The organism is Rummeliibacillus stabekisii (genome assembly GCF_007988965.1).
In the GTDB taxonomy this organism is placed as follows: Bacteria; Bacillota; Bacilli; order Bacillales_A; family Planococcaceae; genus Rummeliibacillus; species Rummeliibacillus stabekisii.
On record NZ_BJVD01000008.1, the window covers coordinates 57,672 to 115,342 of the forward strand.

Genomic DNA, 57,671 nt, shown 5'->3' on the forward strand with positions numbered 1-57,671 from the left:
CTAATGCTAAAGTGCTTTGCATTGCACCAGACACAGGCGAGCGTTATTTATCATCCGATTTATTTGAAGACTAATAATCAAAAACCCAAGAATCAAGTATTCTTGGGTTTTTCAATCTCTTTATTTCTTGCCTTCCTATGCACTTCTCGATTCTGCTAACTTCAATAAATAGTATTGCTCCTCCTTTGCCATATGTTCTGCCATGGGTGCTGTAAAGCTGCTTAATACTTCTGCACTTAGCTCGTGTTCCTCTAACTCTAGCAAAAATGTTTTAAACAAATTCATTTCAACGTCTACTTCATTATTAAATCGTTTCAACGCTGGGAAAGAATCTATATTAGCCTGTAAAAAAGTAGTTAACTCCACTGCCTTTAAATAAAACTGTTCAAAATGCTGAGTGAACAAATGGCTTTTTTCTTTTAGCCTCTTTTCCACTCCATCCATATTATCGTTTATTGTTCCCGCATGCCCATAAGCATCTCTCAACCATAATAAGTGATGGTGCAACTCATGAAAAATGGGCGGAACTTCTCCTTTTTCTAAATAACCCAAAACATTCTGGTACTCTTCTAGCTCCAGCACCATATGTCCAATAAACGAAGGGGTTAAATGAATTGTGATCTTGCCTTCTAACTGACGTCTAATTATATCGAATTTGAATTGCTTTAATTGCTCTGCTGCTTCATTGGCCTCACTTGCAAAGCTTGGCGCACTTGCAATATCTAATGTCTTTACTTTTCCATGAAGCTCCTTAAAACGCTTGATAAAACCTTTTGCCTTCTCAATCGCTTCTTTTTCAGATTCATATAACGAGTCACGAATAAATTGACCATGATTCATTAGGATTTCTAGCCAAAAGTCATGTTCATACACTGCACTTTTTAAATAATCAGCGACCTCTATCACTCCTTCAAAATCACTCTACCCTCAGTCTATTGTGATGAAGGATTGTACTATGTATAAATTTATACAATTTTTTTACTAAGCTCTTAAAAACAATCTAAAAAAATATTTTACTCAAAAACAAAAGGATGTTATAATTTTATCGTGTTAGCATACTAGTGTACTAAAGTGTAAATAAAATCTATTAAGCAAGGGGTCTGAAATATGAAACGTTTATCCATGCTTTTCCTTACATCCATTATGCTGCTAGGCATACTTGCTGGATGTTCCAGCAAATCAAGTTCTGATTCAAAAACATTGACCATCGGTGTAGATGACTCATTCGCGCCAATGGGCTTTCGAGATAAAGATAATAACTTAGTAGGCTTTGATATCGACTATGCAAAAGCTGCTGCGAAGAAAATGGGCTATAAAGTAGATATTCAGCCTATTGAATGGAAAGCGAAAGAATCCGAATTAAATAGCGGACGTATTGACTTAATCTGGAATGGTTATACCATTACGGACGAAAGAAAGAAAAAAGTAGACTTTTCTAAACCTTATCTAAAAAATGCGCAAGTCGTTGCAACGCTAGCTAAAACAGACCTTTCTTCATTAAAAGATTTAAAGGGCAAAATCGTCGGTCTGCAAGCTCAATCTTCTGCTGCGGACGCTTTAGATGCGAGCCCTGTTAAAGCTACTCTCAAAAGTACTAGTGAGTATGCAAATAATGTAATGGCATTAAATGATCTGAAAAGCGGTCGAACAGATGCCGTGATTATTGATGAAGTGGTAATTGATTATTATATGGCCAAAGATCCTGACACATTTAAAGTATTAGATGAATCGCTATCACCTGAAGAATATGGTATCGGTGTGAAAAAAGGCAATGAAAAACTGTTAAATAAACTTCAAAAGGCTTTAGACAGTATGAACGAAGACGGTACTGCGAAGAAAATTTCAAACAAATGGTTCGGCGAGGACAAGGTATTAAAGTAACAATAATAAAGAAATGATTCTCCCTTTATTTTGAGGCTTGGGTGCCCATTCCTTAAACATGCTATTCGTATAGGAAGAATTGCTTTCGCTGTGCGGACAATAGGCGCGCGAGCCTTATAGGAGGAAATGACATGAGTTTAGATTATATCCTGACGATTCTAAAGCCAATGCTTCAAGGATCTCAAATGACGCTATTATTATTTATCATAGCCATTGTGCTATCCATTCCGCTTGGGTTTTTATTAACATTAGCTGTCAACAGCAGCATCAAACTGCTTTCCTTATTAGCCCAAGCTTATATTTATATCATGCGGGGCACGCCGCTTTTGCTACAATTATTAATTATTTGTTTTGGTTTACCGATGATACCGGGAATCGGACAATATTTAGTATTAGACCGTTTTACTGCAGCGTGTATCGGATTCATCCTAAATTACGCGGCATACTTTGCAGAGATATTCCGAGGTGGTTTATTGGCTATCGATAAAGGCCAATATGAAGCAGCTCAAGTACTGGGCTTAAACAAGTTCCAAACTACAGTGCGTGTTATTCTGCCACAAATGTTTCGTATTGCCATCCCATCGCTTGCAAATGAATCTGTGACATTAATTAAAGATACAGCTCTTTTATATGCAGTCGCTGTACCAGAATTATTACATTTTGCGGAAACAGCTGTAAATCGGGACTTCACTATTGTGCCATTCTTTATAGCTGGCATTATTTATTTAATCATGACACTAATCTTAACACTGCTTTTCAAGTGGATCGAGCGACGGTTTACATTTGAATAGAGAGGAGCAATTGATATGGCAATAATGGAAGTGACCAATCTAAAGAAAACATTTGGCGATCTAGAAGTATTAAAAAGTATCACCTTTGATGTACAAAAAAACGAAGTGGTAGCCGTTATCGGTCCCTCTGGTTCAGGAAAAAGTACTATGCTCAGAAGCTTGGTGCACCTTGAAAAAATAGATGATGGCACTATCAATATTGATGGTGAATATCTCGTAAATAAAGGTGCTTATGCCTCACCTTCAGATTTAAAGAAAGCATCTACCAAAATGGGCATGGTGTTTCAACATTTCAATCTCTTTCCTCATTTAACGGTAAAGGAAAATTTAGAAATGGCACCTAAGCTTGTAAAGAAAGTATCTGCTCAAGAGCTTAGTCGTCACAGTATGGAATTGTTAGAAAAAGTAGGCATGGCAGATAAAGCATCTGCCTATCCCTCTAACCTTTCAGGCGGCCAAAAACAGCGTGTGGCGATCGCAAGAGCCCTCATGATGCAGCCGGACATTCTGTTGTTTGACGAACCAACGTCCGCACTAGACCCTGAGCTTACAGGAGAAGTGTTAAGCGTTATGAAAGAATTGGCTAAAGAGCAAATGACGATGATTGTGGTAACGCATGAAATGGGATTTGCACGTGAAGTCGCAAATCGTGTCCTCTTTATGGATCAAGGTGAAATCCTGGAGGCAGGCACACCCGAAGAAGTCTTTGACAACCCACAATTTGAACGGACAAAAGCATTTTTGCACCGGAATTTAAAATAATCCATTTAAAAAGTTGGCCAACAAATAGTTGTGGCCAACTTTTTTTATTAATCTTCTAAGTATGGTGGATGGACAACGAGCACATCGCAGTTTGCAGTGCGGACAATCGCATTGGTAACACTACCGACTAAGAAGCGCTCTACCGCATTTAGTCCTGTTGCACCGCAAATAATTAAGTCAGCTTCCACTTGTTTAGCAATATCCCCTGTGATAGCTGTTTTAGGTGAGCCGTATTCAACCATTAAATTAACATCTGAAACGCCAGCCGTTTCTGCTTCTTTGTAGCCTTCTAATAGACTTTTAGCAAATTGTTCTGCATTTCTTTGTTCATCTGTTAGGTTATAAGAGTCTAATACAGCGTACGCTCTTGAATCAATGATATTCACCAAGTGTAGCTTAGCTTGGTTACGTTTAGCGATTTCAACGCCCTTTTTTAAGGCATACTCAGCTTCTTTAGAGCCATCAATACCTATAAGTATGTTTTTGTAATTTCCAATCATTTCATTTTCCCCCTTTTCTTTTTCAATTTATACCCTTTTTCAAGTTATTTCAAATCAGAGATAGAACAGCTCAGACGTTTTTTAGTATTTGTGTATTTTTTAAAACATTTCACTCTATTCCATTTGCATAACTGCTTTTCTATTACGCCATACTAGGGATGAAGATAAGAAATCTGGCAAGAGGAGTGTTATACAGTTGGCTAAAAAGAATACGAGCGCTTTATCCATCTTTGCATTGGGCGGATTAAATGAAATCGGCAAAAATATGTATGCTATCCAAGATGAAGATGAAATTTTGATTATTGACTGTGGCGGTAAGTTCCCCGATGAAAGTCTATTGGGAATCGACCTGATTATCCCGGATATCACCTATCTCATGGAAAATAAAGAAAAGATTCGCGGTTTGATTGTCACGCATGGCCATGAAGATCATATTGGTGGCATCCCTTATTTCCTAAAGAAGATAAATGTTCCTATTTATGCATCTCGTTTTACCCTTGGCCTTATTGAAGTCAAATTAAAAGAGCATAAGCTATTACGTAAAACAAAGCTTCATGAAATAAATTCCAATACAGTGATTGCGTTTGATCGCATAGAAGTGAGCTTCTTTAAGACAAGTCACAGTATTCCAGATTGCCTGGGAATTGTCTTTTCTACTGAAGAAGGAATCATTGTACATACAGGTGACTTTAAGTTTGATTTAACACCTGTGAATGCTCAATATTCAGATGTTCATAAAATGGCCGAAATCGGCAACAAAGGCGTATTGGCTCTTTTATCAGAGAGTACCAATGCTGAACGCCCAGGGTCCGCTCCTTCTGAACAAGAAGTGGGAAAACATATTGATGAAGCTTTCTTCGCCGCAGAGAAGAAAATCATAATCTCTACCTTTGCTTCCAATATCAATCGTGTTCAGCAGATTATCGATGCAGCAGTAAAGACAAACCGCAAAGTGGCTTTGTTAGGACGAAGCATGCTCACTGTCGTTCCAATTGCGATTGAAAGAGGCTATCTGCAGGTACCTCCGCGATTATTAGTAGATGCACGAACTGTTATGAGTCTGCCCCCTGAAGAAGTCGTGGTACTTTGTACGGGCAGTCAAGGGGAGCCGTTAGCTGCGCTTTCCAGAATGTCGACATCAGATAATCGTGATGTACAAATCCATGCTGGAGACACTGTTATTTTTTCAGCCTCTCCTATTCCAGGCAATGAAAAAGATGTATCACGTATTGTCAATAATCTTTTCCAGCTTGGAGCAAAAGTCATCTATGGCTCATCTAGCATTACAGGCATGCATGTTTCCGGACATGGCTACCAAGAAGATTTGAAATGGATGCTGACACTTATGAAACCGAAATACTTTGTTCCGATTCACGGCGAATATCGAATGCTGTATCTTCACCGTGAGTTGGCTGAGTCTGTCGGCGTAGAGGAAGGCAACACCTTTATTATGCAAAACGGGGATGTACTGGATATTGAAAAAGGAGAAGCAAGGCAAACACGTAAAATTCCTGCTGGTGATACCTATGTCGACAGCATTGACATAGGCGAAGTGGGCGAAATTGTTTTACGCGACCGAAAACAGCTTGCTGAAGATGGGATGCTCGTCATTGTACTCACCATAAGTAAAGAAGACGGCAGCATGACTGCCCCTCCCGACACCATCTCCCGTGGCTTTGTCTATGCGAAAGATAATGAAGTATTGCTCGGAAATGTCAACCGCCTCGTTGCATCTACAATAGAAGATTTAGAGGATAGAGACGCACAGCAATGGAATATCGTAAAGCGCAAAGTAAAAAAATCGGTTGGCCAATATTTATTTGAACAAACAAGAAGAAGACCGATGATTTTGCCTATAATTTTTGAGATATAAAAGACCAAAAGAAAAAGCCCCTATAGTAGGGGCTTTTATCTTTTATTTTTTCGCCTTTTTCACAGTAACTGTGACTGTTTTGCTTGTGCGTTTTTTAGAGTCAACCGTATTGAAATATAATTTCGTGCCGGCTTTTTGTTTTTTCAGCTTGATTTTGAATTGAGCATTCTTTGAAGCTGTTGTTTTGCCAATTACTTTTTTAGCTGAATTTTTCATAACTACTTGTAATTTAGGTTTTGCAAAACCTGACACAACAGTTGTTTTAGTTGTGATAGTTTTTACTTCTGGTGCTGCCGGACGATTGTCCTTTGCTACATACAAGGCTAATGTTGAAGCAGCTTTATATGATGGATTCGTCACTGTCATTGTTAAGTGTTGATTCACTTTTTGTGCAGGAATTTTCACTTTGAATTTTCCATGTACAGAAGTGGCTTTACCAATCACTTTAGAGCCTTTTTTCACGATAACTTTAGAACCAGTTTTTGCTCTACCTGTTACTGAAGTTGCTCTTTCTAGAATTGGATGTACTTTTACTCGTAAATCTGCAGTACTTACTGCGTTAAATGCATTCAAGCGGCCATAGCCTGATACAAGATCAGTACCGACACGAAGATCGAAATCTTCCGGATCCATGTCGCCGCCTAACAACATATCAAAGATGCTGCCGTCCTCACCAGTGTTATCTTTCCCTTCAAAGGTTACATTTTTTGAAGTTTGGTGAAGAATTGTTTTGATATCAGAAACGCTTAATGTAGAATCAACAGAACGTAATAATCCAGCAACAGCTGCTACGTGAGGTGCTGCCATTGAAGTACCGCTCATATATGTCACATTACCGTTTGGCACAAGGCTAGGAATATTCGTACCAGGTGCAACAAGGTCTAATTTCTCACCGAAGTTGGAGTAATCCGATACAATGTCCCAATCGTTTGTAGCACCTACAGAAATAGCATAGCGAGAACGTCCAGGATAAGAAATGCCCATTTGTCCATCATTTCCTGATGCTGCAATAACTGCTACACCTTTTGAAGATGCATATTGCATTGCTGCCTCAAGTGTACGGCTATATGAACCACCAAGGCTTAGGTTTATTACTTTTGCGCCATGGCTTGCAGCATATTTAATACCTCTAGCGATCGTTTCTGTATCGCCTGCTCCATCAGCTGTTAACACCTTGACAGGCATAATTTTTGCGTGCTGGTCAAGCCCTTGAATTGAATAGCCATTATTTGCCTCTGCTGCTATAATGCCCGCAACATGCGTACCGTGACCATTATCATCTAATGGACCTGTTGTTTCGTCAACAAAGTTTTTGCCGATAGACGGATCAACATGTCCTTTTAAATCAGCAAGAGTATAGTCAACGCCAGTATCTACAACTGCAATGACTGTATCTTTAACTTTTTTAGTGCTTAATAGTGATTGAAGTTTATCGTTTTGAACATCCGCGCCTTTTGTTCCTTCATTTTTACCAAGATTCTTTAATGACCATTGATAACTTGATAAAACATCGCTAGATAGCGCATGGTAGGTTTGGACAGGCTCTACATATTCTACTTCATTTAACTTTTCTACTTGGGAAACAGTTGCTTGAAGTGCTTTCGTTTGAGCTTTTGCACTCATGCTTGCTGTTTTTGCATCCATTTCTACTACATACGTATTGTCAAGCAACTCATCTGAGTGGTCAACAGTTGATAATGTAGAGAACGTTTTGTTACCTGAGATTTTAGATTGTACAGATTTCAATGTCTTGCCATCTTTTAATTTAACAATATATTTACCGGAAGCTGAGTTTCCATTTAATTTAATACCAACATTTTTCGCGATAGCTACTAAATCTTCACCCGCTAGGCTATCAATCTGTACTTTTTTCGCGATAGCATCCATGCTTTGTTGTAATTTAGCTGGTACTGCAGCATGTGCAATGTCGAAAAGCTGCTTAATCGCATTTGCTTCTGATTTGCTAATAACACGTGTGCTGTTTCCGCCATTTTGGTTTAGATCAGTGATAAGCGGTTGAATTTCAACCAAATGCTTGTACACATCTTGCTTTGTATCTTTGTTAAAAATCATTTTTGCCACAAGGAATGGTGCTGCTTTGTAGTATAAAGATGATAGCTGCTTGCCTTGTGTTGATTTTGCTAGAGTACCATCACGGAATAGGCGGATATCTTTTAAGATTTGTGTAGCACTTTTTTGTTTTGCGACACTGTATTCAACAGGACATACAGAGCCTGTTGCTTCTTCTTTAGCCGGTGAAAGCTTAACAGATTTTGCTGTGATACTATAGTTGACTGAGTCAGTGCTACTACCTTCATCCTCACTAAGACCTTCCATCGGAAGATCATCTGCAAAGCCACTGTACTCCACCTTCACATAATAAGGTCCTTCCCATGCATAAGGGAATGAAATAGTAGCAGCTTGATCAGAAACTGTCCCTGTTACGTATTGCTCAAAAGCATCATCCGCGATTGCTTTTGCTTTATTAGGATAAACAGATACATTTACTACTTGATCACTGTTTATATCAAATTTTATATGTGAGTACTTTGAAACTTCTTCTTTCGTTGGTGTAACTTTGTACCAATATACACCTGGTTGGTCAAATGAACCTTTAACGGTCGCGCCATTTGTTATAGCTGTCGCATCATCAATTGCTGTTGCAGTAGTCGTTTCTGCTGCAAAGCTTTGTTGCGGCGGAAGCGTCAATCCTAGAATGATAGCAAATGCTAATAGCCAAACAGCAATTTTGCGAGTGTTTATTTGCTTCACTTAAAAACCTCCTATTAAACTTTTTTTGGAAAAACATCCTAATCCATCATAGCTCATTTACTCTATTCTTCAACAGGGTTTTTTAACAATTTTCATATTCTCAACTATTGACTTATATCAATCCATGTAAATAGAACTATTAGTTAAATACATTTACCTACTCAATAAACTATAATACCTATTTTTTAGTTTATTATTAGAAAAAAAATAAACCCATAGAGTTTTCCATGGGTTAATCAGTATTAAAGATACTTTCTAGAGTTTTTCTTTCCATCATAAGAATAAAGAACAAACTTATCTTCTACTACTGTTCGAAGATGCACGGGCCGACCCCACAGCTGATAAACATAAGGCAGTACCTGTTCTAAATAGCGAGGATCTAATTCCATTCCTTCATAGCCATGTACTAAAAAGAGCTCTCCATTTCTTAGATAATCACCATTTTCAACGACAATGTAAGGGAAGCCACCATTGACGCGCATCTGAACGAGTTGGTCCCTCACTGCTACATAGTCTTTATCTGTAATTCGATAATCAGATCCTTGTTTTCCAAATAAATAAAGATCTTCCCGTTTCGCTAGATCTTTCGTTAAGTAGTTACGAATAAAGGACATATCCGATTCAACTTCTCGCACTTCGAACATTTTTTGGCGACCCGAATTGGGCGCTACGCCAAGCCTTTTCATTTCCTCTGTTGGATTGTTGTATCTCTCTTCAATATCTTCAAAAATTTTAATTCCTAAATAATACGGATTAATAGAGGTTTTGGATGGTTGGAGAACGCCTGCATTCAGCTTAGCATAATCAATTGTTTCCTCCGTCGATAAATCTAACTCTCGCATAATGCGTTGATGCCAATAAGATGCCCAGCCCTCATTCATAATCTTTGTTTCTAATTGCGGCCAGAAATAGAGCATCTCCTCTCTCATCATCGTCAAAATATCTCGCTGCCAGTCCTCCAGCTCGCGGCTGTGTGTTTCAATAAATAAGAGGAGATCCTTTTCTGGTTCCTCGGGGAATTTCTTTTTCTTGAAGCGAGTGGATAGAGGTTCTTCGTCTTGTTGTTCTAAATTCCAAAGCTCGTCATAAGGCGATTTTCTTTTCTGTGGAACTCCTATGTCCACTTCTTCTGATTTTTCGCCGAGCTGTGGCCGCATTAATGATGGATCAATATGCTCTTGTATCGCTAAAATAGCATCTAGAAACTCTTCTACCTCATCTTTTCCATACAGCCTTTCATAGTGGGCAATACGCTCTGCAGTAGCAGTCATGCTTTCCACCATATCTCTTCTTGTATTGGAAAAACGAATATTATTTTTAAAGAAGTCACAGTGCGCTAATACGTGTGCGATGATTAATTTATTTTGAGTTAACGTATTCGTATCAAGCAAGAAAGCATAGCAAGGATCTGAATTAATCACAAGTTCATAAATTTGACTTAGGCCTAAATCATATTGCAGCTTCATCTTATGAAACTGTTTTCCAAAACTCCAATGGGTAAAACGTGTTGGCATTCCATAAGCGCCAATTGTGTAGATTACTTCCGCGGGGCAAATTTCATAGCGCATTGGATAAAAGTCTAACCCAAAACCACTAGCAATCTCCGTAATTTCTTCGATTGCTATTTGAAGTTCTCTTTCCATTTTTTAATCCTCCTCCGCGCTTATTAACCTAACATTATATCTCTAGCTGTGTTGTATCTTATAACTTTTGTTCTTCAACTTCTTTTTGGAAGAAGCATTTCAGCGCTTCGTATACATCATGTTTACTTTTAAGGACATAGTGGCGAAACTTAGGGTCTACAATCTTTTTATAGTTGTACATCATAGTTGAAAATCGATTATGCTGGTTGACCTCTCCATATCCAAACATGCTGGACATACTCATTAGTTGCTGTACAAGTTTTAAACAAGCATCATTATCAGTAGACATATTTTCTCCATCTGAAAAATGAACAGGATATATATTGTATTTAGAAGGTGGATATTTTTCGTTAATGAGTTCAAGGGCCTTCACATAGGCAGATGAACAAATCGTTCCTCCACTTTCCCCTTTTGTGAAAAACTCCTCTTCCGTGACTACTTTCGCTTTCGTATGGTGTGCGATAAATTCAATTTCGACGCTTTCATATTTGGTGCGCAGGAAACGCGTCATCCAAAAGAAGAAGCTTCTCGCACAATATTTTTCAAAGCTTCCCATAGAGCCACTTGTATCCATCATTGCAAGCACCACAGCTTTTGATTCGTGCTTAATCTCCTCATCCCACGTCTTAAAACGAAGATCATCATTATAAATAGGGGCAATCTCTGCTTTCCCCTTCATCGCATTTCGTTTGATGGCATTCAGTATAGTCCGTTTTTTATCAATATTGCCCATTAACCCTTTTTTACGTATATCATTAAATTCAATTTTTTCCGATTGGATCTCTGCTTTATCTTTTTCCTGTAAGTTCGGCAGTTCAAGCTCCTTGAACAATACACTTTGCACTTCTTCTATGCTTACCTCTGCCTCATAGTAATCTTCCCCAGCTTGGTCTCCGGCCTTCTTCCCTCTGCCTGGCCCATTTTGTTGGCCGCTGCCATCACGGGCAATCACATCCCCAACTTTGCTGTCTCCTTTTCCTTGGCCTACATGCTTCGATTTGTCATAGTTATAACGAATTTTGTATTCATCTAATGAACGAATGGGAATCTTAATGACATCTTTCCCATTCGACATCACGATGTTTTCTTCACTGACTAAGTCAGGCAAATTGCTTTTGATAGCTTCTTTTACTTTTTCCATATGGCGTTGCTGGTCTTGATGCCCTTTGCGATGGAGAGACCAATTTTCCTGTGAAATGACAAAATGCTTATTCGGATTTTCAGCCATTATATCCTCACCCATCTCTTAATTTTGAAACTCTGCACTTGGCGTTTGCATTGGGATAATTCTTAATGCTTTACTTATACTATGCATAGAGATTGAATTATTTAACTTTTTGATATAAAAAAATGGAGTGTCCTTAAAAAATGTGGACACTCCTTAACACTTAGCGATTCAATAAACTACCAACATATTGAAGCAATTCATTGGCAGATGTAGTTGTATATCCATGTTCATCCACCAAAGTTGCGATTACTTCATTCATTTTTTTCAACTGCGATTCATCCGGTGTTTTGGAGGAAGTCGTGATTTTCACGACATCTTTTAAATCGGCGAACAACTTCTTCTGAATAGCCTCTCTTAACCGTTCATGCGAGTTATATTCAAATCGTTTTCCTTTACGCGCATAAGCAGAGATCCGAATCAAGATTTCTTCGCGGAAGCCTTTTTTCGCATTTTCTGAAATACCAATCTGTTCTTCGATTGAACGCATTAGCTTTTCGTCTGGGTTTAGTTCTTCCCCTGTCAGCGGGTCACGCAGCTTATTTTTATTGCAAAAGGCTTCTACATTATCTAAATAATTATTCATCAGCGTCTTAGCAGATTCTTCATATGAATAGACAAATGCCTTTTGGACTTCATTTTTCGCAATCTCATCATACTCTCTTCTAGCAATGGCAATAAAATTCATGTATTTGTCTTTATCTTCCTGACTAATGGAAGCATGCTGATCAAGCCCATCTTTTAAAGCTAAAAGGACATCCAGCGCATTAATTGATGGTGACTTCTTGCGAATAATCGCTGAAGAAATTCGATTGATAATATAGCGTGGATCGATACCATGCATGCCCTCGTTCGGATATTCTTTCTTCAAATCTTCCACATCTACAGAATTATAGCCTTCAACACTCTCGCCGTCGTACAGTCTCATTTTCTTTACAAGATCGATTCCTTGTTTTTTAGGTACTTCCAACCTGGATAAAACAGAGAAAATCGCAGCTGCTTTTAATGCATGCGGTGCTATATGAATATGATTCATATCACTGTCGCGAATCATTTTCTCATAAATCCGTTCTTCCTCTCTCACCTTCAGGTTATAAGGAATAGGCATGACAATAATACGTGAATGTAGGGCTTCATTCTTTTTATTGGATATAAACGTACGGTATTCCGTTTCATTTGTGTGTGCCACAATCAATTCATCCGCACTAATCAATGCGAACCTACCTGCTTTAAAGTTTCCTTCTTGCGTTAAGGAGAGGAGATTCCATAAGAATTTTTCGTCTAGCTTCAACATTTCCTGGAATTCCATCATTCCGCGATTCGCTTTATTTAACTCACCATCAAAACGATAGGCTCTTGGATCAGATTCTGATCCGTATTCTGCAATCGTTGAAAAGTCGATGCTTCCGGTTAAATCAGCGATGTCTTGTGATTTCGGATCGGATGGTGTGAATGTGCCGATACCTACGCGTTTATCTTCAGAGAAGAAGATGCGTTCTACCTGCACATTTTCAATCTCTCCCCTATATTCTTGGTCAAGGCGCATTGTGTTTAGAGGCGAAAGATTTCCTTCTATACGAATGCCGTATTCCTCATAAAAGTCGTTACGCAGATGGGGTGGAATGAGATGAAGCGGATCTTCATGCATTGGGCAGCCTTTAATCGCATAAACTGCTCCCTCATCTGTACGTGAATACTGTTCTAATCCCCGTTTAAGCATAGTCACAATCGTGGATTTACCACCACTGACTGGCCCCATTAATAACAAGATACGTTTTCTTACATCTAATCGTTTGGCTGCAGGGTGGAAGTATTCTTCTACCAGCCTCTCAATGGCTTCTTCAAGTCCAAAAATTTCTTCACCAAAGAAGTGATACATTTTCTTGCCGTCTCTTTCATTGAGACCAGAGCTTTTAATCATATTATAAACGCGCGAATGAGCAGTTTGAGCCACTTCAGGCCTTTCTTTGACTATCTCTAAATAGTCTGCAAAAGTACCTTCCCACTTCAGCCTGTTTTCTTCTTCACGGTAACGTTTAAACTTATTTAAAATATCGATTGTTATCCCTCCATTCAGGCCTGTTTTAACCATGATATGTTAGGAACTTTCGAATGATAACTAATTAATTTAGGGATTTATGGAACTACTATGATTTTTAGACACTGGCTTATGAAATCAACATTTTTGGATATTCTATCGAAGAAGGAAAGGAGGATTTTGATGAATCGCTTGATTATCGCATTCTTACTAGCACTCTCATCTATTCAAATGGTTCTTCCTCTAAATGTATTAGCTGAAACGGAAACATCTAAAGAAGACCTGCTAAAGCAGCGAATGTCTCTTTATGTTCAATTTGAAGATATGTTGGTGCCTTGGTATTTCTTAGCTGCTATTGATCAATATGAACGTAATATTCAGGCAGTACGAAAAGATATTCCATCACGGGAAGGCGTAGTTGCCATCCGCTTTTCTGATGAATATTGGGCAGGCCCTTTTAATCCTTTAATACAGGATAATTCACCAACTACGATTGATTATTTTGGTGGCATGGGGCTTGATGGAGATAAAGATGGTGTGGCTGATGCTGAAAATGATATTGACATAATCTATACGATGGCCAGTTACTTAAGTCATTACGGACCATCAGAAGCCGATTTCAAAAAAGCTTTATGGGATTATTACACCAATGAGACGATCGTCAATCAAGTCTTGGCCATTGCATCATTATATAAAAAATATCAAGATATCAATTTAGACCAGTACACTTTCCCCGTAGCGCTCGGATATAATTATACCTTCAAGGGAACCTGGGGAGCTAACCGTGGTTGGGGAGGAAGGCGTATTCATGAAGGAACAGATATCTTTGCTGACTATGGGACGCCGGTATTATCTGCTTCATATGGAGTTGTCGTCACAAAAGGATGGAACAAATTTGGTGGATGGCGAATCGGCATTCGGGATCACCATAATTCCTATCATTACTATGCTCATCTTTCCTCCTATGCCAAAGAAATAGAAGTCGGTGATATCGTCAAACCTGGAACAATAATTGGTTATGTAGGTAGCTCAGGTTATGGAAGTGAAGGAACCTCAGGTAAGTTTCCACCGCATCTCCACTATGGTATTTATAAATTTAACGGCCGTTATGAATGGGCTTATGACCCTTACCCTTCCCTTCTACAATGGGAAAGGACGGCGAAAGCCCAACTTAAAAAGAACTAACGAAACCAAAGTTTGGATAAACAGAACAAAAGGAGATTTTACGAAGCTAAAAATTTGGGCTTCATAGAATCCACTTCAAAAAACGATGAATCTTATTTAAAAGTGGTGTGTAGTAGACGGCGACTCTGCGGATGAGCTATAAAGCTCCGCAGGATTGGATTGATGGAAATTGAAGGCAAGCCTCGTAGAAAATGCCCTCTGGAACGGATCACCAAAAGTTCTTCATACTGAATGAATTCTATAGAAGAACAAAAAATACCGAACAAATGTGAGATTTTTTCACATTGTTCGGTTTTTTCATAGGCAATTCATTATTATCTTTTATCATTTACAGGATATTTTGTTTTACAAACATTAAAAATTCTCTTTGCATCGAGCCAAGAGTCAATATTTTGGTGGGAATTCTAAACTTCCATGCCTGCCTCTTTAAATTGAAAGACCATAGGACTGTAAACGGATCTTTAGTAGCATACTTTTGATCTTGGATTTCAGCTAATTCAAAAATAAGTTTATGTACTATTTTGGTGGAGAATAGATTTAGAAAAAGAACAATCATATGATTATCATTTATCAGTAGTATAGCTCGATCGGTGATAGCTGAAAAGCCTTGAGGCGTCGCGTAACAAAGAAGCATATCTGGCTCTCTATGAGATTCAGCAAGACTTTCAAGCGATTTTTTAGTAATAAATAGCATGATGAGATACCTCTATGTATATCATATTTTTTTCAAACATTATAAGAAAAAAGTGAAATCGTTAGAAAGATTTCACTTTTTTCACTGACAGAATTAGTGAACAATTAACTTAGTTCACTTTGTAAATCGGTATGCAGCTTAAAGAGCATAATCCGCTCTCCTGTTTGTGTGCTTATATCTGTATGAAAGCTTAAAACCTCTTGGTTTGTGATCGATCTGATAATTGCCTTCAGCTCATCTATCCCAGATTCCACGAGGCTATTTCGGTGATCTTTCACCTTAAGCAATCCTTCTTTCTTTTCACAGAGAGAATATTCTGCAGGTGTCAGGATACCGCGCAGCACGACAATAATCATATCGCGCAAAATATCCGACTTAACCGAAACCGATCCGCGCCCTAAATAATTCTTTTCCCAGTGCGTTAAAGCTTTGCTGATTTCCGATTCTACCGTTCCTCTTGTTTTATCCATTTTTCAATCTCCCGCTAACCTGTTGGCATTTTAGTTACTCTGCTTCTATTTTAATAATGCGAAGGTAAGCACGTAAAGCGATAACTTATGAAAAACTATGCCATATGCCATCTGGATCGATGCATGAAAGGCGAATCCAGCCGTTCTGTAGCTTTTGGCGGAACTCCGCATTCTGTTCTAAGATTTGCTGAACCCTATACTTAGGCGCTTGCACGACCACTAATAAACGTATAGGTGCATGGTATGCCTCTTCATCAGACATCATAACAGATTGCCATGGAAGTCCAAAAAGAAGATCGCTTGCATTACCCTGCATGACGCCAACTCCCGCAGTAATTGTCTGTGTCGCTTTATTGCCGCTGCCATAATAATGCGGAGCTACTGTAGACGCATAATATTGTAAATTAATCCATTGTGCTACTAGAGCAGGGCCTGCAATGATACTAGCCAGTATATCGCCTGTTGGATCTAACTGCCACTGATAATTTTGAAGAAATACTCTTCCCTCTAGGTCACAATCTTCCGTTAAGGTCCGTTCGCCGATTATAAATCCAGCATTCCGCGCTAACCCCCATTCCGGGCGCACCTCGCTCCAATCGTCAGCGAAACGGCGTACCTCCTCTTCCGGATCTGGGCAATCAGGGTGGAGTGTCGGAAGCTGAGCAAGTCTTTCAGCGTTTACACTCTTACGCACAGTTGGAAGAGCCCCTTGAATAAGCTCGAATGAATTTTTTGCAGCTACCGGTAATACTGGCAGATACGTAAATTTCAACTCATCCAACGAAGTAATATGCTCAGCCGCTGCAAAAACAGTATCTTCTGGTATGTGAATGCCTTCTTTTGCAAGGGTCTCACGAACATTAGACAGATTACATAATGTCGCCAACACACGTGCATTAAATTGGCTTGATGCTCCTCCACATGCCCCGCAATCAAGAGCGGATGCATAGGGGTTGTTTCGACTTTGGCTTCCATGACCGCAAATAACAACCAATGGGGCAAAGTTCTCTGTCAAACTCATTGTTTGAAGGGCTTGCCGTACATAAAATACTTGTTCTTCTTCCGTAAAACCTACAGGCAATTCACCTGCTCCTTCATCTGGAGAATGAAGCGTCAATTTTGTCATTGGCTTTTTAAGCCATTTTTCGCTCATTTGCCGCATGACTTCACCAGCTTTTTGCGGGATAAAGCTTCGTGCTAATGTTTGAATACTAAGCCATGGTCCGCTGATTTCAGGCAATAGCAGGCTCGTCAGCATATTTTGTTTCATTGTTTTAAATGTTTTCCCAACGGAATGGGCAGTATGTGCCCGCTCAATGTATTGTTCTAGCTGATCCCTGTCCGTGGATTCAAGCACTTTGTGAGAAGGCTTAAACATAATCGGCAATGAATTATGGCTATTGGAGCTTGCAAGTTCGTTTGTTTCAATTGGCAAGCCAAAAAATCCAGCTGTCCCAAAAGTCTCGAATGGCCCGCTTCTTTCTAAATGCCTTCTGAACGTTTCAGAACGTACATCAATACAAAAAGCAAATTGTGCTGCGATTGTTTTTGCTTCTTCTATTGTTGTAGGGTTAGTCGGCAAGCATTCTTGAAGATTTTTTTCATACGTTTTCTCCCAAGCTTCCAGCCAAAGGCGCCCTTGGACAAAGGAATCGAAGCGATTTGCGAGCATAAGGCGTGCTTTTATTTCCTCTGGTTCTAATGCTGCCCAATCCTCGAGTCTCACTCTGCCAAATTCAATCCAGCTAATAACAAGTTTTTCAATGAGTTGAACATCATCTTGCACTGGCTCTGGCAACGGAAGATATTCTTTTACGAATACATATTCTAGAGATAGCCGCATAGCCAGATATTCTAATAGCAGTGCCTCTGATTCCTCTTCACGGCTACGTATCATACCCGCCCATCCTGGTAGTGCGAGCAGGTGAGCCTCCAAATACTCTTGCCATTCTGTTTTAGGAATATCCATATTGTGAAGCACTTCCATCAAAGCTTGCTCCGCATTTTGATTTAGTTGATCAAGTTGCCTGCGCGTTTCATGAGTAAGCGTGCGATCATATTTAGCCATTTGGCGCCATGCTGCATAAAATCCTGCCTCTTTATTGGGCATGGACCACACCGCAAGTGATTCATCCAAATATAATTTACACCATTTAATCACATGTAGATTTACATTTTCTACAAGAGATTCGTTTCCTGGTTGTTGCACACGTTGACTCATTGTTAAGATGGAATGTTTATTTTTAGTGGGTGAAAAGTATTTACTATACCAAAGTGCAGCAGTCTTTGCGCCAGGCAATTCTCTTGTAGTGAAGGAATTTGATTCTTGTTGTAATACATTACGGCAATATTCTTTCGCGAGTTCTCTAGGCAAGCATATCAACTGCTCATCAAGCCATGCATTCAACCCATCTTCTAAGATGGCCAAATCAATTTCTCCCTTACGAGCAGCAGAGGAGACGATGGCATGATTAGGATACATGTCAATGTCACCCGTCTCCTTCAGCCTTTTTGCCACTTGGTCAAAAGTCTGGTGCTCGAGTCCCGCCCAAGGGCTTCTTGCTGCAAAGTTATTAATATCGCCGAGGGGCACAATGACCTCGCTCGCTTTTTTTACAATCTCTTGAAGCGAGCGATCGTTCGGTTTAAATCCCTCATCATAGTGAAGTGTTGACGCCGTACTCATTGATAATTCCCCTCCTTCGTTAATAATTGTGCAAGATAGTTTGGATGGCTTTCCGCGAGACGTTTTTTAGGTTCTCCAAGCCGAACTAGCCATAGATAAAGCGCAAAGGATACTTTATTATTCCTTCGAATCAGCCAAGTTCCACATACAATCGCAGCTAGTAAAACAACTAAAACAATAATCGATAGTATAAACGGCTGATGGAAATCGCTGTCGATGGTCCCCTGCAAAATGTTGTAAAACAGTGTATGAACGACTTTAAAAACAAGTCCACCTGCAACTAATAAGAAGAAACCTGCGATTTTTCCAGTAGCAGTAGGGTGTGCCGCTACCAGCTGTGCCCATGCAAGGGCAATCGACCAGCCGAGTAGAAGAGCACTAATCAGTTGATAGCCTTCTCCTTTAGCTGTCAGCCAAAGCCCTAATCCTATAAGTGTTCCAAGCGCACCACCTGCAACTGTCCATATAACAGAAGCTGCTTGGTCCTTAGAAGTAACAGGCGCTTTTGCCTTGGCAGCTGAACCTGCTTGCAAGAAAAGAGTAGATTTAAACAAACCATGCAATACTGCATGTGTAATAGCTGCAAGATAGGCGCCTAGTGCACATTGCACCAGCATAAAACCCATTTGTGCTATTGTTGATCCCACCAACTGCCGTTTATAATCCACTTGCACAAGCATAATGCCTGTGCCGATTAAGACAGAAAGACCTGCAATAACAAGTAAAATTATCTGCGCCAAGTCCCCATTAAACAATGGAGAAAAACGAGCAAGCATAATACTTCCCGCATTAACAATCCCAGCATGCATAACAGCTGAAATAGGAGTTGGTGTAACAACAGAATCAAGTAGCCAACGATGTGTTGGCCATTGAGCAGCAGGAATGAGCGCTGAAACAAGAAGCAATAAATTAATTCCTGTCTTTTCATAACCAGATAACAAACCTAATGTATCAGGGGTCAGTATAGTTGATAAACGCCATTCGCCTGTACTGTACGCTAACCAGAATAAAGCAAGACCCAGTGCCAGCAAACTAGCTAATAGATAGCCGCGGGATACTTTTGCAGCATGCTGCGCTACCTTCCATTCCTTCCTTAATCCGATTAAGACAGTTAAACAAAATAGTGTTAGCCCCCATCCAATAAATAAAAGGCGAACATCATCAGATAACCATGCAAGGGCATCAGCTGAAGTAGTAATAGTTAAAAGTGCAAAGTACTTGCGGTATGACTTATCGCCTAGCAAATAATGGACACAATATCGCTGAACGATTAATCCAATCGTCAAAACAAACAGAGACCAGAGCCATGATAATGAATCAAAATGCAATACTCCTAGGAAATAATCTCCTTTAGAAAAAATAAGACCTAATAAAGCGGCAATTGGTGCTAACGCCAGCATGCCGATATGAATGCGAATGAATCGAAGCGGGACTTGCGGATGCAGGATACACAATCCGCTCCCTAGAGAAAGTCCAAGAAAAATGAGAAACAATAGTGGCCACGACATCCAAAATCCCTCCTTTTTTTACATAAAAAAACCGACAATTTCATCATTTAAAAGGCGCAAGGCACTATTAAACAAAGAAATTATCGGTTTACTTTTAACGAACCCATCTTGAATGGGGATTAATCGTCTACCTTTAATATTCATTCTTCCTTTTAGAAGAATACCGTATTATAGTTTCATTTTTTCAAAAAACCATATCGCTATAGCTCTTTGCTAAAATGTTCTATAACTAACTCATTATTAGTAGCATACTATTTGTCAAAAATTCTGTCAAGTCAAGCCTTCATTCCAGGAATCCAATTCGGTCTTTTTAGAGCTCCCCACATCGGGTCAGGGATCGCTAATTCTTTCTGCATAGACATATCCATTTCTGTTCTAATGGATGACGGATTTTCTTGCGCTTTTTGTACCCAATCCGGTTCAATTAATAATTCGCGGCCTAATGCCACAAGATCAACACCTGTCTCCAATGCTTTCACTGCATCATCGAAACTATAAATTGATCCTACTCCAATCAAAGCAGTCCGGCCATTGATCGTTTCTATTAACAGTTGGACACGTGTTTTTTCTTGGTCGCCAGTAAAACGATGCGGCTTCGCGAAGAATTCCATATGCGATACATGCAGATAATCCAGCCCTTCTGCAGCCAAAGCATCTACAAGTTGGATAGTATCATCCATTGTAATTCCGTTTTCTTCAGGTTCTTCAGGTGAGAAGCGATAACCAATGATAAAGGCTTCCTTAGCATGCGTTGCAGCCACTTGTTTTACCTCACGTAAAACCTCTAAAGGAAAGCGCATACGATTTTCAATTACTCCACCATATTCATCGGTCCTTTTGTTCGTGTGGGCAGAGAAAAATTGTTGCAATAAGTATGTGTTAGCTCCATGAATCTCAACGCCATCATAGCCTGCTTCGATCGCACGACGCGTTGTTTCGCCATACGCTTTGACTGCCTCTTTTACTTCATCAGTTGTCATGGGTCTTGGTGTTGCATTGTCTGGATAAGCGACATCACTTGCACTTACGATTTCGCCATTTGGTACCTCTTCTGGAATAGAACGTCTTCCTCCGTGGAAAATTTGAAGCACTGCTTTTGCTCCTCCTGTATGAATCGCATCAGCCACGCGTTTTAGGCTAGGGATAAACTTGTCATCATATCCGGCAAACTGTCCTGGAAAACCTTTACCGTTTTCTAATACATGCGTGCAGGCTGTCACAATCATACCGACGCCTTCTGAACGGCGTGCATAATAAGCAACCTCCGCATCAGTAACGGTTCCATCGGCATTGCCAGAGTAGTTCGTCATTGGTGCCATTACGACTCTGTTGCGCAATGCTACTCCGTTTTTCAAGGTATATTCTTCAAATAAATCTGCCATACATATTGACCTCCTATTTTTCATTTCTTCACTAATTTATCGTATTCTGCAAGTAATCATGTGTCAAAGAATTGAAACTTTCTGGGAAGGCCCCTCTTACTAGTTTACGTTCTCCAATAGTTTTGTGGTTACTGAAAAACCCTGATTTGTATATTTTAAAGATACTAATTTGATGTGGAGATGAAGTGGGAATAGCTGCGTTTTGCTAAGAGTAGTGGTAAGCCCTGAGTTGTCTTCGCTGATCCAACTTCAATATAGCTATTTCGTTGAAAAACAACTGCAATTCAATTTCTCCCGACCTCTTAGTCTCCTAACATGGAATTACTGATGTGTTATAATCCATTCTGCCGCTTCGCTCAAGTCATTACATACTGCATCGGCTAGTGGATCGCGTTCACCTAAATAAACTGTTTTCGCCCCTGCTTTCTTCCCCGCCATTATATCTGTATCGGTATCACCAACCATAAAGGATTTTGATAAGTCAACTTCATATTTTGTTGCTAGGTCTTCAATTAACTTGCTGTTAGGCTTCCGGCAAGCACAACCAGCTTTTGGTTTATGTGGACAATAGACTGCCTCATCCACATGGGCTCCCTGTTTCTTTAACTCCTCAATCATATGCAAGTGGATTTTTTTCAATTCCGATTCTTTCATATATCCAAGACCTACACCGCCCTGATTGGTGACCACAAACACAAAATCAAAATAGGCATTCAATTTTTTTATGGCTTCAGGAACACCTGGCAAGAAATATAAATCTTTCGGTTTGTTCACAAACTTTACCCGCTTGGTTAGTACCTCATTAATGACCCCATCACGATCTAAAAATACGGCTTTTTTCATATATATAAGCACCTTTCTTTAGCGTTTATCTTCTTTATCATTGTCACATTTTACTAATTCTAAAACAAACATTCTTTTATGCTTAAGCGTTTCGATGAAAGAGATTCGGGTATATTTATGTTGTAATCGCATATCAAAAAAATGAAACAAATAATGGAGGTAATACACATGGATAAAAAAGTATTAGGAATTTATAACTCAAGCGCGGAAGTGATTAAAGCTATTGATGAATATCGCCAAAAAGGATATGCAACTGACGATTTCTCAATTGCCCTTAATACAACAAACTTCCCTTCTGCTCCATCAGTCGTAAAAAATGAAACAGGCGTACTAACAGAAGATGTCGGCGGTCGAAATATGGAAGAAGATGAAGGTTTCTTCGATCGCCTAGCAGCAGTATTTAAAGGTGATTTCCACACAGATGTGGACCATGCATCTTATTACGAATATTTCTTAACACTTGGCTTTGATGAAGAATCTGCTCGTCGCTACGAACGCGATATTAACGATGGCCGCATTCTACTTTTAGCAAACAAAGAAGATGATACGCTTCTAGGCACTGCTGACCCACTAACACCAGTAGACAACCAAGAGGCAAATGTAGGTCTTGATACCACAGTAGCTACTAATGATACAGTGGATGTTAATAATACAGTAGCAGATGAGCAAACATTAAAACTGCGCAAAGAACAACTTGATGTTGAAAAAGACCAAGTACAAACTGGTGAAGTTGAAGTTCACAAAGATGTTGTGGAAGAACCACAAACAGTCAATGTACCTGTCACACATGATGAAGTGTATGTAGAAAGACGAAAAGTTACTGATGAAGCAGCTGCCACTACAGATGCTTATGCTCCAATGGGTGAAGATGACACCATCCGTATTCCAATCGTCGAAGAACAAATTGAAGTGACGAAAAAACCAGTGGTAAATGAAGAAGTAGTCATTGGTAAAAAACAAGTGACCGAAACAGAACAAGTCACTGATAATCTAAAACGCGAGGAAGCACGCATTGAAACGACTGGTGATGCTTCTGTCACAGATAGCGATGTAGATGAAGCAAATCGTGGTGCTATTACAGAGCAAGAACTATACGATCCTGCTAATAAGCACGATAATGACCTTCAAAAAGACAATCTTGATGATACGCTTACAGCTGGCAATATGAATGCCAATATTAAAAACAGAGAAATATAATAATATTTGGCTTTCTATCTTGTAAAAGCATAGCTAGACTGCTATACTTTCTGTAATTGAATATTCACTTATTTCAATATCTTTTGAAATAAGGATAGAGGCGCAAAAACCATGAGTAAGCTGCAAGAGGATGATGAGATCCGACTACTGCAGTGGAAAGGGGAATTTGCCGAAGCTTAGAGAAACTCATATTTCTCTATTGCTGGGCCTGCTGTTGAATAAACACAGGACTGTCATGTAGGAAACTATATGGAGGGCTATCGTACGCATGGAGATGACTTTATGAATTCTCGCAGCAACGTAGTCACGTTGCTGCTTTTTTTGCGTCATTTTCTATACTGCCCTTCTCCAAAAAATGAAAAGGAAGTGGAGAAGCAATGAATTTTGGAAGAATTATAACGGCGATGGTGACCCCATTTGACCAACAAGGAAATATTGACTTTAGAGCTACTCGTGAGATGATTAATTATCTTATCGAAAACGGCTCAGATGGGATTGTGATAGCTGGTACTACAGGTGAATCCCCTACACTCACAACAGCAGAGAAAATCAGTTTATTTCAATTTGTCGTAGATGAAGTAAACCATAGGATTCCTGTTATTGCAGGCACAGGATCTAATAATACAAGGGCATCCATTGAACTGACTAAGTCTGCTGAAGACATAGGTGTGGATGGAATTATGCTTGTTGCACCTTACTATAATAAACCATCACAAGAGGGCCTTTATCAGCACTTCAAAGCAATTGCGGAATCAACACAGCTACCAATCATTCTCTACAATATCCCTGGAAGAAGTGTTGTCAATCTATCCGTTGAAACAGTCACTCGCCTTGCCGCGATTAATAACATCGTGTCCATTAAAGATGCGAGCGGAAACTTGGATGCAATGGCTGAACTCATTACGCAAACACCCAATGACTTCAGTGTCTATACAGGAGAAGACCATTTAACACTGCCATCTCTATCGATTGGTGCTACTGGCGTTATTTCCGTTTCTTCCCATATTATTGGAAATGAAATGCAAGCGATGATGGAAAAGTTTAAAAACGGGGATGTGATGGAAGCTGCGGCAGATCATCGTAGGCTCCTCCCTGTATTCAAAGGATTATTTAGCGCACCTAACCCTTGCCCTGTAAAAGCTGCTCTGAATCTGAGAGGAATAGCAGTAGGCGGTGTACGTTTGCCTTTAATACCCCTTAATGAAGAAGAAACTGCTGAGTTACAGCATCTATTGCAGTCTGTATGTAAAGAAGACACAGCTTTCAAAAGTTAATTTAAAATAGGCACCAAAGTTCCGTAAGAAGCGTACAGTATAGTAAAAAAGGAATGATGTTTTGTATCACTATCATTGTCCGTCTTGCGGAACAACCCACCGCTATTACCCGAATAGCCCCTCCCCTTACCAGTTTCAAAATCAATACCAGCAAACCTACCAAAGTCCGAATAATGTTTATTTAAGAGATTATGGCCCAGCACCTTTTGCTATCAATATAGACACAGCAACAAAACAAAATACGAACTACCGCACTGCGCTATGGACCGGTGAGCATTTGCAGCTTACTCTGATGAGCATTCCAGTCGGAGGAGATATTGGTTTGGAGATTCATCCGCATACAGACCAGTTTATTCGCATTGAAGAAGGCGAAGGCCTTGTACAAATGGGTAAAAATAAACAGTTCTTAGACTTCCAGCAACCAGTGCGGGATGATTATGTCTTTTTTGTTCCAGCTGGTACATGGCATAATCTGACCAATACAGGCAACAAACCAATTAAGCTGTATTCGATCTATGCCCCTCCTAACCATCCACGTGGAACGGTCCATCAAACCAAAGCAATCGCCGAAGCGGAGGAACCTCAATAAAAAAGCATTAAATAAGCAGCTTTCGCCTTATGGGGAGGCTGCTTTTTCTGTATAAAGAGTGATTCTTCCTTTTAAATTTTGAACATAAGAAAAGGAGAATCTTTTTGCGCAAGATTCTCCTTTTCTACTAATTTAATTAATGAAAGCGTTTATTTCAAAGTAGCTGTAATAATCATTTCTCCAGTAATGCTATAACGTCCTTTTTTCACGGTATAGACAAACTCACGTTGCTTGGTTCCTTCTGCAAGTGTTACAGCTTTTACTAGGTGATGATTATGATCGTATAAGCGCATCTTTTCATCAGAGTATGCTTGACCATATTTTGAGGTTAACATAAATTTAAATTTTGTATCTTTTTTGACATTCAATGTGTAAAAATAGCTACCTTTGTTCGGTTCATTGATTTTTAAATGTGGTGATGTTTCATAGCGTATGCCCACATGCCCAGGAACGCCTTTTTTCGTAGGTGTTACCGACAATGAATACTTGCCATTTGGCGCATTTGATGAGAAGAATGTTGTCGAAATACGCACGACTGGATATGTTTTGCCCGTTGCTTTATTCGTCAGCACAATATTTTCAATTGTTTTTTTAAATGAATCTTCGTTTGATACTGCATACAGCATGATATGTTCATCAGTTGTTAGGTTGATATCAATGGATGGTGTTGAATATTGGTAATACGGTAATTTCACCCTAGGCGTCCTTAAAGCATTTGGGCCAGAAAGAAGTTCAGCCATTGTCGTATAGTTATACGTTCTTTGATATAGTTTGAAACGGTAAGATGCATTGGGTTTGCCTTGCACGGCCATATAATAAACACCTTTTTCAAGATACCGTAATTTTTTCCCCACCGCTTCATCCGCACCATTGATTGTTTCTTTTGCATTACTGATCCAAGAAGAAAGTTCTGGTACATCCGCATTTCCAGTTAAGTAATAGTTCCCTTCTACTTGATCGATCGTGATGGCAAAATATGCATAGCCATCGTCATCAAATGTTCCTGTTGCGACTTCATCCACCGCTAGTGGTTTGTACGTTGCTGTGGTAGAGGGTTGATTAAATGTTATTTTTTCATCAAGCTCAGCGAAGCCAGCGAGAAGTTCTTCTTCTAAAGCAGCTGTATTCACTGAAACTTGTTGTTGTACTGCTTTTTTTATAAGGGCACGACGCTGAATTAGACTTTCGCGGAGCACTTCCTCGGCTTCACGCGTATTAAATGATGTATAAGGGTATTCGGGTGCCTTTGCGGATGTAAACACATCATTTGCCGCCTTTACTTGCGATGTTAAAGCATCGACTTTCTGTTGCATCGTCGCCGACTCATCAGTAGACAATCCTTTATATGTCGAAGTAGCAGCGCTTAAGGCAACATCTTCACGCGAACCAATTAAACGGCCGTTAGTATAAATATTCCCTTTGTATTCCCCATTCAAAATCTCACCATTTGCGCTATGAATGCTTTGTTTATCATATAAATAGTCTAATTTTTCTCTGATGGCTTTATCATTTGCCATGGTTGCATCTGTATGATCTAGCTTCCCTACAATTTCTTTTAAATCATTGAATTGCGCTGTTAATATTTTATAAGCTGGTTCCTCTGAACAATCCTCATCATCGCACACTAGATAGTTTTGATAAATCGCATAATAATGTTCAGTATAGTAGGCTAAAAACTCTGCCAGCTTTGTATTTAACACTTTTGAATCTATCGTTAGTGCTATACTTAGTTTCTTGATTTCAGCTAATTTGTCTAAGTAGTTTTTTACCGTTGCATTATATAATTTCTTGCCATTTTCATATAGGTAATCATTAATAACGCCATCCGCTAGCGCATCATTGTAATAATAGGTGTCCTTCCCGTCTGAAATGACTTCATTTTTTGGTGCTGGTTTGCCATTTTTATATAGTTTTCCTTTATAAAGTGATGCTTGTTGAATGCGACCATCTTTAAATAAATACGTTATCTTTTTATAGTCGGCAAAATGATAGCCCTTCGATAAAATACCATTTGTATAAAGCGTCATACGCTCCACATCTTCATAGTCATCGTCCAAGTCACGAATAACATAATCGCCTTTTTTCAGAGTTGTATTTTCATATAATTTCCCGTCTGATTTAACATAAATACGCTTTGTTAAAACACCATCTTGATAATAACAGTCATTCAAGTTACTATCTTCTAGAGTTTTACCTGGTACTAATTTTCCATTTCTAAAAAAATATTTAAAATCCCGTGTGATATAGTAACCTTTTTGAAGGTGACCATTACGGTACAGTTTTAAATTTTTCCCACTCCCATATTTAACGCGACCGCGTGCTAATGAACCATTTTTGTATAAGTCACCATTAAATACTTTATATCCTTTCACAATCTTACCTGTTGCCTTATTTACGAGTACACCTTTTTTGTTTAATTGTACAGTTGTCGTGGCTGCTGATACTGGTGTTGCCTCAGTTGCCGCGACCGATGACAGTAACATCGCTGTTGCGACTCCTGCTAATGCTATCTTTTTCATAAATAGAACTCCCTCCAGCACATTCCTTTTGTTATACCACTTTACCAAAATAAAGTATATTTTGTTATTAACTTTATATAAAATGATTCTATTTTACTATCTATAGAAAAGGAGAATCTTTACACAAGATTCTCCTTTTCTACTAATTTAATTAGCGAATACCTTTTATTTCGGTGTAACTTTAATAGTCAAAGGAGCTTTGAGGCTATAACGGCCTTTTTTCACGGTATAGACAAACTCCCGTTTATCAGTTCCATTTGCGATTGTTGCTTTTTTCACTAGGTGATGGTTGTGATCGTATAATAGCATTTTTCCAGAACCCGTTAGCTCAAATTTAAATTTCGTATCTTTTTTAACGTTCAGTGTATAAAAACGACTTTCTTGATTTGGTTTATTGATTTTTAAATGGGGTGTCGTTTCGTAGCGAATCCCCACATGTCCTGGAACACCTTTTTGAGTAGGTATAATCGACAATGAATACTTGCCGTTTGGTGCATTTGATGAGAAGTGTGTTGTCGAAATATGAACGACTGGATATGTTTTACCTGTTTTTTTATTCGTCAACACAATATTTTCAACCGTTCTTTTAAATGGATCTTCGTTTGATACGCCATACAACATGATATGTTCATCCGTTGTTAGGTTGATATCAACTGAAGGGGTTGAATATTGGTAATACGGTAATTTTACTCTAGGCGTACTTAAAGCATTTGGACCAGAAGGAAGTTCTTTCATTGTCGTATAGTTATATGTTTGTTGGTATAGTTTGAAGCGGTATGGTGCATTTGGTTTTCCTTTTATCGCTACATAGTAAACACCTTTTTCGAGATAGCGTAATTTTTTCGCAACTTCTTCATCACTATCGTTGATTGCTTCTTTTGTGTCACTCATCCAAAAAGCTAGATTTGACACTTCATGATTTCCAACAAAGTAATAGTTTCCTTCTACTTGATCGACATTAATAGCGTAATATGCAAATCCCTTGTCATCAAATGTTCCCTTTGCAACTTCCCCCGCAGCAAGTGGTTTGTACGTTGCTGTAGTTGAAGCTTGTTCAAACGATATTTTTTCGCCAAGCTCTGTAAAACCTGCAAGAAGTTCGTTTTCTAAAGTAGCGGTATTTACTGTTTCATGTTGTTGCGCTGCTTTTTTTATTAGTGCACGACGCTGTATTAAGCTATCACGTAGTACTTCTTCTGCCTGAGGCGTATTAAATTTTAAATTTGGATATTTTGGTGCTTTTGCTGCTGCTAAGACTGACTTTGCCGCCATTACTTGTGCTGTTAGAGCACCGATTGTTTGTTGCATTGTCGCTGATTTATCAGTAGACAATTTTTTATATGCTGCAGTGGTATTCTTTAGGTCGACATTTTCACGCGAACCCATCAAACGGCCCTTCTTGTAAATATTACCTTTATATTCGCCGTCTAAAATGTCCCCATTAACATGTTTAAGCCTTTGTTTATCATATAAAGAGCCTAATTTTTCTCTAACTGCTTTATCATTCGCTATTGTTGCTTCTGTATGATCTAGCTTCCCTACAATTTCTTTTAAATCATTTAGTTTCGATGTTAATGTTGTCACTTTCTCGTACACTGTATAGCTTTGGTAAATTGTTTCGTAATTTTCCGTATAGTAGGTTAATAAATTGGCTATTTTTGCATTTAACGCTACGGAGTTCACTTCTGTCGCCGCGCTTAGCTTTTGGACTTCTGCTAATTTGTCTAAGAATTTTTGTGCCGTTATATTGCGTACTCTCTTCCCATTTTTATAAACGTACTCTTTGATAGCACCATTTGCTAGCGCATCATTGTAATAATACGTGTCTTTCCCATCTGAGATAACTTTATTCTTTGGTGCTGGAAGCCCATCTTGGTACAATTTGCCCTTATAAAGGGTAGCAAGAGAAATGTGTCCGTCTTTAAATAAATACATTTTCTTTTTATAATCGGCAAAATGATAGCCTTTCGATAAAATGCCATTGGTATAAAGATTCAAATGAGGATTATCATCATCATCAAAGCTATGAATAACATAATCGCCTTTTTTCAGCTTCGTATTTTCATATAGTTTACCATCTGAAGGATTGACATATATTCGCTTTGTTAAAACACCATCTTGGTAATAAAGTTCTTCTAGGCCATTGTCATAAAAATCTTTACCTGGAATCAATGATCCATCTAGGAACTGATATTTATCATCCTTTGTTCTATAGTAACCTTTTTTAAGCCTACCATTATGGTATAGTTTTAAATTTTTCCCACTGCCATATTTAACATAGCCAGGTGCTAGTGAACCATTTTTGTATAAGCAACCATTATATACTTTGTACCCCTCTACTGCCTTACCTGTTGCCTTATTTACGAGTACACCATCTTTTAGTTGCACAGTTGTTGCGGCTGATGCTGGTGTTACCTCGGTTGTTCCAACTGAAGATAGCAACATTGCCGTTGTGGCTGCTGCTAATGCTATCTTTTTCATAAATAGAATCCCCTCCAATATCTTCCTTTTATTATACTATTTTAGCAATATACAGTATTTTTTGTTATTGTTTTATATAAAATGATTCTATTTTACTATCCACTATTCTCGAAAGAGTAAGTTTTGCCCCTTATCAATATCCCAACAAGGCACAAAGTCCATCACAAAGCCATCACCGAATTTGAGGAGCCTCAATAAGCCTTAGGGGAGGAAACAGGTTAATGCTAACTGTAATCGAAACAAACCAGAAGTAACTCAAGCAGAGTAAACGATTAAACATCCCTTATCATCTAGGGTAAAATAGAGGTAAGCTTTTAGGAGGGATAACATGGACTCATTAATAGATATTGGGCTTAATCTTGCGGACAAGCGTTTTTCAAAGGATACACAAGAAGTCGTAGAACGTGCGGTTTCAAGTGGAGTCACTCATATGATTCTGACTGGTTCAAGCATAAAAGGAAGCCAAAAAAGCCTTCGATTGGCAAAAGAATTCCCTAACACTCTTTTTTCCACAGCGGGTATCCATCCACACGATGCTTCTGAATTTAATGGACAGTCAATAGAACAGTTACGTGGATTGGCTAACCATCAAGAAGTGGTGGCTATCGGTGAATGCGGTCTTGATTTCAATCGTATGTACTCACCTCAAGATATACAGGAGGACTGCTTTATTGCCCAATTAAACCTTGCACGGGAAATGGACTTGCCTCTCTTTCTTCATGTAAGGGATGCTCATCAGCGGTTTTTAGAAATAATGGACAACCACCAAGACTTGATTAACCGTTCTGTTGTTCATTGTTTTACAGGGAGCGCTGAAGAAGTGCAGCAATATGTAGAGTTGGGCTTCCATATTGGTTTAACAGGTTGGATTTGCGATGAGAGGCGTGGGAAAGAGTTGCAGGAGGCAGTAAAATTCATTCCACTACATCGCTTAATGGTGGAAACAGATGCACCTTATCTGACACCTCGCACACTGACGCCAAAACCTAAAAACGGCAGAAATGAACCAGCCTTCCTTCCGCATATTGTATCGGAAGTTGCTAAATATAGGGGCGTATCTGTTGAAGAACTTGCTCAGCAAGCCACAGAAAATACGAGACGTTTTTTCCGTCTTCCATAAATGGAATGTAAATATCTGTGCAAAACAAAAAGCGTCATTAGACGCTTTTTGCTTGTTACCCTCTTAATCTAATCGTTAAGCCCTTTAAGAACTTCCGCGCGAAATTGTCGCCACACTCTTTATAATTACGATGTCCTGCTTTCCTTAGAATAGCCCCAAGCTCTCCTTTTGACACAGCAATTCCGCCATCATCTAAAATGTCGAGCATATCTTCAGTCGTCAGCTGCAAAGCAACCTTTACCTTTTTCAATAGCATATTATTGACATGTTCTTTTACTTGGGGAGCTTCTGGCGCTTGTCCCGGTTTCGGATCTTGTTTGCCCCTTTTGAATGTTACAAGGCCATTTAGAAAGAATGCCATCATTTTATCATTTACTTTCAATTGGCTATCATCTGTTTCCTCTTCGGAAGTCTTTGTAAGAATCTTAAGAATCTCCTCTTGTGTAAATTCTTTGCCTCCCAATTTAAAAATCTCTTTCATTTCTTGGTTTTTAAGATTCAAGGCATATCGAAGCCTAATTAGGATATCGTTATTTTCCATTTAAAAACTCCTCACTTCTTATCATTCCTTTATCTTAAGGCATATTACCATTTGAAACAACCAAGTCATGCAGTACTTCTATCTCGTGCTATAATATGTCATATATTAACATACAAAAACAAGGGAGGGAGCTACATGAAGATTATTATTATCGGTGGTGGTATTGGTGGCTTTACAGCAGCCCTCGCTCTTTCAAAGCTGGCAGAGGTGCATCTTTATGAGAAAGCGGCCGAATTCAAGCCGCTAGGTACAGGTATCGGTATTGGCTCCAATGCACTAGAAGCATTGATGGGGCTTGGTATTGGTGAAGATGTACTCGCATATGGTACACCACTCACTACACAGCTATTTCTTAATAAAGACGGCAAAATCTTGAACTCGATTGATTTTAAAAAAATAAAAAATAAATATGGGCAAGAAAATATTACGATTCATAGAGGAAAGCTACATGAAATCCTTTATCACCATATCCCTAAGGAATGGATTTCATTCAACAAACGGTTAGTGCAGGTAGAACAAGATGACCATCAAGTCACCGCAACATTTGATGATGGCGAAAAAGTGGAGGCAGATCTTCTTATTGCAGCAGATGGTATCCATTCCCTCATCCGAAAAAGCTACATTCCTAATAGTGTTCCTCGCTATGCTGGTTATACATGTTGGCGCGGCATTACAGAGAACAATGGATTAATTGATGAGCAAACATCCTATGAGATTTGGGGTTCTGAAGGCAGAGTCGGATTCGCCCCGATGATTGGCAACCAACTATACTGGTTTGCATGCATGAAAGCAGCAGAAAAAAGTCACTTTTTTGCCACTTTGACTCAGCGTGAAGTCTCCTATCATTTCAGAAACTTCCCGCCAAACGTTGCTGAAATGATTCAACAAACAAAAGATGAGCTTTTCCTTCATCATGATATTTATGATCTTAAACCTATCTCGAGATTTGTATTTGACCGAGTAGTCTTGTTAGGTGATGCTGCACATGCGACAACTCCTAATATGGGTCAAGGAGCAGGCCAAGCAATCGAAGACGCCGTAACACTCGCTAATGCATTACGTCACTTCGATTTAGAAGATGCGCTCCAAGAATATGAAGAGGAACGTGTAGACCATACAAAAAAAGTCATTCAAGTTTCCCGCCAAATCGGCTGGGCCTCCCAGTGGTCAAATCCACTGCTGGCTAATGGACGAAATGCAGTCTTACCCTTCATTCCTTCAGCTCTCTTAAACTGGCGTCTCAAATTTCTATTTCAACGGAAATTAAATAGCTAATTGTTAACCATTTGTTATAATAGGTTAACTAATACTTTAGGAGGAAACGACGATGTACAAGCTACGCGGCCATCACCTCTTTTGCCTTCTTGGCTATAGAGGAATGGGGTATTCAGAGGAATACGTGGAAAATATGACTAAGCTCCATCAAACATTAAGAAAAGAGCCAAGCACTTTAATTCAAGTTGTCAAAGGCCCTGACCATCTGTGTGATAAATTTCCAGAATCCGGGGAATATCATTGCCAAGACCAAGATATTTATAAAATGGATCAAGCTATTTTAGATAAACTCGGCCTTCAATATGGACAATCTATTTCGTGGTCCGACATTGAAGCACTTGTTAAAAAGAATGTAGTTCCGCTCGATATTGGAACCGTCTGTGCAACCTGTTCTTGGCGTTCTCTTGGCGTGTGTGAAGAAGGTATACAGTACATTCATGAAGGAAAAGGTCTAGTGGAAGTAAAATAAGTAAGAGATAGCGATAATAAAAATCAAATCAAAAAGGAAGGAGCTTATAACAGCGCCTTCCTTTTCTTCTTTATTAAATCTTGAAGCGGCTAACCAATTCATTCAGTTCATCTACTAATGTTGCAAGATGTTTTGAACTGTCGGCTACTTCTTCCATTGAACTACTAGCTTGCTGTGCGGAAGCTGCTGTTTGTTCTACTCCTGCGGCTGCTTCCTCAGCAACAGAAGCAACCTCATCAATAGACGCATTCATTGAAAGTGTGTGGCGTTTAATCTCTGACAAGTTCCCAGACACCGTACGGATGTTTTGTCCCATTTCAGTGACTGCACCATTGATTTCATTGAATGTCATACCTGTATTTTCTATTTGAATTGTTCCTTGTTCTACTTCTGTATATCCTGCTTGCAAGGATGATACCGCACTGCCTGATTCACTTTGGATTGCTGTAATTATGCCTGTTATATCATTTACTGAAAGTGCTACTTGTTCTGCCAGTTTTCTTACTTCTTCTGCAACAACAGCGAAACCTTTACCATGTTCCCCTGCCCTTGCCGCTTCAATCGCCGCGTTTAGGGCAAGTAGGTTCGTTTGGTCTGCTACATCTTTAATAACAGATATTAAAGTAGTAATTTCCTGTGAACGATGATCTAAGCTTTGGACTTTCATTACCGCATCTTTTACCAGTTGGTCAATCTTAGCCATTTGCTCAGTAGTTGATGTCATTAGTGAAGTCCCTTGCTCTGTTAATGAAAGTACTTTTTCAGAGTTTTGTTGAATGAGACTACCATTTTCATTTGTTTCTTCTACCTTTTCAACAAAAGATCCCATAATCATAGCTAAGTTGCTCGCACTATCTGCTTGCGTTTCAGCACCAGAAGCAAGCTCTTGCATAGTTGTGGCAATCTGTTCAGTACCCGTTCTGACTTCCATCGAAGACTGTGTTAATTCTTCGCTTCTACTTGCCACAACATTAGATAAAGAGTTGATTTTTTCCAAGACTAGTCTTGTATTTTCGTTCATCTCATTCGTCGCTAGGATTAGTTCTCCAATTTCATCATTCGATGTAGGTTCTATTTTTTCTTGGCTTAAATCACCCTTAGCCATTTCTTTCACTCTAGCTACTAAACCAATGATAGGACGGGAAATAACGCGTACGGTTTTAATTTCAATTAACACTGCAGCAATAGCCGCAACAGCCGTAAGGATTAATATAAATATAAGTGAGGATGTACCGTATGAAGCGAATTCTTCACCATCTTTGGCTATCTTCTCTTCTCTATCCTTTGATAATTGTTTAAAGCCATCCATAATTTCTTTTTCAAGCGGCTTTACTTCTGTCGCCATGATTCTCTTTGCTTCTTCTTTATTGCCGTTATCATACTCTTCAATCACACGATTTATTTGTTCCCCCCACGTCACCTTTTTATCAATTAAGGATTTGACTTGTGTGGAGTTGCTTAACTTCAGCAATTTATTCTCAAGTGCGATACTTTCATCTATTTGGCTCTTGAACTCATCCTTTAAGCTTGAATCTCCATACAAAATATACCCTCGGATTAATGAAGTTCTTTCAGACATATTTAAAGCCATTTGCTCATCAAGTTTTAACAAGGGAATTTCCTTCTTAACCATATCATTCGTATTTTTATTGAGTGCTTGAATGGCAAGAATATTAAATACACCCAATATTACAACAAGGGCTATCACAATTGAAAAGCCAAATACAATTTTCTTTCTAATACTATTTAACTGAAATAATCTGTTCAAATTTAGCACCATAATCCTTTCCCAAAGAGTCAACTACTATTATATCGGTAGAAAAGGGCTAAAGCTTTATAAATTCAAACATAAATCGACAAATATATTCAACCATATAAAAAAACTCAAACCGAGGGGGTGGCTTGAGCTTTTTGGCAACTTATAGGGTTACTGCCGTTTACAACAATATGCTTGAAACGGCAAGACTATTGCTTCTTATCTACTACTACATGTACAAATGATTCTCCCTTAACATCTAAGTCAAAGGCCATTCCAAAGCCTACTACATACCTGCCGTTTTGAGGTGTTAGCTCAAATAGAGAAAAGTCTAACCCTCGAAGTACATCCATTAAATTTTGCCCATGGTCTTCGTTAAAAAGAGCAAATATATCCTCATGCTGTTCGTTCCCAATATTCCTCGGATTACATGCAAAACGAGCTCTTTCTGTAGCAAATTTATTGGGCGTCATTGCCTCATCTGCAATAAACATGGCATCAATCACAGAATTACGTTCAAGCAAGCGATAATGTTCTGCAATTTTACTAATATAAATATAGAATTTACCGTCAACCATAACAAAAGGGGCGTAGCTACTAAATGGCTTCCCGACCTCATCCATCATACAGAGCATTACATTTTTGCGTGATTTCATAAACTGAAGATAATTATTTTTATGTTTCTCTAAATCAATTGTTTTTGTCATTTTATTCATCCTTTCATTTTTGCCTGATTGTATTCAATAAATGAATACGTGGTGCCTCTTCTTTTGACATAGAGACTACTTCCGCTTCCATATTATAGACATCACGTAGCATATCTGATGTCATCACTTGATTCGGCGTTCCTTCCATTATCTTGCGCCCATTCTGTACGACGATAAGGTGATTACTATAACGTGATGCCTGATTTAGATCATGTAAGACCATCATGACTGTAATGCCCATGTCTTCATTCAGTTCTCTTACTAATTCTAGAACTTCATGCTGATGTGCTATATCTAAGTATGTAGTGGGTTCGTCTAGCAGCAAAAGTTTCGGGCGCTGCGCAAGAGCCATTGCTATCCATGCCCTTTGTGCTTCTCCTCCAGATAAGGATGCTAGCATTCGATCCTTATAGTCTGCTAAATGTGTTTTTTCAAGCGACCAATGAACAATATCCTGATCTTCATGATTCAATCGTTCAAACCACTTTTTGTGAGGATATCTTCCATAAGCCACCAAATCCTTCACTAACATGTCATTTGGAGCTTGATTCTTTTGGCTAAGCATACAAATATTTTGAGCGATTTGCTTAGTTGTATATTGTTGAATTTCCTTCTGTTCAAAAGTGATAGTGCCAGTATGGGAAGAAATGAAACCTGTGATGGCTTTTAATATGGTCGATTTCCCTGAGCCATTCGGGCCAATAATGGAGACAACCTCCCCTTGTTTTACAGAGAAAGAGACATTGTGAACAACCTCTTTCCTTTCATATCGAATCGATATGGAATCAAGTGTTAGCATTGTTAAAACGCCCGCTTTCTCATTAAATATAGGAAATAGGGTCCGCCGATGACAGCCATTAGGATGCCTGCTGGTATATCAAGCGGTGCGAATAACGTTCTCCCTCCCGTATCTGCTACAAGCAATACCAGTGCACCAAGCGCTGTACTCATCGGCAACAAAACTTTATAATCAGACCCTACTATCAATCTCGCCATATGCGGAACAATAAGCCCTACGAAACCAATCATGCCAACAGCAGCTACAGAAATTGCGGCCAAGAAAACTGCTAGCAAGGAAAGCCATATTCGAGTGCGATGTACATTATCCCCGAGATTAGCCGCCACCTGATCGCCAAGCCGAATGATGTTAGCCTTTCTGACAGCAAAGATAGATAGAATCCAGCCAACCAGCGCGTAAGGAAGTATCATGAATAAAGCATTGCTCCCTTTTGCTGCCAAACTACCGTTCAACCATTGAATGGCTGACGGTAATCTATCACTATACAAAATAGACATAAATCCTACTATCCCTCCACATAGTGCGTTCACAGCTACACCCGATAAGATAATGGTAATAGGAGATATTCCGGATTTTTTCCATGCTAATGCGTAAACAATGGAGGCAGCGAATATTCCGCCAGCGAAAGCAGCTACTGGTATTAGGTTTGTATATTGCGGCAAAATCAACATAATGACCAAGACTGCTGCAGATGCACCACTCGTAACGCCAGTTAACCCCGGATCAGCAAGAGGGTTTCCCATAACCGCTTGCAGCAACGCACCTGAGATGGCTATATTTGCACCGATTATCAATGCCAGCAATACACGAGGCAATCTGATATCCATAATGATAGTTTCGTTTACTGCTTCTGGATGGGAGCCGAATATTGTTTTTAAAATAGCTGGCACAGGTACATATACACTCCCTATTCCAATGGAAAGAATGGCTGCGACAGCAACAAGTACATATGTAAAAAGAATGATATTCCAGCTTTTTGTATTTCTTTTCACTGCTAATCCTCTTTCTTATCGATATAAGTATTTTGAGACATCTGTTAAGGCCTTCCCAACATGGTCAATGGATGTAACCCCGAATGTGCTGTAATCCAGCATATGAACCTTGTCATTTTTAAAGGCACTTAAATTTTTCCAAACTTTATTATTTGCTGCTTCCTTTTTAAACATATCTTTCGGAGCCCCATGATCCCCAGATGCTAAAACTAAAATGACATCAGGGTCTGCTGCTGCTACTTTTTCCATGTTGATGGGCGAATAGGTATCTTTCACATGAAAGACGGATGAGGCAATATTATCTGCACCAGTTTTCTTCACCAGACTTCCTAGATATGATTCTTCACTCATTACCATAAAGGAATCAGAAGTGCCAATCATGAGCATAACGCTCGGCTTATCCTTTCCTTTTGCTACATTAGATAATTCACTTTCTTTTGCTGAAATATTATTCAACACTTTATTCATTTCATCTTTTTTATCAAAATAAGTCCCCAATGTTTTAAAGCTTACTTTTAAGTCATCTAATGATTCAGTTGGTAAATATGCAGCCTTTAAATCCATTCCATTCAAACTTTTATCTAGCGTACTTTGTAACGAATCCGAGCCAAGAATTAAATCTGGCTTCAAACTAGAGATGACTTCTAGATCAGGCTGCATAGGCGAACCTATCTTTTTAATACTTTCAAAATCTTTTGGAAGTGGATTTGTTGATTGCGGTACTCCAACTGGTGTAATACCTAGCAGATGTAGCATTTCTGCAATAGGAACGGAAGTTGTAATTACTTTTTCAGGAACTTCAACCGGCAATTTACTCAAAGTTTCCTTCAGCACTTTCTCATTTACACCATCTTGTGGTTGAATACTTTCTTTTGCTTTGACAGCCGTTTTCTTTACTTCTACTTTTTGCTCACTACTTTCTTTTGTCTTCTCATTCGTTGAATCTGCCTGGCATGCTGCTGTTAATAGTGTGACAGCCGCCATCATAGGTATGATTACTTTTCTCAAACTGCTTTCCCTCCGCTAGATTGTATTTTAAATGATAATGATTTTCAATTTCATTTAAAATGATAACAATTCTCATTCTCAATTGTCAACGTAAATTCTCATTTCGGTCATTAAGACCTAACACCAAAAATACGAGTTATTAAAAAACAAGTTAAACTATCGATGGTGTAAGCAAAAGAATGTGATAAATAAAAAAAGCTCCTCACTTAAGTGAGAAGCTTTTCTATAAATCTATTATTCTAAATGATCCTAGTTGTTCTCTGCATCTAAACGAAGAGCTTTTGTTGTGTCAGCAAAGATTTTGTTGAACAACTCTGGGTTTTCCCCTAGTTTGATACCGTAAGAAGGAATCATTTCTTTGATTTTTGGTTCCCATTCTTTCTTTTGTTCTGGGAAACATTTATCAATGATTTCTAGCATTACGTGAACAGCAGTAGAAGCACCTGGAGATGCACCTAATAATGCTGCAACAGAACCGTCTTCAGCCGTGATAACTTCAGTACCGAATTGCAATGTACCTTTGCCGCCTTTTTCAGTATCTTTGATGACTTGAACACGTTGGCCAGCTACGACAATATCCCAGTCTTCGCTTTTCGCATTTGGTACAAAGTCTCGCAATTCTTCAATGCGTTGTTCTTTAGATAACATTAATTGTTCAACAAGATATTTTGTTAGTGAAAGGTTTTTTGCCCCTGCTGCTAACATTGTAAATACATTGTTTGGTTTGACAGAACCAATTAAGTCCATATTGGAGCCTGTTTTTAGGAATTTTGGAGAGAATCCTGCAAACGGTCCGAATAATAAAGACTTTTTGTTGTCGATATAGCGTGTATCTAAATGTGGAACTGACATAGGAGGCGCACCTACTGCTGCCTTACCATACACTTTCGCATGGTGTTGTTCCACGATGTCAGGGTTGTTACATACTAAGAATAAACCGCTAACAGGGAAACCGCCTACATGCTTACTTTCAGGAATGCCTGTTTTTTGTAGTAATGGCAAGCTGCCGCCGCCTGCACCGATAAAGATGAATTTCGCTGTTTGATATTCGATTTTGCCATCTTCGCTATGCACTTTAACTTCCCATAAACCATCGCTTGTACGTTTAATGGTATCAACCGTATGTTTATAGTTTACTTCTACACCTTGTCCTTGCAATTGTTCAATAAGGATACGTGTTAAAGCACCGAAGTTTACATCTGTTCCAGAGTCAATTTTTGTAGCCGCAATCGGTTCGCTTGATGCGCGCTCATTCATGATGACTGGAATCCACTCTTTTAGCTTCTCTGCATCATCTGAAAACTCCATACCTTGGAATAATGGATGTTCAGAAAGCGCTTTAAAACGTTTCTTTAGAAATTCAACATTTTTTTCGCCTTGCACTAAACTCATATGTGGCAGTGGCATAATAAATTCTTGAGGATTGCTGATAAGATTATTGTTTACAAGGAATGACCAAAATTGTCTTGATAATTGGAACTGTTCATTTACATGGATTGCTTTCGTAATATCGATTGAACCATCCGCTTTTTCAGGCGTGTAATTCAGTTCACAAAGTGCAGAGTGTCCTGTACCTGCATTGTTCCATTCGTTTGAACTTTCTTCCCCTGATTTATCAAGCTTTTCATATACTTTAATTTTCCAGTCTGGCGCTAACTCTTTTAGGAATGTTCCTAAAGTTGCACTCATGATTCCGGCACCAATTAAGATAACATCTGTAGTAGTTTGTCTGTTACTCATTTTTACCTTCCTTATACCCTAAGATTTGCAGAAAGGATGTAGGCGCTCCCTCTTAGAAACCACAATAAAACCAAGGCGCAACCTGATCAAACACCTTTTCTGTATCAGTTTTTTCTATCCTTAGTGTATCATAATAAGTTATTCATGAAAATGCCTCCAAAACTAAATATCATATCGGTAAGCTATCTATAAACAATAAGTAGCAATATTGTACAAAAAGATTGAAAATATCGTGTTAATACAGCAAACAATTGTCTCCTCCGCTAGAAAAACTGTTGTCTTTAAACTTCTAACACGGTTAGATTAAACCAACTCAACACTCCACCAATAGGCGTTTTCTTTTTTTTTGCTTTTTATTCTTGTACATGTGCTGATCCGCCAGTCCTAAAAGCTGTTCCATTTGTCCATACGAATTCTCTGCAAAGGAAAGGCCGATAGACATACTGATTTTTACACTAACATTATTTTCGTTGTACTGTTCAATGTCTCTATGCAGGTCACTATAAAGCTTTTGCGCACTCTCCTTTGTTGCGTTTACCATAATAATTGAAAATTCGTCGCCGCCAATGCGGGCTACAATGATTTCACTAGTGGAATAGTAATTTAGAAGTTTTGCCGATGCAATGATAAAAGAATCGCCTTGCTCATGGCCAAAATGGTCGTTCATATACTTTAAACCATCTAGATCACATAACAAAATAGCCACTGGAACATTTTTTTGTTCATTATACTTTTTCATTTGTTTTTGGAAATAGGCCCGATTATAAATTTTCGTTAGTGGGTCATGGGCAATCTGGTATTCCAGCTCATGCTGCAATTTGACTTTTTCATCAATGTTCCGCACAATACCTTGAACCCCAATAAATTCTCCATTTTCAAGAATAGGTGTTGCATTTTCTTCAAGCCAGATATACTTTCCTTTACTATTTTTCCAGCGTTGAATGATCGGTTTACTGTAGTCCATTTTTCCATTTATCTTATTTTGGAGTAGATTGTAATCATCTGGATGAATAATATCAAATAACCAGTTTGGATTGCTATAAGCTTCTTGCATAGGATTTGTTCCCAAAATTGTTTTAATCGAAGGGCTAAGATATTGGAATTTCTTCTCCGGTTTCACTTGATAACAATAAATAATATCTTTTGACGTTTCTACCAATTGGCTAATTTTTTTCTTTTCATTATAAGTACCTTTCCATTTCAACATCTTATTTCCCAATACTATTAAGCTAATAATCCCCCCACCTAGCAAGCCTGAAAAAAAAGAAAACCACCCTATCACAAAAGATTACCTCCCCTATTTTTTAGACCTTGATATCAAAAACTCTACTAAAAAATCAATTCAAAAGTTATATGTATAATCTGCTTTCACTATATATTATTAAGCCATATGACCTAACATTTACCCTTTATATATTGTCTGTAAACATTATACGCCAATTATTTACTTAAAGATAAATACCTAAATGACTAATTTAACAATAAATAACAATTCGCTTTTATAAAATATCGTAAAATAATATCATTTATTTCTCAACAAAATAAAAGAACACATTCCTTAATGGAATGTGTTCTAATGTTTAACGATTTTCTTCGTCTTCTCCCCAACATTCAATATCGCCCACTTCTGGGACATCTTTTTTATAGAACACTGGGTTTTTCCCTTGTTTCCGTTGATCAAGGTAGTTGCGAATGACTGGTTTTGCAACCTTCCATAGCAATATAATAGCAATTAAATTGATAATCGCCATCATCGCCATAAAGAGATCCGCCAAATTCCAAACTAAATCGACTTTAGCTAAAGAACCAAATAACACAAAGCCAACCGCTAAAATACGGAAAATAAACATAGCTGTTTTAGAATCTTTAATAAACCCAATATTTGTTTCACCATAGTAATAGTTGCCAATAACCGTACTAAAAGCAAATAAAAATACTGCTATAGCCAGGAATATGCCTGCCCAATCGCCTAGGTTTGATACTAAAGAAAGTTGTGTTAGGTTTACAGACTTTGCATCATTCTGCATATAGGCATCACTCAGTAAAACGATGGCAGCTGTCGAAGTACATACAAGGATCGTATCGATGAATACGCCCAATGTTTGAATTAATCCTTGTTTTACAGGATGCGTAACAGAAGCAGTGGCTGCTGCATTAGGCGCAGAACCCATCCCAGCTTCATTCGAGAACAAACCACGCTTGATTCCCTGCATCACCGCTGCGCCTACCATCCCTGCAAAGGCTTCTTCCCAGCCAAAAGCAGATTTGATAATCAACAGCAATACATGCGGTAGTTCAGTAATATTTAGCAGAATAACAAGAAATGCAACTGCAATATAGGCAATAGCCATAACAGGTACGATAACTTGTGTTACACTAACAATTCGTTTCAAACCGCCAAAGACGATAATACCTGTTAACACAGCCAAGATTATGCCCACTACTAAACGGTTTGCTCCAAAGCTTTCCTTAAACGCAATCGTAATCGTATTGGCTTGTACCGCATTGAAAACAAAGCCGTATGTTAATGTAATTACGATGGCAAAGAGAACACCCATCCATCTCTTATTAAGCCCCTTCTCCATATAATAGGCTGGACCACCGCGATATAATCCCGTTTCTTTGTCTTTCACTTTATACACTTGTGCTAATGTGCTCTCAATTAAAGCTGATGCACCGCCAATAAGGGCGATCATCCACATCCAAAAAACTGCTCCAGGACCACCAATGGCAATGGCTGTAGCAACCCCGGCTATATTGCCCGTCCCAATCCGGGATGCCGCTGAGATGGTGAAGGCCTGGAAGGATGAAATCCCCTTTTTCCCCGATGAGTCTGTTGGCGTTTTTTCTGTTAACAGCCTAAACATCTCTGGAATCATACGAAATTGAATAAATTTCATTCGAATCGAAAAAAAGAGACCTGCCCCGATTAATAAAATAATCAATACATATGAATAGAGATACTCATTCGTGCTATTTACGATATTGTTTAAGTTGTCCATGTTTCCCCTCCTATATTAACTGAATTTAGCATGTACGTCCGAATCGTCCCCGCTAGACTTCAGGTGCTATTCGCTTTATTAAAAAAGAAATCATTCTGATGAAGCGATTTTACGTATTCAGATAGAATCTTATGCTTATATAACTTTTAAATTATATCAATGATAACTTTAGTAAGTAAAGGAATGGTTAAATTTAAATAGTTTTATACAAAAGAATGAAAAATAGCGCATTCCCATTAGGAATGCGCCCCACATAAACTTATTCTGATGCAACATAGTTTAAAATAGCCTCTTTTAGGAACTGCGCTCCACCCTGAACCACTTTCTCGTAATATGCCTTGAATCGTTCATCTGCCACATACATTTCCGCTAGCCCTGCATGCGCTTCTTTTGAATAACTCTTCCATGAGTATAACAGCCACTGTCTATGTTTATCAGCTAGCTCTTGTGCTTTCTTTGATGCTGGATTCCCCGTCGCGTAAGCTTCTTTCAGCAACTGAAAAATATCCTCTTCAAGAGCCTTCATCTTTTCGAAATTCTCTTCCGACATATCCCTCAATCTTGCATTGCTCTCATCAATGGTGTCCTCACCATATTTTTCACGTGCTTCCTTGCCGTAGTTTTTTTCGTTTTCTTCTATTAATTGTTCTTTGAAACCTGCAAATTTATCTGAATCACTCATTCTTATTCCCCTCTCCCTGCTACTAATTGTTTGTCTTACCGTACTAAGCAATTGATCGAGATGATTGCGCTTTTGCTCTAATTCTCGATAATGACCCTTTAACGCTTCCAGTTGGTCGTAAGAAGGATCGCATACGATTCTCTTAATCTCCTTCAGTTCAATCCCCAGTTCGCGATAAAATAAAATTTGCTGCAGCAAATCCACTTGCTTTTCTTCATAAACTCGGTAGCCTGCTTCACTCCAGCGCGCTGGTTTTAAAAGGCTGATTTCATCATAATAACGAAGTGTTCGACTGCTCACTCCTGACAGCTCCGCCAATTCTTTCACGCTATATTCCATTCCACACCCTCCCTTCTCTTTAATAAAATCATAAGCCTTTCCGTTGCGTAAGGGTCAAGGATAATTCTATAGTAAGGCTATTTTTTTAAAACAAATGAGCACAATAACTTAAATACAAAAATACACATAAGGGAGGGAGCTTAGTTGAATTTTTGCTTATGGCCAGAAGATCCAACACCGGAAAGCCAGCAAAACTGCCAGGACTGCGGCCTCTTCCAGCAAGGATCTCGTATGATTTGGGGCGAGGGAAATCCGAAGGCACCTATCCTTATCCTATTGGATAACCCTGGAGAACGAGAAGATCGAGAAGAACACCCTTACGTTTGTACTACACGCCAAACGCTGCAAAGAGCCGTACATGAATCGGGATTGTCAGCAGATGATTTCTATGTCACCTATGTGCTTAAAAGAAAGCCAAAGCGAGCATATGATAAAGAAAGAACACGCGAAATCTGTCTCCAACATCTCCAACAACAATTGGTTATTACAAATCCAAAGCTCGTCTTCTGTCTTGGGAATGTGGCAGTCCAGTCTTTTTTTCAAGATGAAGCTGCAGATGTAAAAACATTACGAGGGAAATTTTACGATGTGCGCGGTTTTCAAACTACTGTCGCCTATCATCCTTTCGCGGTAAGACGACGTCCAAATCTATGGTCAAAATTTCTGGAGGACTTTCAATTGGTTGCAGAGAGCGTTCGAAGTGCTTCAAAAGATCATTAAAACTAACATCGCGATTTAAAAATATTTAAAAATCCCCTACCTTTTTTTTCCGGTGGGGATTTTACATTATTATTCTTTAATCATCTTTTGTACTTGCTCCAGATCTTTCTTGATGAGCTCCAATTGTTTTGCATTTAGCTCTACCATATCAAGATGCTCTCCATATTCCTCTGCATTTTTCTTCGCATTTTCGCTGTGCGCAATTTGATCAAATGCATGCTCAACCGCGATTTCCTCTGGATGAGACTTCGCAATTTTTAACATGCGGTCTGCCTTTTGTACAGAATTACCGAATAATGTGCTGGGATGGTCTTGTTTCCAGCTTGTATCTGAGTGCTTTGCCAAATTTCTCTCTTCCTTTCCTGCTAACTAGATAATCTGAATTAGTATTAGGGAATCTGAAAAAAGTATACATTTGACTATAGTTCATCCTAAATTTCTTCGCTGCTCACTCGTTAATTGTCACCCTCCAGGTTCAAACACCGTCTAGCTGATTCACTACCTATCTTGAACAACTTTAAAAACACACACTTCATTTACTAACTACGATTGGACTTATGTCCACTTACTTTCCCTTTTTTTCACTAAACAATAGGATGGATTTATTTTTCAGAAAATATGTCGACACCTTCGTTTGTCTGTTATATATTATATATAACAGTTAACACAAAAAAGGAGTGTGAAAAGTTTGTTTATCTCTCTTGATCTTGAAACTGAAGAACCCATTTATACACAATTAAAACAACAGATTATTGAAGGAATCGCTAAAAAAGAGTTAAAGCCAGGTGAAGGATTGCCGTCTGTCAGATCCCTAGCCGCAGATCTAGGTATCAATCTTCATACCGTCAATAAAGCATACCAACAGTTAAAGCAAGAAGGCTTTATCCAGATTCATCGACAAAAAGGCGTGGTTATCCACCCGGATGGTGTTCAAAAAGCAGATGACTCCTACTACACTACGCTATCTGCCAAGCTCCGTCCCTTAATAGCAGAAAGTATTTGCAGGGATGTATCCCTTGATGAGTTTCAAAAGCTTTGTTTACAAATTTATAAAGATTTCGAGAAAAGGAGTGATAGTTGATGTTCATCTTTTTAATTCTTATGTTGGTTCCATTATTTATTCCAACTATCTTTATTCCGTATTGGACACGGAAGACAGAAAGCTTTGGTGTTTCCATTCCTGAAGAGGTTTATGTACAATCTAACATTAAACAAATGCGTAAAACATACGCTTGGTCAGCCAGTGTCCTTGCCATTATCTTAACGGCCATCCTTGCATGGTTAGGTTCTGGGATGAGCGAGAACAAAATCGCCGGCTTGTATACCGCCATGATATTCATTTTTCTTGCTGCATCCTTTGCCCTTTATCTTTTCTTCCATGGAAAGATGAAAAAGTTAAAAGAACAAAATCCTGATTGGATGAGAAAGCCGCAAAAGATTACAGTCAATACTCAATTCCGCCACCAAAAGCTTACTTACTCTAACTACTGGTTTGTTATTCATTTAGTCGTATCTTTTGCCACAATGATTTTTACACTGTTGCATTATGATGATATTCCTGCTCGTTTTCCTACGCAGTATGACTTTAATGGAGAAGTTACAAGCTGGTCGACCAAATCTTATCGTTCTGTCATGCTAATGCCGATTTTACAAATCTATCTAACATTACTGATGCTCTTCATTAATATCGTGATTACGAAAGCAAAACAACAGGTGTCCTCTGCAAATCCTGAGGAGTCTTTACAAAAAAACATTGTCTTTCGTCGCAGATGGTCATTGTTTACTATTTTAACGGGCCTTGCACTGATTCTAATTTTAACGGTGCCACAGCTATCACTTTTTTATCAGATTGATAGCAAGTTGCAACTATATGTACCGATTCTCTTTACTTTAGTCATTTGCATTGGAGCCATTGTATTATCGATCACAACAGGGCAAGGCGGAAGCCGTGTTAGAAGTGTGGTCACTACCGTAAATGGCGATCTGATTGATCGTGATGATGACCAGCATTGGAAGCTAGGCGTCTTTTATTTCAATCGTAATGACCCAGCTATCTTTTTGGAAAAACGATTTGGCGTAGGCTGGACAAATAACTGGGCTCACCCACTTTCTTGGATCATACTTGCGGCAATTATTTTCTTGGCAACGGGGCTACCATTATTTTTAGGCTAGAAAGACAATTTAACGTTGCTTACACCTAAAATGCAGGAATATACCTGCAAAATTTTAGTTAAATGAATGTAGTGCTATAATTAGCAAAAGATAAAAGGTACATCACATGTATTTAGTGATGTACCTTTTTTTATTTGAAATACAGTGAGTATTTAACTTCTTTCCAATTACTCATTAGACATCCGATGCAAAAACTTTAATCCTCATAGAATTAAATAACTCCTTTTACAAAGCACATTCCTCAATTTCAAATCCTAAATCATCAATCATTTTCCAGTCATCTAACGGTTGTTGTCCTTTGGTCGTTAAATAGTCACCCACAAAGATGGAATTAGCCGCAAATAGCCCTAAAGGTTGAAGGGTTCCAAGGTTTTTTTCTCGCCCGCCAGAAATACGAATTTCTTTCGTTGGGTTTATAAAACGCATCATAGCAAGAATTTTTAAGCATTGCACAGGCGTTAATTCTTTTTTTCCACCCAATGGTGTTCCTTCTATGGCTACAAGGAAATTACATGGGATTGAATCAGCATCTAAATCATGCAATTCAAAGGCCATTTCTACCTGTTGCTCTTCACTTTCCCCCATTCCAAAAATAGCACCAGAACACGGGGAGATCCCTGCCTTTTTTGCCTCTTGTACTGTATCAATTCTTTGGTCGTACGTATGTGTTGAACAAATTTCCTCGTATTGATCACGATGTGTATTTATATTGTGGTTGTAGCGATGCACGCCCGCATCTGCTAATGCTTCAGCATGGCTAGGTTTTAAAAATCCTAAACAGCAACAAATCTTTAAATCTGTTGTATCACGAATTTCCTTTACAGCCTCAATCACATGTGCAATTTCCCTATCAGTAGGGCGTCTACCAGATGCAACAATACAGTATGTACCCGCCTTGCGAGAGATGGCCTCATTGGCACCTTGGATAATCGTCTCTTTTGTAAGCCACGCATATTTCTCTATTGGCGTTTCTGCAACAATTGATTGGGAACAATACCCGCAGTCTTCTGGGCAAAGGCCTGACTTCGCATTAATAATCATATTTAATTTCACTTTATTACCAAAGTAATGGGATCGAATTTTATAAGCCGCATTCATTAATGCTAAAACATCTTTATCGTCTATTCGCAACAGTGAAAGTGCTTCATCTTTATTTAATGCCTTCCCTTTAATCACTTGATCTGCCAATTCTTCTAGCACTTTTTCTTTAATCATGTACATTTCCCCCTTTAATAGAAATTAACATTTGTTAACCAAATAATTAATTTAGTTAACAAAAATTATAAACCATGCAGAATAGTTTTCAAAGGAAATTAAATAACTGCTAAAGAAAAATAACTTGGTGCTACATTGTGCAAAAGGCGCAAAAAAATAAAAAAGGATAGATAGAGCAAGTTACTTCAAGCTCTTCTATCCTTTTAATTATATTTCTTTTATTTAAGCGCGGTGGTTTTTAGGAATTCCTTCGTCCGTTCTTCTTTTGGATTTTCAAAGAATTCTTCAGGACGGTCTAATTCGATAATTTGACCTTCGTTCATATAGACAATCCAATCCGCTACTTCACGTGCGAAGCCCATCTCATGCGTTACGACAACCATTGTCATCCCTTCATCGGCCAATTCTTTCATCGTCGCCAATACCTCACCAACAAGCTCAGGGTCTAGCGCGGATGTAGGCTCATCGAAAAGCATAATGTCCGGTTTCATTGCAAGTGCTCTAGCAATCGCTACCCTTTGTTTTTGACCGCCGGATAGTTTGCTTGGATAGACATCTGCTTTATCCTCAAGTCCCACTTTCTTAAGTAATTCTTTTGCTTCAGCAATTGCCTCAGCTTTTGATACTTTCCTTACAACGGTTGGTGCTTCAATAATATTTTCAATGACTGTTTTGTGAGGGAACAAGTTAAAATGCTGAAAAACCATGCCAACTCTTTGTCTTACCTCATTCATATCATGCGTTTTTGGCATAATGTTGTCGCCTTGGATAAAGATATTCCCATTATCCTTTCTTTCTAGAAAGTTCAAGCATCTTAATAATGTACTCTTCCCCGAACCAGATGCCCCGACAAGACAAACCACATCACTTTCATGTACAGAAAGATTTATATCTTTTAAAACATGCAAATCACCAAAAGACTTGTTTAAGTGTTCAATTCGTATCATTTCTCTTTCACTCATTCTAGTAACCTCCTATCGGTCGCTCACTGCTAATTTCTTTTCAAACAAGCTAACAGCTAATGTTAATAGTGCAACAAGTACTAAGTAATACACTGCTACAATCAATAAGTACGTCATCTCATCAAAGTTATTGGAACCAAGTGTCGTCGCTACGTTGAACAGCTCATTCATGGAAATGAAGGCAGCTAATGATGAATCCTTCAGACCAATAATGAATTGGTTGCCAAGTGGTGGCAATGCTCTTCGGAATGCTTGTGGAAGAATAATTCGGCGGATAGTCGTACTTCTAGTCATCCCAAGAGAACGACCTGCTTCCATTTGCCCCTTGTCCACAGATTGAATAGTGCCGCGGAAAATTTCAGCGATATATGCCCCATTATGGAAAGCAAGCGCTAATGCTGCTGCCCAGAAATCTGAGATTAAAAAGATACCACTAAAACCAAAATATAGAATAAAGATTTGTACAATTAGCGGAGTCCCGCGCACAAGGAATACATATAAATTTGAAATATAACCAAGAACTTTAATACGTGAAATTTTTAGTAGGGCAAAGAATAACCCAAAAATAATACCGATTAAAATAGATACAACCGTCAATTCGAGGGTGACCATCATCGCATCTATAAATAAACCTTTGCTGCTTATAAGTGTGTCAAAAAAATGTGAAAAGCTAGGCATGTTACCCACTTCCTTCCTTATTAATATCTAGTAATTATTCTGGCTTTTTGGTGATATCTTGGCCAAAGTATTTTTTGCTGATTTTAGCTAGTGTACCATCGTCACGCAGATGGTCCAGCGCTTCATTAACACGTTTAAGAAGCTTCGGATTATCTTTCGGCAATACAATAGCTTGTTCACTTCGTTCGATCAATTGTTGGCCTTTAATCTTAAAGCCTTCCTTCTTCGCACTTTTACCTGTAACAAAGTCCGTCACTACTGCATCGTGGCGCCCCATGCTAAGCGCTTTTAACGCTGTAATGTCACTATCGTATGTTTTGACATTTTTCGTATATCTACCAGCAATGTCTGCATACGTAGAACCTTTGGCAACCGCCACTTCTTTGCCCTTTAGATCTTTAGTTGTTTTAATTTTGCTGTTTGACCTTGTAAAGATTTGTGGGCCAGAGTAATAATAAGGTGTAGAGAATGCGACATGCTTTGCACGAGCATCATTAATCGTATGACTGGCAACAGCAACATCCGCTCTACCTGTTTTAATCCCTTCTATTAACCCTTTAAATTTCATCCTTTTTTGTACCGGTTCAAGACCCAATTCCTTACCAACAGCCTCTCCTACTGCAATATCAAAACCTGTCATAGTAAGGTCTTTCTTCATATAACTAAATGGCTTGAACTCTCCGGAAGCAGCAAATATAAACTTACCTTTCTCAACTAGCTCTGTGCCATCGCTAAGCTTTTCCTTTTCTGCACATCCAGAAAGCAAACCGATCAATAACAAGCCTAACAAGGTAAATATGTATGTTTTTTTCATGCTTCATCTCTCCTCTCTTCAAAGCAAGTTATATTGTTACTTACCCCTCAATTGCTGAAAATAACCTCTAAATCTTTTATAAATATAAAAAAGCAGCTGACATAGTTTTAGATTATGAGTATACGATTCTTCCCCAAACAGCTCGAATGCCTCTATTTCATGCGATTTAATAAACTAGACAGTAACTAAGAGATTTTAAGACTTTACTTTTTCAAAATAAAAAATTTTAACATTTCTTAGAAAAAAAGTAGTAGTGTTTTCACCATTTTTTGCTATAATCTTTCTTACAATTAGAAATTTTAGGATGGTATTTATGGAAAAACATATATTAAGTAATGTTACTCTTCAAGCAGATGATGAAAGATATCGCAAGCTTGTGGAGCAAGTAAGTGATTGGATATGGGAAGTGGATGCTAATGGAGTTTATACCTACGCAAGTCCGCAAATTGAACAGATTTTAGGCTATACACCAGATGAAATAATAGGCCGAACTCCATTCGATTTGATGGAACCAGATGAGGGAGAGCGGATAGGACCCATTTTTCAGTATCACGTTGCGAACAAGCTGCCAATTAACAGCTTAGAAAATATTAACTTGCATCGTGATGGGCATGAAGTTATTTTAGAAACGAGCGGCTCTCCTATTTTAAATGACGAAGGTGAATGTATTGGCTATATAGGGGTAGACCGGGATATCACTGAAAGAAAACTAATAGAACAAAAACAGAAACAGCTAATAGAAATTTTAGATGCTTCGCCTAGCTTTATAGCAACTTTAGATATCAACGGAAATAGCTTCTATTACAATCCAGCCGCACGCAACATCCTTGGCATTACGGAGGAAAATATTCAATCTGTAACGAGTAGATGGATGACTGATTTTATTAAAAACGAAGGCATTCCTACAGCAATAGAAAAAGGCTTTTGGAAAGGTGAAACAACCATTATAAATGGTGATGGTATTGAAATACCGGTTTCCCACATGCTAGTCGCTCACAAAACTGAAAATGGTACGGTGGAATTCCTGTCAACTATCGCACACGATATCACCGAAAGAAAAGAGCTAGAAAAGGTTATCTATAACCAAGCTCATTATGACCAGCTTACAAATTTACCTAACAGACGCTTTTTGCATAAAAAAATGGCAACTATCATTGAAGATACGACTGACAAGAAACGAGTTGCTTTCTTATTCATGGATTTGGATAATTTCAAAAGCATTAATGATTCGCTTGGCCATGAAATCGGCGATCAATTGCTTGTCATGACAGCTGCACACTTAGAAAGCTATGTAGAGAAGAACGATTTTATTTGCCGCTATGGTGGAGATGAATTTATTCTCATCTTAGAAGATATCTGGGATATAGAAAGCATAAAAGAAAAAACACAACGCATCTTAGAGGCCTTTAAGCAGCCTTTTGAAATTGAAGGTCATACAATTAGTGTGACAGGCAGCATTGGAATTAGCGTTTATCCAGATGACGGTAAAGATTTTCTTTCTCTCATTACAAAGGCCGATAATGCTATGTATCGCATCAAACAAGACGGTAAAAACAACTTCTCTATAGAATAAAAAAAAGGGAATCTATTAAATAGATTCCCTTTTTTACACTGTTTAAATCAAATTTTGACCATACAACTATTAATAGCTATACTTATACACAATTTCCCCTTCGATTACTCTACCATCGCCGTTAAAGCCCAATTTTTCATACAGTGCTTTTGCGCCTTCATTCTCTGGCTCAAAGCTTAGATAAATCACATGATGAGCTGTATCTTCTTTGATCAAGCTCATCAGTTTTTTCATAGCAGCCTTCCCGTACCCTTTCCCCTGGTATTGCGCATCAATCATTAAACGGTAAATCCAATACTCTCCGTCATCCGCATCAATACAATACATAGTAAAACCGACTAGAACCTCCTCAGCATAGATAGCTAAGCAAATACATTCCGGATAAGCTTTTGCCTGGGCAAGTGAAAATAAATTCGATGCCACAAAGTTTTTTTGTTCATCTGCCACTTTTAAATTAATGACATTCATAAAATTATGCCGATCGATATCTTCGAACGTAATCATTATCCCACATCACTCTTTTCATCGTAATTTGTTTCCGCAACTTTCTCTGCTTTAGAAGAAGGCTTCTTTTGAAATGCCAATAACAAAATCATTCCAAAAATACAGAGCGTTCCAACCCACTGAAAGATACCAAAGGGTTCTTTTAACCAAAATACAGTTGTAAGTACTGCTGCCAGAGGTTCTAAACTGCTAAAAAGGCTGGTTTCTTTTGGGGAGAGACTTTGAAGGCTTTCGATATAAAACCAAAATGCAATCATCGTGCCGAATACAATGACGAATAGTAAGTACATATATGCAACTGGGGAAAAACTTGAAAAGTCTATTTGCCACGGCGGATGAATCAAACTAAGTGCGACTCCGCCAATAATCATGGCCCAGCCAACAATCACCTGAGAATCAAACTGAGCAAGTAAAGGCACTGAATACAAAGTATAAAAAGCCAATGCAAGCCCAGATAATAGGCCCCAGACAACAGCAACAGGTGGCACTGAAAGATTGGAAACTGATCCATTCGTCAGTAGTAAAAAACAGCCCATCAATGCAAGCAAAACAGTTGCTGCATCATGTCGTGAAAAAACTGTTTGTCTACGGAGCAATAAGTAAAGAATAATCATTACTGGCGCTAAATACTGCAACAATGTCGCCACCGCTGCATTACCGTGTTTGATGGATGCCATGTATGTATATTGAACCGCAAGCATGCCGAGAAGCCCGAAGATCAGTAGCCGAAGGGCACTCCATTTATTTCGCCATACGTCAAAAACGTGGGAACGTGTACTTCTAAAAGATTGCATCCCCAAAAGTAGAACACCTGCTACTAGCAGCCGTATCATCACAAGTCCATTCACATTGACATGATATTGCTGAAATAATTTTTGCGAAACCGTGCCGCTAATCCCCCAAAGCACTGCTCCGATAATGACAAGTGTAAGACCTTTCTTTCTATTCATTCCCTTCATAATTCCGACTCTCCAATTACTCTTTTAATCATACGCTACTAATTTTTTGTTAATTCAGTTAATAACGATAATGCTAACGTATCCTGCATAAAAATACAATAACAATTTGGTCGGCATTTTATAAACAAAAAAGGCAAGCAGACGTTTCTGCATTGCCTTTTTTACTTAAGTACCTTCTGTTTTATTGTTCTCTTTCGCTTCAATGGTTTCATCCTTCCACCATAAAGCCTCTTCCGGGTCTTGTCTTAGAACATCCTTGAAATCCTTTTTTGTATCGACCGTTGGGTATGAACCTTTTAGGGCAATCCCAGAAGTGCTAGTGAATAACCATGTAAATACAATCAAGCCAATCAAGCTGACGACGACTAAATAAATAGCAGGTGAGAGAGTATTATTGGTCGCATGAACAAGATATGAAGCTAAAAGCGGGGTCGTTCCTCCAAAGATGGAGACGGAAATATTGAACGATACTGCTAATGCACGGTAACGAACATCTGTGAAAAATAATGATGGCAACAAAGAAGGCACTGTACCTTCATAACAACTTAAAAACAGGCCGAGCAGCAAAATGGAAACAAAGACGAAGCCTATTCTGCCTGTACCCATCATCCAAAAAGCTGGGATGGCAAAGATTAATAAGCCAATTAAACCGATTTGCACAACTTTCTTGTTGCCTATACGGTCGCTAAGCCGTCCGAAATATAACGCAAGCGGAATCATTAGCACCATTACAATAAGCAAAATAATTAACCCAGCCGTTTGATTAATCTTCAGCGTCTCAGTCAAATAAGATGGGATATAAGATAAAATCATATAGTTGGTAATATTATAAAAGGCAACTATCACTATGCTTAACAGCAAATCCTTCTTGTAATGCTTCACAATATCCTTAAAGGTTGGCTGTGATGCATCCTCCTGCGCTTGTTCCATCTCCTCAAAAACTGGAGATTCTTCTAGATGGCGACGAAGATACAAACCAATCAGTCCGATCGGTGCAGCAATCAGAAACGGCAATCGCCATCCCCAGGAATTCATTTGGTCATCAGATAAGAATACTGTCAGTAAAGTCACAATGCCTGAGGCTGCAATATAGCCGACGAGTGTACCAATCTCAAGACCGCTTCCCCACCTTCCTCGCTTCTTATCAGGGGAAGATTCTGCAATATACACCATGGCGCCAGAGTATTCGCCGCCAGTGGAGAAACCTTGAATCATACGGGCAAGCAACAATAAAATGGGAGCCCAGACACCAATTTTTTCATACGTAGGTAATAGACCGATAATCAAAGTTGAAAAGGCCATCATAATAATGGTGACGCTTAATACAATTTTTCTCCCATGAAGATCACCTATCCGCCCAAAGATAATTCCCCCAATTGGCCGCACAAGGAAGGCAACAGCGAAAGTACCAAACGTAAAGATTAATTGCAGACCACTGTTACCTACACCTGTAAAAAAGAGTTCACTTAGCGTAACAGCCAAATAAGCATACAGGCCAAAGTCAAACCATTCCATCGCATTTCCAATGCCCGTCGCTACTACTGCTTTTCGTGTTTTTTTCGAATTCACAACATTAATATCGCCGGGCTCTATTGTTAAATTGTCTTGATCCACATAAACAACTCCTCTTCGGTAAATAATCTTTTATAAAAGCATTTAATTAAGCAAGCGCTATATATGTTTTTATATTGCCCTTTTTTAAGAAATTTATCTTTCAGTACAGATGTTTTTAAAATAATCAATGAAGCATGTAGTACTTTTTTATTTCTACTCTCTCCTTAGTTTTTATCTGCTCACCCATCTCTCTCTCCAACTCTTTTTATAACCGATTATTTTTAACTCAAACCCACCATCCATTCAAAATAAAAAAATCTCCAACCTCCGAAGAGATTGAAGATTTACATGTCAGTTAGACAGTCATTGTTTTATTTTCTTTCAATTGCAGTTGTTGTTCGCCTACACCTAAGTTTTCACGTTTCTTTTTAATTTTGAAATGATAAATCAGATAGCATACGATAACAAATGGTGTTCCTAGATACAGTGCCAGCCGTTGTTCAGAATCAAAAGCAAGGCTGAGCAATACAATACAATTTAATGTTAACGAAACAATTGGAACAAGTGGGAACAGTGGCGTTTTAAATTTCAGATCCTCCACTTTACCACCCTCGCGAATAAATTTTCTGCGGAATGCAATTTGTGAAGCGGAAATAGAAATCCACCCAACCTGAGCACCTAATCCAGCGACCGACAATAGCCAAACGAATACCGTTTCTTCTGCAAAGAATCCTGAAAGTAAGGATAATAACGCAATGCCAATTGTTAATAGAAGTGCATTAATTGGAACACCACGTTTATTCAACTTTGTCAGTGCAGGGCTTGCCATTTTCTCAGTAGACATAGCATATAACATACGTGTTGCAGCATATATTCCTGAGTTTGCGACTGATAATAATGCTGTTAGAATGACAAAGTTCATTATATCTGCAGCATATGGTATACCGATACTATCAAATACGACAACGAACGGACTCTCTACCACGCCTGCTTGCTTCATTGGAATCAAGCTTGCTACAACAAAGATAGCTAATACAAAGAAAAACAGCGTACGCCAAACCGTTTGCTTAATTGATTTTGGAATCGTCTTCTCTGGCTCTTCACTTTCACCCGCAGCAATCCCAATTAACTCTGTTCCTTGGAATGAGAAGTTAACAGCTATCATTGTAATAAGCAGTGCACCTATACCATGCGGCAAAAAGCCATTTGCTGTGAAGTTACTCAAAAACGGTGCAGCTTGTCCACCATGCATTGGGACTAAACCAAAAATCGCTGCTCCTCCTAAAACGATAAACGCAATAATAGCGAATATCTTAATACTCGCGAACCAGAATTCGGTTTCAGCAAAAGCTCGAGCTGAAAGCGCATTCAATGAGAATAATACAATGGCAAATATAGCGCACCATATCCATACTGGCGAATCTGGGAACCATCGTTGCATCAGCTGGCCAGATGATAACAGCTCAAGCGCAACTGTAACAGACCAGCCTAACCAATAAAGCCAGCCTAGTGCAAAACCAGTGCCAGGACCAATAAATTTTGTTGTATATGTTTGGAACGAACCAGAAACCGGCATAGCGACAGATAACTCTCCTAAACATAACATCGTTAAGAACATGATAAATCCGCCAACTAAATATGAAAGAATAGCACCAGCCGGCCCTGCCTGGCTAATTGTATAACCGGAGCCTAAGAATAAACCCGATCCGATAACTCCCCCCAGTGATATCATAAACAAATGCCGTGCTTTCATCGTTCTTTGTAATCCTTGATTTGT

At 38.8% G+C, this 57,671-nt stretch carries 49 protein-coding genes and 1 riboswitch (1 of these 50 only partly in view); of the genes, 16 read left to right on the plus strand and 33 right to left on the minus strand.

Annotated elements, in window-relative coordinates:
- On the plus strand, positions 1-74 hold the end of the coding sequence (cysK, locus tag RST01_RS12435; protein ID WP_147197236.1) for a cysteine synthase A. 850 nt of this gene lie to the left of the window's left edge; only the last 74 of its 924 coding nucleotides appear in the window; its start codon lies off the left edge, out of view; it ends in the stop codon at positions 72-74.
- A 61-nt stretch (positions 75-135) separates the two neighbouring features.
- On the opposite strand, the gene RST01_RS12440 is transcribed toward cysK, so the two are convergent.
- A complete protein-coding gene (locus RST01_RS12440) occupies positions 136-840 on the minus strand; it encodes a DUF2935 domain-containing protein (RefSeq protein ID WP_147197352.1) in 705 nt (234 codons plus the stop codon).
- A gap of 267 nt (positions 841-1,107) precedes the next feature.
- Here RST01_RS12440 and RST01_RS12445 point away from each other — a divergent pair, with 267 nt between their 5' ends.
- From RST01_RS12445 to RST01_RS12455, 3 genes are all read left to right on the plus strand, one after another.
- Positions 1,108-1,881 (plus strand): amino acid ABC transporter substrate-binding protein, encoded by a 774-nt coding sequence (locus RST01_RS12445; RefSeq protein ID WP_147197238.1) that lies wholly within the window; start codon positions 1,108-1,110, stop codon positions 1,879-1,881.
- 131 nt (positions 1,882-2,012) lie between these two features.
- A complete protein-coding gene (locus tag RST01_RS12450; RefSeq protein ID WP_066789802.1) occupies positions 2,013-2,672 on the plus strand; it encodes an amino acid ABC transporter permease in 660 nt (219 codons plus the stop codon).
- A 15-nt stretch (positions 2,673-2,687) separates the two neighbouring features.
- Positions 2,688-3,434, plus strand: coding sequence for an amino acid ABC transporter ATP-binding protein (locus RST01_RS12455; RefSeq protein ID WP_147197240.1), 747 nt, complete (start codon positions 2,688-2,690; stop codon positions 3,432-3,434).
- 47 nt (positions 3,435-3,481) lie between these two features.
- On the opposite strand, the gene RST01_RS12460 is transcribed toward RST01_RS12455, so the two are convergent.
- Complete coding sequence (locus RST01_RS12460) at positions 3,482-3,934, minus strand: universal stress protein (protein ID WP_066789814.1); 453 nt, start codon at positions 3,932-3,934, stop codon at positions 3,482-3,484.
- Positions 3,935-4,199: 265 nt separating this feature from the next.
- Here RST01_RS12460 and RST01_RS12465 point away from each other — a divergent pair, with 265 nt between their 5' ends.
- Entirely contained in the window at positions 4,200-5,807 is a 1,608-nt protein-coding gene (locus tag RST01_RS12465) for a ribonuclease J (protein ID WP_147197354.1), read from the plus strand.
- Between the two features lie 42 nt (positions 5,808-5,849).
- Here the strand turns inward: RST01_RS12465 and RST01_RS12470 are convergent, their stop codons facing one another.
- The 4 genes from RST01_RS12470 to RST01_RS12485 form a co-directional block, all read right to left on the minus strand.
- Positions 5,850-8,579 carry a S8 family peptidase gene (locus RST01_RS12470; protein ID WP_184117571.1) on the minus strand — a complete coding sequence of 910 codons (2,730 nt, stop codon included), beginning with the start codon at positions 8,577-8,579 and terminating at the stop codon, positions 5,850-5,852.
- Positions 8,580-8,821: 242 nt separating this feature from the next.
- Positions 8,822-10,222, minus strand: a complete 1,401-nt coding sequence (locus RST01_RS12475) for a SpoVR family protein (RefSeq protein ID WP_147197242.1) — start codon at positions 10,220-10,222, stop codon at positions 8,822-8,824.
- A gap of 58 nt (positions 10,223-10,280) precedes the next feature.
- Positions 10,281-11,450 carry a sporulation protein YhbH gene (gene yhbH, locus RST01_RS12480; RefSeq protein ID WP_147197244.1) on the minus strand — a complete coding sequence of 390 codons (1,170 nt, stop codon included), beginning with the start codon at positions 11,448-11,450 and terminating at the stop codon, positions 10,281-10,283.
- A 160-nt stretch (positions 11,451-11,610) separates the two neighbouring features.
- Positions 11,611-13,506 carry a PrkA family serine protein kinase gene (locus RST01_RS12485; RefSeq protein ID WP_147197358.1) on the minus strand — a complete coding sequence of 632 codons (1,896 nt, stop codon included), beginning with the start codon at positions 13,504-13,506 and terminating at the stop codon, positions 11,611-11,613.
- Positions 13,507-13,668: 162 nt separating this feature from the next.
- Between RST01_RS12485 and RST01_RS12490 the strand changes: the two genes are divergently transcribed.
- Positions 13,669-14,670, plus strand: coding sequence for a M23 family metallopeptidase (locus RST01_RS12490; protein ID WP_147197246.1), 1,002 nt, complete (start codon positions 13,669-13,671; stop codon positions 14,668-14,670).
- 328 nt (positions 14,671-14,998) lie between these two features.
- Here the strand turns inward: RST01_RS12490 and RST01_RS12495 are convergent, their stop codons facing one another.
- The 6 genes from RST01_RS12495 to RST01_RS12520 form a co-directional block, all read right to left on the minus strand.
- A complete protein-coding gene (locus RST01_RS12495; RefSeq protein WP_147197248.1) occupies positions 14,999-15,364 on the minus strand; it encodes a hypothetical protein in 366 nt (121 codons plus the stop codon).
- Between the two features lie 104 nt (positions 15,365-15,468).
- On the minus strand, positions 15,469-15,834 hold the full coding sequence (locus RST01_RS12500) for a Na-translocating system protein MpsC family protein (protein WP_066789827.1): 366 nt from the start codon (positions 15,832-15,834) through the stop codon (positions 15,469-15,471).
- Between the two features lie 85 nt (positions 15,835-15,919).
- Positions 15,920-18,520 carry a DUF2309 domain-containing protein gene (locus RST01_RS12505; protein WP_147197250.1) on the minus strand — a complete coding sequence of 867 codons (2,601 nt, stop codon included), beginning with the start codon at positions 18,518-18,520 and terminating at the stop codon, positions 15,920-15,922.
- A complete protein-coding gene (locus RST01_RS12510; protein ID WP_147197252.1) occupies positions 18,517-20,028 on the minus strand; it encodes an NADH dehydrogenase subunit 5 in 1,512 nt (503 codons plus the stop codon). The genes RST01_RS12505 and RST01_RS12510 overlap by 4 nt, the downstream gene beginning before the upstream one ends.
- Positions 20,029-20,303: 275 nt before the next feature.
- Positions 20,304-21,410, minus strand: coding sequence for an NADH-dependent flavin oxidoreductase (locus tag RST01_RS12515; RefSeq protein WP_147197254.1), 1,107 nt, complete (start codon positions 21,408-21,410; stop codon positions 20,304-20,306).
- Positions 21,411-21,731: 321 nt separating this feature from the next.
- Positions 21,732-22,253, minus strand: coding sequence for a D-glycero-alpha-D-manno-heptose-1,7-bisphosphate 7-phosphatase (locus RST01_RS12520; protein WP_147197255.1), 522 nt, complete (start codon positions 22,251-22,253; stop codon positions 21,732-21,734).
- 168 nt (positions 22,254-22,421) lie between these two features.
- Here RST01_RS12520 and RST01_RS12525 point away from each other — a divergent pair, with 168 nt between their 5' ends.
- From RST01_RS12525 to RST01_RS12535, 3 genes are all read left to right on the plus strand, one after another.
- Positions 22,422-23,450 carry a YsnF/AvaK domain-containing protein gene (locus tag RST01_RS12525; RefSeq protein ID WP_184117570.1) on the plus strand — a complete coding sequence of 343 codons (1,029 nt, stop codon included), beginning with the start codon at positions 22,422-22,424 and terminating at the stop codon, positions 23,448-23,450.
- 87 nt (positions 23,451-23,537) lie between these two features.
- A riboswitch (Lysine riboswitch) is annotated at positions 23,538-23,718 on the plus strand.
- Positions 23,719-23,827: 109 nt separating this feature from the next.
- A complete protein-coding gene (gene dapA / locus RST01_RS12530) occupies positions 23,828-24,724 on the plus strand; it encodes a 4-hydroxy-tetrahydrodipicolinate synthase (protein WP_147197259.1) in 897 nt (298 codons plus the stop codon).
- A gap of 61 nt (positions 24,725-24,785) precedes the next feature.
- Positions 24,786-25,313: a cupin domain-containing protein gene (locus tag RST01_RS12535; RefSeq protein WP_147197261.1), complete on the plus strand. Its 528-nt coding sequence runs from the start codon at positions 24,786-24,788 to the stop codon at positions 25,311-25,313.
- Positions 25,314-25,462: 149 nt separating this feature from the next.
- Here RST01_RS12535 and RST01_RS12540 read toward each other — a convergent pair whose 3' ends face one another.
- Positions 25,463-27,832 carry a hypothetical protein gene (locus tag RST01_RS12540; protein WP_147197263.1) on the minus strand — a complete coding sequence of 790 codons (2,370 nt, stop codon included), beginning with the start codon at positions 27,830-27,832 and terminating at the stop codon, positions 25,463-25,465.
- Between the two features lie 165 nt (positions 27,833-27,997).
- The gene (locus tag RST01_RS12545; protein ID WP_147197265.1) at positions 27,998-30,313 is read right to left on the minus strand and encodes a hypothetical protein; all 2,316 of its coding nucleotides are present in this window, start codon (positions 30,311-30,313) and stop codon (positions 27,998-28,000) included.
- 328 nt (positions 30,314-30,641) lie between these two features.
- Between RST01_RS12545 and RST01_RS12550 the strand changes: the two genes are divergently transcribed.
- Entirely contained in the window at positions 30,642-31,433 is a 792-nt protein-coding gene (locus tag RST01_RS12550) for a TatD family hydrolase (protein ID WP_147197266.1), read from the plus strand.
- Between the two features lie 55 nt (positions 31,434-31,488).
- Here the strand turns inward: RST01_RS12550 and RST01_RS12555 are convergent, their stop codons facing one another.
- On the minus strand, positions 31,489-31,974 hold the full coding sequence (locus RST01_RS12555; RefSeq protein WP_147197268.1) for a YehS family protein: 486 nt from the start codon (positions 31,972-31,974) through the stop codon (positions 31,489-31,491).
- Positions 31,975-32,109: 135 nt separating this feature from the next.
- Here RST01_RS12555 and RST01_RS12560 point away from each other — a divergent pair, with 135 nt between their 5' ends.
- Together RST01_RS12560 and RST01_RS12565 are read left to right on the plus strand one after the other, a co-directional pair.
- Positions 32,110-33,249, plus strand: coding sequence for an FAD-dependent monooxygenase (locus tag RST01_RS12560; protein WP_147197270.1), 1,140 nt, complete (start codon positions 32,110-32,112; stop codon positions 33,247-33,249).
- A gap of 52 nt (positions 33,250-33,301) precedes the next feature.
- Positions 33,302-33,718, plus strand: coding sequence for a DUF1284 domain-containing protein (locus RST01_RS12565; protein ID WP_147197272.1), 417 nt, complete (start codon positions 33,302-33,304; stop codon positions 33,716-33,718).
- A gap of 73 nt (positions 33,719-33,791) precedes the next feature.
- Here RST01_RS12565 and RST01_RS12570 read toward each other — a convergent pair whose 3' ends face one another.
- The 9 genes from RST01_RS12570 to RST01_RS12610 all read right to left on the minus strand — a co-directional run bounded on the left by RST01_RS12570 (position 33,792) and on the right by RST01_RS12610 (position 44,743).
- Positions 33,792-35,486 (minus strand): methyl-accepting chemotaxis protein, encoded by a 1,695-nt coding sequence (locus RST01_RS12570; protein WP_244946719.1) that lies wholly within the window; start codon positions 35,484-35,486, stop codon positions 33,792-33,794.
- A gap of 197 nt (positions 35,487-35,683) precedes the next feature.
- Positions 35,684-36,181, minus strand: coding sequence for a HugZ family pyridoxamine 5'-phosphate oxidase (locus tag RST01_RS12575; protein ID WP_147197276.1), 498 nt, complete (start codon positions 36,179-36,181; stop codon positions 35,684-35,686).
- Positions 36,182-36,194: 13 nt separating this feature from the next.
- Positions 36,195-36,980 carry an ABC transporter ATP-binding protein gene (locus tag RST01_RS12580; protein ID WP_147197278.1) on the minus strand — a complete coding sequence of 262 codons (786 nt, stop codon included), beginning with the start codon at positions 36,978-36,980 and terminating at the stop codon, positions 36,195-36,197.
- A 2-nt stretch (positions 36,981-36,982) separates the two neighbouring features.
- Entirely contained in the window at positions 36,983-37,972 is a 990-nt protein-coding gene (locus tag RST01_RS12585; protein WP_147197280.1) for a FecCD family ABC transporter permease, read from the minus strand.
- A 15-nt stretch (positions 37,973-37,987) separates the two neighbouring features.
- Entirely contained in the window at positions 37,988-38,980 is a 993-nt protein-coding gene (locus tag RST01_RS12590; protein ID WP_147197282.1) for an ABC transporter substrate-binding protein, read from the minus strand.
- A gap of 249 nt (positions 38,981-39,229) precedes the next feature.
- A complete protein-coding gene (locus tag RST01_RS12595; protein ID WP_066789854.1) occupies positions 39,230-40,720 on the minus strand; it encodes a malate:quinone oxidoreductase in 1,491 nt (496 codons plus the stop codon).
- A gap of 313 nt (positions 40,721-41,033) precedes the next feature.
- Complete coding sequence (locus tag RST01_RS12600) at positions 41,034-42,002, minus strand: sensor domain-containing diguanylate cyclase (RefSeq protein WP_147197284.1); 969 nt, start codon at positions 42,000-42,002, stop codon at positions 41,034-41,036.
- A 298-nt stretch (positions 42,003-42,300) separates the two neighbouring features.
- Positions 42,301-43,722 carry an alanine/glycine:cation symporter family protein gene (locus RST01_RS12605; protein ID WP_147197286.1) on the minus strand — a complete coding sequence of 474 codons (1,422 nt, stop codon included), beginning with the start codon at positions 43,720-43,722 and terminating at the stop codon, positions 42,301-42,303.
- A gap of 259 nt (positions 43,723-43,981) precedes the next feature.
- A complete protein-coding gene (locus RST01_RS12610) occupies positions 43,982-44,743 on the minus strand; it encodes a MerR family transcriptional regulator (protein ID WP_147197288.1) in 762 nt (253 codons plus the stop codon).
- Between the two features lie 144 nt (positions 44,744-44,887).
- On the opposite strand from RST01_RS12610, the gene RST01_RS12615 reads away from it, so the two are divergent.
- Complete coding sequence (locus RST01_RS12615) at positions 44,888-45,463, plus strand: uracil-DNA glycosylase (protein ID WP_244946720.1); 576 nt, start codon at positions 44,888-44,890, stop codon at positions 45,461-45,463.
- Between the two features lie 69 nt (positions 45,464-45,532).
- Here RST01_RS12615 and RST01_RS12620 read toward each other — a convergent pair whose 3' ends face one another.
- On the minus strand, positions 45,533-45,808 hold the full coding sequence (locus RST01_RS12620; protein ID WP_066789863.1) for a hypothetical protein: 276 nt from the start codon (positions 45,806-45,808) through the stop codon (positions 45,533-45,535).
- Between the two features lie 343 nt (positions 45,809-46,151).
- On the opposite strand from RST01_RS12620, the gene RST01_RS12625 reads away from it, so the two are divergent.
- Both RST01_RS12625 and RST01_RS12630 read left to right on the plus strand, forming a co-directional pair.
- Positions 46,152-46,544, plus strand: coding sequence for a GntR family transcriptional regulator (locus RST01_RS12625; RefSeq protein ID WP_147197291.1), 393 nt, complete (start codon positions 46,152-46,154; stop codon positions 46,542-46,544).
- Positions 46,544-47,635, plus strand: coding sequence for a DUF1648 domain-containing protein (locus tag RST01_RS12630; protein ID WP_147197292.1), 1,092 nt, complete (start codon positions 46,544-46,546; stop codon positions 47,633-47,635). Before RST01_RS12625 ends, RST01_RS12630 begins: the two co-directional genes overlap by 1 nt.
- A gap of 225 nt (positions 47,636-47,860) precedes the next feature.
- On the opposite strand, the gene bioB is transcribed toward RST01_RS12630, so the two are convergent.
- The 4 genes from bioB to RST01_RS12650 form a co-directional block, all read right to left on the minus strand.
- Positions 47,861-48,856, minus strand: coding sequence for a biotin synthase BioB (gene bioB, locus RST01_RS12635; protein ID WP_147197294.1), 996 nt, complete (start codon positions 48,854-48,856; stop codon positions 47,861-47,863).
- Between the two features lie 212 nt (positions 48,857-49,068).
- On the minus strand, positions 49,069-49,812 hold the full coding sequence (locus tag RST01_RS12640; protein ID WP_147197296.1) for an amino acid ABC transporter ATP-binding protein: 744 nt from the start codon (positions 49,810-49,812) through the stop codon (positions 49,069-49,071).
- A 12-nt stretch (positions 49,813-49,824) separates the two neighbouring features.
- The gene (locus tag RST01_RS12645) at positions 49,825-50,490 is read right to left on the minus strand and encodes an amino acid ABC transporter permease (protein WP_147197297.1); all 666 of its coding nucleotides are present in this window, start codon (positions 50,488-50,490) and stop codon (positions 49,825-49,827) included.
- A gap of 34 nt (positions 50,491-50,524) precedes the next feature.
- On the minus strand, positions 50,525-51,304 hold the full coding sequence (locus tag RST01_RS12650; RefSeq protein WP_147197300.1) for a transporter substrate-binding domain-containing protein: 780 nt from the start codon (positions 51,302-51,304) through the stop codon (positions 50,525-50,527).
- A gap of 313 nt (positions 51,305-51,617) precedes the next feature.
- Here RST01_RS12650 and RST01_RS12655 point away from each other — a divergent pair, with 313 nt between their 5' ends.
- Complete coding sequence (locus tag RST01_RS12655; protein ID WP_184117569.1) at positions 51,618-52,877, plus strand: sensor domain-containing protein; 1,260 nt, start codon at positions 51,618-51,620, stop codon at positions 52,875-52,877.
- 69 nt (positions 52,878-52,946) lie between these two features.
- Here RST01_RS12655 and RST01_RS12660 read toward each other — a convergent pair whose 3' ends face one another.
- The 4 genes from RST01_RS12660 to RST01_RS12675 all read right to left on the minus strand — a co-directional run bounded on the left by RST01_RS12660 (position 52,947) and on the right by RST01_RS12675 (position 57,647).
- The gene (locus RST01_RS12660) at positions 52,947-53,381 is read right to left on the minus strand and encodes a GNAT family N-acetyltransferase (protein WP_147197304.1); all 435 of its coding nucleotides are present in this window, start codon (positions 53,379-53,381) and stop codon (positions 52,947-52,949) included.
- Entirely contained in the window at positions 53,381-54,340 is a 960-nt protein-coding gene (locus RST01_RS12665) for a DMT family transporter (RefSeq protein ID WP_147197306.1), read from the minus strand. Before RST01_RS12665 ends, RST01_RS12660 begins: the two co-directional genes overlap by 1 nt.
- Positions 54,341-54,505: 165 nt before the next feature.
- Positions 54,506-55,954, minus strand: a complete 1,449-nt coding sequence (locus tag RST01_RS12670; RefSeq protein WP_147197308.1) for an MFS transporter — start codon at positions 55,952-55,954, stop codon at positions 54,506-54,508.
- A gap of 295 nt (positions 55,955-56,249) precedes the next feature.
- A complete protein-coding gene (locus tag RST01_RS12675) occupies positions 56,250-57,647 on the minus strand; it encodes an amino acid permease (protein WP_147197362.1) in 1,398 nt (465 codons plus the stop codon).
- Between the last annotated feature and the right edge of the window lie 24 nt (positions 57,648-57,671).

What these genes read in the sequence shown, in the direction of transcription:
- RST01_RS12565 (WP_147197272.1), top strand. Translation starts at nt 33,302, where the DNA reads ATGTACAAGCTACGCGGCCATCACCTCTTTTGCCTTCTTGGCTATAGA.
- RST01_RS12540 (WP_147197263.1), bottom strand. Translation starts at nt 27,832, where the DNA reads ATGAAAAAGATAGCATTAGCAGGAGTCGCAACAGCGATGTTACTGTCA.
- bioB (WP_147197294.1), bottom strand. Translation starts at nt 48,856, where the DNA reads ATGTACATGATTAAAGAAAAAGTGCTAGAAGAATTGGCAGATCAAGTG.
- RST01_RS12455 (WP_147197240.1), top strand. Translation starts at nt 2,688, where the DNA reads ATGGCAATAATGGAAGTGACCAATCTAAAGAAAACATTTGGCGATCTA.
- RST01_RS12505 (WP_147197250.1), bottom strand. Translation starts at nt 18,520, where the DNA reads ATGAGTACGGCGTCAACACTTCACTATGATGAGGGATTTAAACCGAAC.
- RST01_RS12520 (WP_147197255.1), bottom strand. Translation starts at nt 22,253, where the DNA reads ATGAAAAAAGCCGTATTTTTAGATCGTGATGGGGTCATTAATGAGGTA.
- RST01_RS12445 (WP_147197238.1), top strand. Translation starts at nt 1,108, where the DNA reads ATGAAACGTTTATCCATGCTTTTCCTTACATCCATTATGCTGCTAGGC.
- RST01_RS12500 (WP_066789827.1), bottom strand. Translation starts at nt 15,834, where the DNA reads ATGGATAAAACAAGAGGAACGGTAGAATCGGAAATCAGCAAAGCTTTA.
- RST01_RS12475 (WP_147197242.1), bottom strand. Translation starts at nt 10,222, where the DNA reads ATGGAAAGAGAACTTCAAATAGCAATCGAAGAAATTACGGAGATTGCT.
- RST01_RS12640 (WP_147197296.1), bottom strand. Translation starts at nt 49,812, where the DNA reads ATGAGTGAAAGAGAAATGATACGAATTGAACACTTAAACAAGTCTTTT.
- RST01_RS12495 (WP_147197248.1), bottom strand. Translation starts at nt 15,364, where the DNA reads ATGCTATTTATTACTAAAAAATCGCTTGAAAGTCTTGCTGAATCTCAT.
- RST01_RS12605 (WP_147197286.1), bottom strand. Translation starts at nt 43,722, where the DNA reads ATGGACAACTTAAACAATATCGTAAATAGCACGAATGAGTATCTCTAT.
- RST01_RS12450 (WP_066789802.1), top strand. Translation starts at nt 2,013, where the DNA reads ATGAGTTTAGATTATATCCTGACGATTCTAAAGCCAATGCTTCAAGGA.
- RST01_RS12580 (WP_147197278.1), bottom strand. Translation starts at nt 36,980, where the DNA reads ATGCTAACACTTGATTCCATATCGATTCGATATGAAAGGAAAGAGGTT.
- RST01_RS12655 (WP_184117569.1), top strand. Translation starts at nt 51,618, where the DNA reads ATGGAAAAACATATATTAAGTAATGTTACTCTTCAAGCAGATGATGAA.
- RST01_RS12595 (WP_066789854.1), bottom strand. Translation starts at nt 40,720, where the DNA reads ATGAGTAACAGACAAACTACTACAGATGTTATCTTAATTGGTGCCGGA.
- RST01_RS12650 (WP_147197300.1), bottom strand. Translation starts at nt 51,304, where the DNA reads ATGAAAAAAACATACATATTTACCTTGTTAGGCTTGTTATTGATCGGT.
- RST01_RS12610 (WP_147197288.1), bottom strand. Translation starts at nt 44,743, where the DNA reads ATGGAATATAGCGTGAAAGAATTGGCGGAGCTGTCAGGAGTGAGCAGT.
- RST01_RS12465 (WP_147197354.1), top strand. Translation starts at nt 4,200, where the DNA reads ATGTATGCTATCCAAGATGAAGATGAAATTTTGATTATTGACTGTGGC.
- RST01_RS12555 (WP_147197268.1), bottom strand. Translation starts at nt 31,974, where the DNA reads ATGGAAAATAACGATATCCTAATTAGGCTTCGATATGCCTTGAATCTT.
- RST01_RS12545 (WP_147197265.1), bottom strand. Translation starts at nt 30,313, where the DNA reads ATGAAAAAGATAGCATTAGCAGCAGCCACAACGGCAATGTTGCTATCT.
- RST01_RS12550 (WP_147197266.1), top strand. Translation starts at nt 30,642, where the DNA reads ATGGACTCATTAATAGATATTGGGCTTAATCTTGCGGACAAGCGTTTT.
- RST01_RS12510 (WP_147197252.1), bottom strand. Translation starts at nt 20,028, where the DNA reads ATGTCGTGGCCACTATTGTTTCTCATTTTTCTTGGACTTTCTCTAGGG.
- yhbH (WP_147197244.1), bottom strand. Translation starts at nt 11,450, where the DNA reads ATGGCTGAAAATCCGAATAAGCATTTTGTCATTTCACAGGAAAATTGG.
- RST01_RS12660 (WP_147197304.1), bottom strand. Translation starts at nt 53,381, where the DNA reads ATGATTACGTTCGAAGATATCGATCGGCATAATTTTATGAATGTCATT.
- RST01_RS12440 (WP_147197352.1), bottom strand. Translation starts at nt 840, where the DNA reads ATGAATCATGGTCAATTTATTCGTGACTCGTTATATGAATCTGAAAAA.
- RST01_RS12560 (WP_147197270.1), top strand. Translation starts at nt 32,110, where the DNA reads ATGAAGATTATTATTATCGGTGGTGGTATTGGTGGCTTTACAGCAGCC.
- RST01_RS12460 (WP_066789814.1), bottom strand. Translation starts at nt 3,934, where the DNA reads ATGATTGGAAATTACAAAAACATACTTATAGGTATTGATGGCTCTAAA.
- RST01_RS12645 (WP_147197297.1), bottom strand. Translation starts at nt 50,490, where the DNA reads ATGCCTAGCTTTTCACATTTTTTTGACACACTTATAAGCAGCAAAGGT.
- RST01_RS12525 (WP_184117570.1), top strand. Translation starts at nt 22,422, where the DNA reads ATGGATAAAAAAGTATTAGGAATTTATAACTCAAGCGCGGAAGTGATT.
- RST01_RS12575 (WP_147197276.1), bottom strand. Translation starts at nt 36,181, where the DNA reads ATGACAAAAACAATTGATTTAGAGAAACATAAAAATAATTATCTTCAG.
- RST01_RS12515 (WP_147197254.1), bottom strand. Translation starts at nt 21,410, where the DNA reads ATGGCAGATTTATTTGAAGAATATACCTTGAAAAACGGAGTAGCATTG.
- RST01_RS12490 (WP_147197246.1), top strand. Translation starts at nt 13,669, where the DNA reads ATGAATCGCTTGATTATCGCATTCTTACTAGCACTCTCATCTATTCAA.
- RST01_RS12665 (WP_147197306.1), bottom strand. Translation starts at nt 54,340, where the DNA reads ATGAAGGGAATGAATAGAAAGAAAGGTCTTACACTTGTCATTATCGGA.
- dapA (WP_147197259.1), top strand. Translation starts at nt 23,828, where the DNA reads ATGAATTTTGGAAGAATTATAACGGCGATGGTGACCCCATTTGACCAA.
- RST01_RS12675 (WP_147197362.1), bottom strand. Translation starts at nt 57,647, where the DNA reads ATGAAAGCACGGCATTTGTTTATGATATCACTGGGGGGAGTTATCGGA.
- RST01_RS12630 (WP_147197292.1), top strand. Translation starts at nt 46,544, where the DNA reads ATGTTCATCTTTTTAATTCTTATGTTGGTTCCATTATTTATTCCAACT.